The sequence below is a fragment of the Ohtaekwangia kribbensis genome, assembly GCF_042676245.1.
GTDB classification, from domain to species: domain Bacteria; phylum Bacteroidota; class Bacteroidia; order Cytophagales; family Cyclobacteriaceae; genus Ohtaekwangia; species Ohtaekwangia kribbensis.
This window is the reverse complement of record NZ_JBHTKA010000001.1, coordinates 1,960,827-2,018,497: the sequence shown is the minus strand read 5'-3', so window position 1 is coordinate 2,018,497 and position 57,671 is coordinate 1,960,827. Positions and strand designations below refer to the sequence as shown.

52 protein-coding genes, 1 other RNA gene and 1 riboswitch (2 of these 54 cut by a window edge) are annotated in these 57,671 nt (G+C 44.4%); of the genes, 32 read left to right on the top strand and 21 right to left on the bottom strand.

The features are described 5' to 3' along the window. The 4 genes in view from ACFQ21_RS08140 to ACFQ21_RS08125 are tightly spaced (at most 58 nt apart) and all read left to right on the top strand, a layout consistent with a single transcriptional unit that may run on beyond the window. Positions 1 to 1,123, top strand: the 3' portion of a protein-coding gene (locus ACFQ21_RS08140) for a DUF2851 family protein (RefSeq protein ID WP_377577416.1). It extends 167 nt beyond the left edge of the window; only the last 1,123 of its 1,290 coding nucleotides appear in the window; the start codon falls outside the window, past its left edge; it ends in the stop codon at positions 1,121 to 1,123. Then, positions 1,120 to 2,388 (top strand): hypothetical protein, encoded by a 1,269-nt coding sequence (locus tag ACFQ21_RS08135; protein WP_377577413.1) that lies wholly within the window; start codon positions 1,120 to 1,122, stop codon positions 2,386 to 2,388. Before ACFQ21_RS08140 ends, ACFQ21_RS08135 begins: the two co-directional genes overlap by 4 nt. A gap of 58 nt (positions 2,389 to 2,446) precedes the next feature. Continuing rightward, positions 2,447 to 3,085 (top strand): NeuD/PglB/VioB family sugar acetyltransferase, encoded by a 639-nt coding sequence (locus ACFQ21_RS08130; protein WP_377577410.1) that lies wholly within the window; start codon positions 2,447 to 2,449, stop codon positions 3,083 to 3,085. 43 nt (positions 3,086 to 3,128) lie between these two features. Further along, positions 3,129 to 3,992, top strand: coding sequence for a nucleoside phosphorylase (locus tag ACFQ21_RS08125; RefSeq protein ID WP_377577407.1), 864 nt, complete (start codon positions 3,129 to 3,131; stop codon positions 3,990 to 3,992). Positions 3,993 to 4,181: 189 nt separating this feature from the next. On the opposite strand, the gene ACFQ21_RS08120 is transcribed toward ACFQ21_RS08125, so the two are convergent. Next, positions 4,182 to 4,433, bottom strand: a complete 252-nt coding sequence (locus ACFQ21_RS08120) for a hypothetical protein (RefSeq protein WP_377577405.1) — start codon at positions 4,431 to 4,433, stop codon at positions 4,182 to 4,184. A gap of 336 nt (positions 4,434 to 4,769) precedes the next feature. Here ACFQ21_RS08120 and ACFQ21_RS08115 point away from each other — a divergent pair, with 336 nt between their 5' ends. From ACFQ21_RS08115 to ACFQ21_RS08085, 7 genes are all read left to right on the top strand, one after another. Next, positions 4,770 to 6,026: a M16 family metallopeptidase gene (locus tag ACFQ21_RS08115; RefSeq protein ID WP_377577402.1), complete on the top strand. Its 1,257-nt coding sequence runs from the start codon at positions 4,770 to 4,772 to the stop codon at positions 6,024 to 6,026. A 340-nt stretch (positions 6,027 to 6,366) separates the two neighbouring features. After that, the gene (locus tag ACFQ21_RS08110) at positions 6,367 to 7,008 is read left to right on the top strand and encodes an O-methyltransferase (protein WP_377577399.1); all 642 of its coding nucleotides are present in this window, start codon (positions 6,367 to 6,369) and stop codon (positions 7,006 to 7,008) included. A gap of 32 nt (positions 7,009 to 7,040) precedes the next feature. After that, a complete protein-coding gene (locus ACFQ21_RS08105) occupies positions 7,041 to 8,960 on the top strand; it encodes a LysM peptidoglycan-binding domain-containing protein (RefSeq protein ID WP_377577396.1) in 1,920 nt (639 codons plus the stop codon). A 136-nt stretch (positions 8,961 to 9,096) separates the two neighbouring features. Further along, on the top strand, positions 9,097 to 9,510 hold the full coding sequence (locus tag ACFQ21_RS08100; protein ID WP_377577393.1) for a response regulator: 414 nt from the start codon (positions 9,097 to 9,099) through the stop codon (positions 9,508 to 9,510). Positions 9,511 to 9,563: 53 nt separating this feature from the next. Next, positions 9,564 to 10,490: a DUF3078 domain-containing protein gene (locus ACFQ21_RS08095; protein WP_377577390.1), complete on the top strand. Its 927-nt coding sequence runs from the start codon at positions 9,564 to 9,566 to the stop codon at positions 10,488 to 10,490. Between the two features lie 129 nt (positions 10,491 to 10,619). Further along, on the top strand, positions 10,620 to 12,185 hold the full coding sequence (locus tag ACFQ21_RS08090) for a helicase HerA-like domain-containing protein (protein ID WP_377577387.1): 1,566 nt from the start codon (positions 10,620 to 10,622) through the stop codon (positions 12,183 to 12,185). Between the two features lie 102 nt (positions 12,186 to 12,287). After that, positions 12,288 to 12,749 (top strand): hypothetical protein, encoded by a 462-nt coding sequence (locus tag ACFQ21_RS08085; protein ID WP_377577384.1) that lies wholly within the window; start codon positions 12,288 to 12,290, stop codon positions 12,747 to 12,749. A 19-nt stretch (positions 12,750 to 12,768) separates the two neighbouring features. On the opposite strand, the gene ACFQ21_RS08080 is transcribed toward ACFQ21_RS08085, so the two are convergent. From ACFQ21_RS08080 to ACFQ21_RS08055, 6 genes are all read right to left on the bottom strand, one after another. Next, complete coding sequence (locus ACFQ21_RS08080) at positions 12,769 to 13,236, bottom strand: OsmC family protein (protein ID WP_377577381.1); 468 nt, start codon at positions 13,234 to 13,236, stop codon at positions 12,769 to 12,771. Beyond that, complete coding sequence (locus ACFQ21_RS08075; protein ID WP_377577378.1) at positions 13,237 to 13,551, bottom strand: rhodanese-like domain-containing protein; 315 nt, start codon at positions 13,549 to 13,551, stop codon at positions 13,237 to 13,239. A gap of 132 nt (positions 13,552 to 13,683) precedes the next feature. After that, positions 13,684 to 13,881, bottom strand: coding sequence for a YgaP family membrane protein (locus ACFQ21_RS08070; protein WP_377577375.1), 198 nt, complete (start codon positions 13,879 to 13,881; stop codon positions 13,684 to 13,686). Positions 13,882 to 13,920: 39 nt separating this feature from the next. Next, on the bottom strand, positions 13,921 to 17,112 hold the full coding sequence (locus ACFQ21_RS08065) for an efflux RND transporter permease subunit (protein ID WP_377577373.1): 3,192 nt from the start codon (positions 17,110 to 17,112) through the stop codon (positions 13,921 to 13,923). Positions 17,113 to 17,146: 34 nt separating this feature from the next. Beyond that, positions 17,147 to 18,241 (bottom strand): efflux RND transporter periplasmic adaptor subunit, encoded by a 1,095-nt coding sequence (locus ACFQ21_RS08060; RefSeq protein WP_377577370.1) that lies wholly within the window; start codon positions 18,239 to 18,241, stop codon positions 17,147 to 17,149. Positions 18,242 to 18,251: 10 nt separating this feature from the next. After that, entirely contained in the window at positions 18,252 to 19,568 is a 1,317-nt protein-coding gene (locus ACFQ21_RS08055) for a TolC family protein (protein ID WP_377577367.1), read from the bottom strand. A gap of 243 nt (positions 19,569 to 19,811) precedes the next feature. On the opposite strand from ACFQ21_RS08055, the gene ACFQ21_RS08050 reads away from it, so the two are divergent. Further along, positions 19,812 to 20,666, top strand: coding sequence for a hypothetical protein (locus ACFQ21_RS08050; RefSeq protein ID WP_377577364.1), 855 nt, complete (start codon positions 19,812 to 19,814; stop codon positions 20,664 to 20,666). 76 nt (positions 20,667 to 20,742) lie between these two features. On the opposite strand, the gene ACFQ21_RS08045 is transcribed toward ACFQ21_RS08050, so the two are convergent. Next, on the bottom strand, positions 20,743 to 21,366 hold the full coding sequence (locus tag ACFQ21_RS08045; protein ID WP_377577362.1) for a Crp/Fnr family transcriptional regulator: 624 nt from the start codon (positions 21,364 to 21,366) through the stop codon (positions 20,743 to 20,745). Positions 21,367 to 21,373: 7 nt separating this feature from the next. Then, complete coding sequence (locus ACFQ21_RS08040; RefSeq protein ID WP_377577359.1) at positions 21,374 to 21,919, bottom strand: DUF2911 domain-containing protein; 546 nt, start codon at positions 21,917 to 21,919, stop codon at positions 21,374 to 21,376. A 360-nt stretch (positions 21,920 to 22,279) separates the two neighbouring features. Between ACFQ21_RS08040 and ACFQ21_RS08035 the strand changes: the two genes are divergently transcribed. Together ACFQ21_RS08035 and ACFQ21_RS08030 are read left to right on the top strand one after the other, a co-directional pair. Continuing rightward, positions 22,280 to 23,563, top strand: coding sequence for a sensor histidine kinase (locus ACFQ21_RS08035; protein WP_377577356.1), 1,284 nt, complete (start codon positions 22,280 to 22,282; stop codon positions 23,561 to 23,563). 142 nt (positions 23,564 to 23,705) lie between these two features. After that, positions 23,706 to 26,093: an ABC transporter permease gene (locus ACFQ21_RS08030; RefSeq protein WP_377577353.1), complete on the top strand. Its 2,388-nt coding sequence runs from the start codon at positions 23,706 to 23,708 to the stop codon at positions 26,091 to 26,093. A gap of 43 nt (positions 26,094 to 26,136) precedes the next feature. Here the strand turns inward: ACFQ21_RS08030 and ACFQ21_RS08025 are convergent, their stop codons facing one another. Together ACFQ21_RS08025 and ACFQ21_RS08020 are read right to left on the bottom strand one after the other, a co-directional pair. Then, positions 26,137 to 27,537, bottom strand: coding sequence for a serine hydrolase domain-containing protein (locus ACFQ21_RS08025; protein ID WP_377577350.1), 1,401 nt, complete (start codon positions 27,535 to 27,537; stop codon positions 26,137 to 26,139). Between the two features lie 140 nt (positions 27,538 to 27,677). Continuing rightward, positions 27,678 to 28,274: an NAD(P)H-dependent oxidoreductase gene (locus ACFQ21_RS08020; RefSeq protein ID WP_377577348.1), complete on the bottom strand. Its 597-nt coding sequence runs from the start codon at positions 28,272 to 28,274 to the stop codon at positions 27,678 to 27,680. A 131-nt stretch (positions 28,275 to 28,405) separates the two neighbouring features. Between ACFQ21_RS08020 and ACFQ21_RS08015 the strand changes: the two genes are divergently transcribed. The 3 genes from ACFQ21_RS08015 (at position 28,406) to ACFQ21_RS08005 (ending at position 29,973) form a co-directional block, all read left to right on the top strand. Beyond that, the gene (locus tag ACFQ21_RS08015) at positions 28,406 to 29,050 is read left to right on the top strand and encodes an immunity protein Imm33 domain-containing protein (protein WP_377577345.1); all 645 of its coding nucleotides are present in this window, start codon (positions 28,406 to 28,408) and stop codon (positions 29,048 to 29,050) included. Then, on the top strand, positions 29,050 to 29,451 hold the full coding sequence (locus ACFQ21_RS08010; RefSeq protein WP_377577342.1) for a hypothetical protein: 402 nt from the start codon (positions 29,050 to 29,052) through the stop codon (positions 29,449 to 29,451). The genes ACFQ21_RS08015 and ACFQ21_RS08010 overlap by 1 nt, the downstream gene beginning before the upstream one ends. A 342-nt stretch (positions 29,452 to 29,793) precedes the next feature. Continuing rightward, on the top strand, positions 29,794 to 29,973 hold the full coding sequence (locus ACFQ21_RS08005; RefSeq protein WP_377577340.1) for a hypothetical protein: 180 nt from the start codon (positions 29,794 to 29,796) through the stop codon (positions 29,971 to 29,973). Between the two features lie 138 nt (positions 29,974 to 30,111). On the opposite strand, the gene ssrA is transcribed toward ACFQ21_RS08005, so the two are convergent. After that, positions 30,112 to 30,503, bottom strand: a transfer-messenger RNA (tmRNA) gene (gene ssrA, locus ACFQ21_RS08000). A 247-nt stretch (positions 30,504 to 30,750) separates the two neighbouring features. On the opposite strand from ssrA, the gene dnaX reads away from it, so the two are divergent. After that, positions 30,751 to 31,872 (top strand): DNA polymerase III subunit gamma/tau, encoded by a 1,122-nt coding sequence (dnaX, locus tag ACFQ21_RS07995; RefSeq protein WP_377577338.1) that lies wholly within the window; start codon positions 30,751 to 30,753, stop codon positions 31,870 to 31,872. A gap of 23 nt (positions 31,873 to 31,895) precedes the next feature. Further along, a complete protein-coding gene (locus ACFQ21_RS07990; protein ID WP_377577336.1) occupies positions 31,896 to 32,564 on the top strand; it encodes a hypothetical protein in 669 nt (222 codons plus the stop codon). Between the two features lie 27 nt (positions 32,565 to 32,591). On the opposite strand, the gene ACFQ21_RS07985 is transcribed toward ACFQ21_RS07990, so the two are convergent. The 6 genes from ACFQ21_RS07985 to ACFQ21_RS07960 all read right to left on the bottom strand — a co-directional run bounded on the left by ACFQ21_RS07985 (position 32,592) and on the right by ACFQ21_RS07960 (position 37,581). After that, complete coding sequence (locus ACFQ21_RS07985) at positions 32,592 to 33,848, bottom strand: 7TM-DISM domain-containing protein (RefSeq protein ID WP_377577333.1); 1,257 nt, start codon at positions 33,846 to 33,848, stop codon at positions 32,592 to 32,594. 251 nt (positions 33,849 to 34,099) lie between these two features. Beyond that, positions 34,100 to 34,483, bottom strand: a complete 384-nt coding sequence (locus ACFQ21_RS07980; protein WP_377577331.1) for a DUF3037 domain-containing protein — start codon at positions 34,481 to 34,483, stop codon at positions 34,100 to 34,102. Then, positions 34,461 to 35,255: a HipA family kinase gene (locus ACFQ21_RS07975; RefSeq protein WP_377577328.1), complete on the bottom strand. Its 795-nt coding sequence runs from the start codon at positions 35,253 to 35,255 to the stop codon at positions 34,461 to 34,463. Before ACFQ21_RS07975 ends, ACFQ21_RS07980 begins: the two co-directional genes overlap by 23 nt. A 99-nt stretch (positions 35,256 to 35,354) precedes the next feature. After that, a complete protein-coding gene (locus ACFQ21_RS07970; protein ID WP_377577326.1) occupies positions 35,355 to 36,416 on the bottom strand; it encodes an aminotransferase class V-fold PLP-dependent enzyme in 1,062 nt (353 codons plus the stop codon). A gap of 227 nt (positions 36,417 to 36,643) precedes the next feature. Further along, positions 36,644 to 36,829, bottom strand: a complete 186-nt coding sequence (locus ACFQ21_RS07965; protein WP_377577323.1) for a hypothetical protein — start codon at positions 36,827 to 36,829, stop codon at positions 36,644 to 36,646. Positions 36,830 to 37,050: 221 nt separating this feature from the next. Then, positions 37,051 to 37,581, bottom strand: a complete 531-nt coding sequence (locus tag ACFQ21_RS07960; protein ID WP_377578289.1) for an endonuclease V — start codon at positions 37,579 to 37,581, stop codon at positions 37,051 to 37,053. Positions 37,582 to 37,675: 94 nt separating this feature from the next. On the opposite strand from ACFQ21_RS07960, the gene ACFQ21_RS07955 reads away from it, so the two are divergent. The 13 genes from ACFQ21_RS07955 (at position 37,676) to ACFQ21_RS07895 (ending at position 54,649) form a co-directional block, all read left to right on the top strand. Then, positions 37,676 to 39,358 (top strand): VWA domain-containing protein, encoded by a 1,683-nt coding sequence (locus tag ACFQ21_RS07955; RefSeq protein ID WP_377577320.1) that lies wholly within the window; start codon positions 37,676 to 37,678, stop codon positions 39,356 to 39,358. Positions 39,359 to 39,439: 81 nt separating this feature from the next. After that, a riboswitch (cobalamin riboswitch) is annotated at positions 39,440 to 39,670 on the top strand. 30 nt (positions 39,671 to 39,700) lie between these two features. Further along, on the top strand, positions 39,701 to 39,877 hold the full coding sequence (locus ACFQ21_RS07950; protein WP_377577318.1) for a hypothetical protein: 177 nt from the start codon (positions 39,701 to 39,703) through the stop codon (positions 39,875 to 39,877). A gap of 5 nt (positions 39,878 to 39,882) precedes the next feature. Continuing rightward, a complete protein-coding gene (locus tag ACFQ21_RS07945; protein WP_377577315.1) occupies positions 39,883 to 40,974 on the top strand; it encodes an iron chelate uptake ABC transporter family permease subunit in 1,092 nt (363 codons plus the stop codon). A 1-nt stretch (position 40,975) separates the two neighbouring features. Then, positions 40,976 to 42,076: an ABC transporter ATP-binding protein gene (locus tag ACFQ21_RS07940; RefSeq protein ID WP_377577312.1), complete on the top strand. Its 1,101-nt coding sequence runs from the start codon at positions 40,976 to 40,978 to the stop codon at positions 42,074 to 42,076. Positions 42,077 to 42,087: 11 nt separating this feature from the next. After that, complete coding sequence (locus tag ACFQ21_RS07935) at positions 42,088 to 42,864, top strand: (2Fe-2S) ferredoxin domain-containing protein (protein WP_377577309.1); 777 nt, start codon at positions 42,088 to 42,090, stop codon at positions 42,862 to 42,864. A 41-nt stretch (positions 42,865 to 42,905) separates the two neighbouring features. Next, on the top strand, positions 42,906 to 45,359 hold the full coding sequence (locus ACFQ21_RS07930; protein ID WP_377577307.1) for a TonB-dependent receptor: 2,454 nt from the start codon (positions 42,906 to 42,908) through the stop codon (positions 45,357 to 45,359). 15 nt (positions 45,360 to 45,374) lie between these two features. After that, positions 45,375 to 46,439, top strand: a complete 1,065-nt coding sequence (gene cobW / locus ACFQ21_RS07925; RefSeq protein WP_377577304.1) for a cobalamin biosynthesis protein CobW — start codon at positions 45,375 to 45,377, stop codon at positions 46,437 to 46,439. A gap of 26 nt (positions 46,440 to 46,465) precedes the next feature. Next, positions 46,466 to 50,203 (top strand): cobaltochelatase subunit CobN, encoded by a 3,738-nt coding sequence (cobN, locus tag ACFQ21_RS07920; RefSeq protein ID WP_377577301.1) that lies wholly within the window; start codon positions 46,466 to 46,468, stop codon positions 50,201 to 50,203. A 47-nt stretch (positions 50,204 to 50,250) separates the two neighbouring features. Continuing rightward, on the top strand, positions 50,251 to 50,886 hold the full coding sequence (locus tag ACFQ21_RS07915) for a hypothetical protein (protein ID WP_377577298.1): 636 nt from the start codon (positions 50,251 to 50,253) through the stop codon (positions 50,884 to 50,886). An 82-nt stretch (positions 50,887 to 50,968) separates the two neighbouring features. Next, positions 50,969 to 51,559: a cob(I)yrinic acid a,c-diamide adenosyltransferase gene (locus ACFQ21_RS07910; RefSeq protein ID WP_377577296.1), complete on the top strand. Its 591-nt coding sequence runs from the start codon at positions 50,969 to 50,971 to the stop codon at positions 51,557 to 51,559. Between the two features lie 27 nt (positions 51,560 to 51,586). Continuing rightward, complete coding sequence (locus tag ACFQ21_RS07905; protein WP_377577293.1) at positions 51,587 to 52,135, top strand: AAA family ATPase; 549 nt, start codon at positions 51,587 to 51,589, stop codon at positions 52,133 to 52,135. A gap of 30 nt (positions 52,136 to 52,165) precedes the next feature. After that, the gene (locus ACFQ21_RS07900) at positions 52,166 to 53,284 is read left to right on the top strand and encodes an ABC transporter substrate-binding protein (RefSeq protein ID WP_377577290.1); all 1,119 of its coding nucleotides are present in this window, start codon (positions 52,166 to 52,168) and stop codon (positions 53,282 to 53,284) included. A 60-nt stretch (positions 53,285 to 53,344) separates the two neighbouring features. After that, positions 53,345 to 54,649, top strand: coding sequence for a cobyrinate a,c-diamide synthase (locus ACFQ21_RS07895; RefSeq protein ID WP_377577287.1), 1,305 nt, complete (start codon positions 53,345 to 53,347; stop codon positions 54,647 to 54,649). A 4-nt stretch (positions 54,650 to 54,653) separates the two neighbouring features. Here ACFQ21_RS07895 and cbiB read toward each other — a convergent pair whose 3' ends face one another. The 3 genes in view from cbiB to ACFQ21_RS07880 are tightly spaced (each overlapping or abutting the next) and all read right to left on the bottom strand, a layout consistent with a single transcriptional unit that may run on beyond the window. Beyond that, positions 54,654 to 55,589, bottom strand: coding sequence for an adenosylcobinamide-phosphate synthase CbiB (gene cbiB, locus ACFQ21_RS07890; RefSeq protein WP_377577284.1), 936 nt, complete (start codon positions 55,587 to 55,589; stop codon positions 54,654 to 54,656). Continuing rightward, a complete protein-coding gene (locus ACFQ21_RS07885; protein WP_377577281.1) occupies positions 55,562 to 56,596 on the bottom strand; it encodes a pyridoxal phosphate-dependent aminotransferase in 1,035 nt (344 codons plus the stop codon). Before ACFQ21_RS07885 ends, cbiB begins: the two co-directional genes overlap by 28 nt. Next, a protein-coding gene (locus ACFQ21_RS07880; protein WP_377577278.1) for a cobyric acid synthase crosses the window boundary here: on the bottom strand, positions 56,593 to 57,671 show its 3' portion. 388 nt of this gene lie beyond the right edge of the window; 1,079 of the gene's 1,467 nt are visible here — the last part of the coding sequence; the start codon falls outside the window, past its right edge; it ends in the stop codon at positions 56,593 to 56,595. Before ACFQ21_RS07880 ends, ACFQ21_RS07885 begins: the two co-directional genes overlap by 4 nt.

Here is a 57,671-nt window from a genome sequence, read left to right as displayed (position 1 = left end):
GATCGGTAGTGTCGAAATACATATTGATGCATCAGGATGGATTCATCACCGGCACGATCACGATGCCGCCTATGACAATGTTGTGCTGCATGTAGTATGGAACAATGATAAAGCCGTAACACGAACCGATGGTTCTGTTCTTCCGGCACTCGAACTCAAGCAACGCGTAGAGCCAGACTTGTTGCAGCGCTATAAAAAGCTGGCTGGCAATCCGGAAGAGATTCCCTGTACACCATCATTCCGAAACGTTACGCGGCTTACCGTTTTCTCAACCCTTGATCGTGCCTTGACGGAACGCCTCGAACGCAAATCGAAAAATGTATTCGATCTCTTAAAACGTAATCAGAACAATTGGGAAGAAACGTGCTATCAATTACTGGCGCGAAACTTTGGCTTTAAAGTAAATGCAGATCCGTTTCTGCAGCTAGCACAGTCGTTGCCCTACAAATTTATACTCAGGCACCTGGACAAACCAGCATCGGTGGAGGCACTGGTATTTGGACAATCCGGATTTTTAGAAGAGAATGATACTACCGATGACTATATCCGCATACTGCGAAGGGAGCATGCTTTGTTGAGTCATAAATATTCATTGCATGAGTGTCAGCTAAACCGGGCACAATGGAAATTTCTTCGGTTGCGTCCTGCCAATTTTCCTACCATTCGTCTGGCGCAATTCGCGAGTCTTTTACAAAAGCAGAAAAATATAGTAAGTAAAATACTGGAAACTGAAACGTACGAAGACCTGAGAATACTCTTTACAGTTCGTCAATCAGATTACTGGCAGAATCATTATCAGGCTGGTAAAATTTCGCGTGATGAAATTGCTACACTTGGCGACATGAGCATCGATAACATCATCGTAAATACAATAGTGCCGATGCTGGCTGCATACGGAAAGCTGAAAGACGATGGCGCATACCTGGAGCGGGCCGTAACTATATTACAACATGTACCGGCAGAGTGGAACTTCATTACCAGGCGATGGGCAACTGTAGGTATAAAGCCGGTCTCTGCATTTGATTCGCAAGCGTTAATTGAACTCTATACCAATTTTTGTTCTAAGCACAGATGTTTAGATTGCAACATCGGAGCATCTTTGCTTAAACCGGTCTGTAAATGACGATCATCGCTGTTGCCAATGGTATAGTGTTATTCTCCATCGCGTATCTGTTATGGAAACGTGAAGATGCTTTTCTGAAGAAAGTATATTGGCCTGCACTTGGCTTCAAGCTGCTCTGCGGTATAGGGCTGGGATTGTTATACCGATATTACTATACAGTAGGCGATACCTACGGCTATTATAATGATGGCGTGCGACTTGCCAAACTGGCGCATTCGGATTTTTCCCTATACGTTGAATTTTTATGGGGAGGCTCCAAGAAGTATGCTATATGGCACGAGCTGGGCTTCCAGCGGCCGCGTGCTATGTTTATGAGTAAAATAGCAAGTGTACTGTGCCTGCTTACCTCAGGTAATTATTGGATAATGTCGCTTTACCTGTCGTTTATTTCTTTTGTAGCGAGCTGGTACCTGGTAAAACAAATTATCCGAATTAATGCTTCACTGTTGTTGCCTGCTGTTGCCGGCTTTCTGTTTTTGCCATCGGCAGTGTTCTGGTCATCAGGACTTATTAAGGAAAGTGTTGCTATGGCGGCACTATATTCTCTCATCACTATATTTTTAAAGCTATGGCTTCGGGAGCGAACGACTATATATCATGGCTTTTTGGTGCTGCTCACGTTGTGGATTTTGTGGAATCTGAAATATTACTACCTCGCTGTGTTGTTACCCATACTGGTCACGGCGTTGGTTATGAAATATTTGGTGCTGCCACGGCTGAAATATAGGCAGTGGTATATATTGTTACCCGTATGGGGAATTGTTTTTACCCTGCCGTTGTGGATGGCCAGCAAGGTACATCCTAACTTTTACCCGGAGCGTTTTATGAATGTAATTGTAGAAAACTATCGGCAATTTACGCTCGTCTCTTCTCCGGGAGATTTCATTGTATACCCGTCACTAAGGCCCGAAGCGGAAAGTATACTTTCGTATGCACCTAAAGCATTGTTCTCGGGTTTGTTCCGCCCCTTTGTCTGGGAAGCTCACACCGGGTTTCAGTTTCTGGTAGCAATGGAGAATCTTATGTTGATCGTGTTGCTGATAACCTCACTCGCCAGGCTGAAAGAACTTTTTGACTCCGGCCAGCGACTGCTATTCTTTTCCGCGACCGTGTATAGTATACTGTTGTGTATATTTCTGGCCTTGTCGACACCTAATTATGGAACGCTATCGCGTTACAAAACCGGGTTCGTGTCATTCGTCTTTGTCCTGGTGGCCTGCAACAATCCGTTGTTAAATCGCCTGAAACGTTTCGTGCAAAGTTGATAATTGTTTGTTCGGTAGATACCTGAAATTTATTTTTGCTACACTTTATAAAGTGTCTATGGAGAATCCAGTAATCATTTTCGGGGCGAACCATCTGGGGCGTGCAGCGAAAGAAGTATTTGAAGCAAATGGTAATGTGGTGTATTGTTTTCTCGATGATGACAAGAAGCTTCACAACACCGAAATTGATAACATAACCGTGATGGGAAGCACCGATGACGATGGTTTCCTGAAACTCATCGGTAAAAAATGTGAGGCCTTTGTAGCCGAAGATGATAACAAGGTACGCAAGAGTCTTGTTAAGATGCTTCAGGACGTACGCCACGTGCAGCCGGTAAACGGTATACATCCGTCAGCGATCATTGCATCGTCTTCGGATATGGGCCATGGTAACTTTATTGACCAGGGGGTAAAGATCGGGGCCGGAGCAAGTGTAGGCAATCACTGTCTGCTACAGGCAGGTGCCATCATTGGTGCCGAAGGTAAACTGGGCGACCTGGTGCAGATTGGTGCAGGCAGTGTTATTGGTGCCGGTGTTGAACTGGAAGACGAAGCGTTTGTTGGTTCAGGAGTAACCATCGTAGCAGGTATAACCATAGGTAAAGGTGCACGGGTGGGAGCAGGCTCGGTAGTAATTGCTCCTGTTAAAGCTGGAGAAACTGTGTTTGGCAATCCGGCTCAGAAAGTAAATAGTTAATCGGTATAAATATTTTTAACAACGGGTGAAAGTCACCGGCAATATGCCAAAGATCTCAGAAACTGATTTGATCCTGAATAAGGATGGTAGTGTCTATCATCTTAACTTATTACCCAAACATTTATCTGACATTATTATTACCGTTGGCGACCCCGGCAGGGTATATCGCGTAAGCGAGCACTTTGATGATATAGAATTTGAAATGAACAAGCGTGAATTTATCACGCACGTTGGCACCTATAAAGACAAACGCATTACCGTGATCAGTACCGGAATGGGTACTGATAATATAGAGATACTCTTAACCGAACTCGATGCCCTGGTTAACATCGATCTGAAAACAAGAGAAGTTAAAAGCAAGAGGAAAAAACTCAAGATCATTCGCATCGGAACTTCGGGGGCATTGCAAGACGATGTGCCGCTGGATTCTCACCTTGTAACCGATTATGCTGTAGGTCTTGATAACCTGATGACATTCTATAATCTCGAGATGAATGCGTTCGAACAGGAGATCGCTACTGATATTCTGCAGAAAACAAAATTACCATCGCAGCCTTATGTTATCCAGGGATCGGAAGCGTTGCGCGAGCAGTTTGGTGAGGGTATGATCGTTGGTAACACGGTAACAACGCCGGGCTTCTATGCGCCACAAGGTCGTACGTTACGAGCACCGATAAAGTATAAAACGCTGCTAGAAGATCTCAACTACTATCACAACAAGAACAGCGATTTCTGGCTAACGAATTTTGAAATGGAAACGGCTGGCTATTACGCGATGGGCCGTTTACTGGGCCACGAGGTGTTGAGTGTTAATGCGATTATCGCCAATCGTATTAAGAATAAATTCTCGAAAGATCCTAATAAAGTGATTGATGCGCTGATCAAGCGCGTGCTTGACCGGATTTAGAATTCACAAGAGTAAATATATACCAGCCACAATTGCAGTATACATGTGATAAGATTCTCTACAATCACCGGCTGCTATACTTTCCGGATTCCGTTAATCACTTATTTGTTAATCGTAAAAAGAATTGGCCTCTAACCCAGTGCTGCTTTCCTATACGATTAACAAATAACCGATAACGATTTCTTCGAATTACATAAAGGCTGTGCTGTCCATGCGCATAATCTGTCTGCCGGCTGTCAACGGATCATCGTTGTAGAAGCCCGACAGAATCCGGTGTGCGATCTGTTCAATGATCAGCTCATCGTCTGTTTTCCCTTCTTTTCCTCTCCAGAAGATGCGGTCCGGGTGGCGCTTCATATCTTCTACATAGTACTTGGCACGGGTATATTGTTCATCCGTGAAGGTAATTGTAAAGCAGGTTCTTACTTTATGTGTTTCCATAATAATGTGCGGAGGGCAATCGATATGCCAGTTAAATTCCTGTTAATTTTCAAAAAAAGACCGTTGGTCGGCACGGTCGCGCCCGCAGACGAGCGAAATTGTCCGCAGGTGGGACGAATCCCCGGTAAGGTAAAAATGGCATGAAGTGCAGGTGTTCGAAATAGAGAGCTGTCTGAAATTTGGGCGCATGGCACTTCTGAAAGGCCTTTCTTTAAAAGTTCCGTCATGTTGGCATATCCGGAGATTTCGCAGTGAAATTTGCGTTATAATCTCAGAAAACAGTGAAATCATCAGGACAAACCCTGATGTAAAGACTTAACTTCGCAGACAAGAATTATGAGAGATTGTACAATTTTTACGTTGACAAATGGCTTGAGAGTAGTGCACCAGCGAATCACAACTTCCGCGATCGTGCACTGCGGGTTGGTGTTGGATATTGGTAGCAGAGACGAGTCAATCTTGAACCAGGGCATAGCACACTTCTGGGAACACATGGCCTTTAAAGGTACCCGGAAAAGAAAGACACTCGATATTATAAACAGCCTCGACTCTGTAGGTGGCGAACTGAATGCCTATACCGATAAAGAAAAGATAGCCTTCTATGCTTCAGCACGCAAGGAATACTTTGAGCGAGCAGTAGACTTGTTGAGTGACATCACATTTCATTCGGTGTTTCCTGAAAAGGAATTGGAAAAGGAACGCGGTGTTATACTCGAAGAGATGGCCATGTACCTGGATAGTCCGGATGAATCGCTGCAGGACGAATTCGAATCGGTAGTTTATAAGAACCATCCGATGGGAATGAATATCCTCGGCCGCGCAGAGACCATCAATGCTTTTCAGAAGAAAGATTTTGTTTCCTTTTTTAAAGGACATATCAATACAAAAAAAGTAGTCTTCTCTTGTGTAGGAGATATAGCACTGGATGAAGTGGAGCGTCTTGCTAAAAAGTATCTTGAGAATTTCAAGACGCATCAACTCAACGGCAGACGCAAGAAGTTCTCATCTTACAAACCAGCGTACCAGGTATTGGAGCGCACTGTGAAGCAGGCGAAATGTGCTATTGGTGGTGAAGCCTACCCGGTTCACAATGGTAATCGCGTACCGCTATATCTGTTGGTAAATATACTGGGAGGTCCGGGTATGAACTCACGCCTCAACCTGTCACTTCGTGAAAAATATGGATTGGTATATTCGGTCGATGCACACTATATACCCTATTCCGATACGGGTATGTTTGCTGTATTCTTCGGAACAGAACCTAAGCAGTTGGACAAGTGTATAAACCTGGTAAAAAAAGAACTGCTGAAGTTCTGTGATAAACCTTTATCAAGACCACAACTCGCAGCTGCCAAAGAGCAGATTAAAGGACAACTCGCCATGTCTGAAGAGAATAATCTGAGTTTGATGCTGATGATGGCACGAAGCGTGCTGCTATATAACCGCGTACCTCGACTGGAAGAAATTTTCCATACGATAGATAATACCAATGCGCAGAAACTGCAGGATGTAGCACAGGATATATTTGATGAAAAGAAACTCAGCTTGCTGACGATGGTGCCGGAGAATGGGAAGCCGAAGGAGGCGCATTGAGAAGTCGGGAAGTCCGAAAATCCGAAAGTCGGGAAGACCGGAAGTTGAAATGTAGGGATACTGAAGATGAAGACTGAGATTGGAAAATAGAGTTGTAGATATAGGAAGACGGTTAAAGATATATAGTGTGTAACGCTAAATTTAGTGTGATCTTAAAATGATATTATTCACGAAAGAGATAGCATGTAATCCAAAGGGTGCTCGTTGAACGCATAAACTTTTTCAGACGTATTGCCTCTTAAAACTTTGAGACTTTCCTAACTTTCAGACTTTCTGTCTTCCGGATTTTCGGTCTTCCGTCTTCCGGACTTTTTTACTTTCCCACTTTAACAACGAACCGATGGATCTCATAAACGAGTCAATACAACACTACGCAGAGCAACATACTTCTTCAGAGGCTGATCTGCTCAAGAAGATAGAGCGCGATACACACGCCAAGGTAATGATGCCGCGGATGCTATCCGGACACTTGCAGGGCAGAGTGCTGTCGATGATAAGTCACATGATCCGGCCGCAGCGCATCCTGGAGATCGGAACCTATACCGGCTACTCGGCTGTTTGTCTGGCAGAGGGTTTGCAGGAAGGTGGTAAGTTGATTACGATTGATATCAATGAAGAACTCGAAGACCGCGTTCGCGATTACTTTGCAGCTTCTTCCTATAATAACAACATCGAGTATAAGATTGGTAACGCGGTGGAGGTAATACCAGCGCTGAACGAGACATTCGATCTTGTTTTTATCGATGCAGACAAGGAGCGCTATAGTGTTTATTTCGACCTGGTAATTGACAAAGTACGAAACGGAGGTTTTATACTCGCGGACAATGTTCTGTGGAGCGGCAAGGTGCTTGACGCGAAGCCGGACAAGGACACGCGGGCTATTCTGGAGTTCAATAAAAAAATTCAGGATGACCCACGGGTTGAAAATGTACTTCTGCCGATAAGAGATGGTATTATGTTGATGAGAAAAGTATCTTTGTAAAACTTTTTAAGTCCCTCTTAAAATATCAATACATGATGAGATCAATCTTCGCGCTATTTTTTGCGGTCCAGTTTACCGTAGCAGCGCAGACACCTCAGGTTCCGCACAAGATGCAGTTTGCGGACATGACGCTCACGATCCGCGATGATGCCCGCCGGGAAATCCAGAAAGATGTAGACGCGTTAACCGCTTCACCACGTCATCACAACATCAAGGTTGAACGCGCCAAAACCTACTTCCCCATCATCGAGAAAATCTTCAAAGAAGAAAATGTACCTGACGATTTCAAGTATCTCGTGTTGCAGGAGAGTGCGTTGATTCCGGATGCTGTATCGGTTTCAAAAGCTGTTGGATTCTGGCAGTTCAAAGATTTTACGGCACTTGAAATGGGACTGCGGGTTGATAAGGAGATTGATGAACGTATGAACATCGTTTCTTCTTCGCGTGCAGCCGCCCGCTATATCAAGAAAAACAATGTATACTTCAACAACTGGATCTATGCACTGCAGGCTTACCAGATGGGAGCCGGTGCTGTACTACGCAGCGAAAAAGACAGTAAGAGCGGTGAGAAAAATATAGAGATCACCAGTAAGACATATTGGTATGTAAAGAAATACCTCGCCCACAAAGTAGCGTTCGAAGAAATGGTGAATGGCGAAGGACAGATTCGTGTGTTATCCTATCAGAATCAAAACAAGAAAACACTCACCGACCTAGCAAAAGAGGTTTCCGTAGATGAAGCTGAATTAGTAGCCTATAATAAATGGGTGCGCTCTGGTACTATACCAGATGACCGGGTATATGCAGTAATTATACCAGTGAAAGGCAACGGTGCTGATATAAAATTACCGGAAGATGCCGTGCTTGCAAAGGCAGGCGATGCCAGTGCCAAGAAGAATGGAGAGTCAACATTAGCGTCTGCTAAGAAGGACAATCGTAAAAAAATAAATGGTATCACTGCGATACAAGTTCATGGAGGCGAGAGTGCATCACAAGTGGCAACGCGTGCTGGTGTTGATCTGTCGTCATTTTTAAAATGGAATGATATATCTGTTTCAGATCAGATGCGCGATGGTCAATACTACTTACTTGGTAAGAAACGTGCGCGGGCAGCAACAGCCTATCACACTGTAGCGACTGGTGATAACTTGTGGAGTATAAGTCAGCAGTATGGTGTGCAGGTAAAGAAGTTGAAACGCTATAACCGACTTGATTCGGATCAGGATCTTAAACCTGGCATGACGCTATGGTTATCGGCACGCAAGCCTAAAAATTCTGAAAGCACAGCACCTCCATCCAACGTTATACAAGTGGACAACGCACAAACTTTTGCGTGGGATGTAAACCCTTCCGAAACACAGGCCACCACAACGACAACACCGGCTGTAAAAACACCACCGGCTACACAAGAGACTATAAAAGTTACGCCACCACCCGCGAAAACAGAGCCAGTCGTAAGCATCGATACAACAACAGTTGTTGAAGAACTGATTAAACCTGTAAAAATTCAGGAAGCTGTAGATTCCTCTAAAACCTTACAAGCTCAGGTAACGGTACCGCAACCTGTGGACACAATGGTGCAACGCGTGCCCGAAGTAATAGTGCCGGAACGTCCTGCTACGCATACTGTACAGCAGGGGGAGACACTTTATTCGATCGCGCGCCAATATAATTTAGGTGTAATGGACCTCGTGAATGCGAATAATCTCAACCTGCAGGAAAGCATCAAGCCGGGACAGGTGTTAAAGCTTTCTGAAAGTCAATCGATTGAAAATAGTGTTGTAACGCCTGATAAACTTTCAGAAGTTGAGCACCAGGTAAAGCCTACGGATACACTCTACAGCATTGCCCGCCAATACGGTGTTACGATCAAAGAACTGATGGAATGGAATAATAAGAAAGATTTTGCTTTATCAGTGGGTGAGCGCCTCAAGGTGAAGCAAAGCAAGTAGTAACGTTTTTTATATTTTTCGTTCTATTTTATTACTTCCTGTTCGGAAATTGTTAAGCTCGTTCCCAAATATTCTAAAAAAGAATATTTTTGTGTTTCGTGAAATCGGATGTGTGGACTGAATTACTGATTATTGAATGCAAACAGACACTAAAGCTATCGACCTTGTAATGCTCGTAGATGATAACGACACTGATAATTTTATCAGTAAGCGTATCATTGAAATCACAAGGTTTGCCAAACGCGTAGAAGTGAAAGGTTCCGGAAAGGCGGCATTGGATTATCTGCGCGAAAACCAAAATGTTCCTGAGAATCTACCGAGTCTCATCTTCCTCGACATTAACATGCCGATCGTAGATGGTTTTGTTTTTTTATATGAGTTCGAAAAATTCAACGAGCTCGTTCGTAATAAATGCAAGGTTATTATCCTTTCAAGTTCTGATAACAAACGCGACATCGATAAAATCGTAAACAACAATCACGTTATAAAATTCATTACGAAACCTCTTACTGAAGTAGCGCTTGACGAGATAAAACTCAACAACATCTAAGATTTTATACTTTGGGTTTTAAGTCCTAATTTCGGCTTAAACCCCAAAAACGTATGAATGAGAAGAAGATCAAGGTTGTAACTGTTTTAGTTGTTTTAATTTTATTCGCGCACACGCACTTGCAGGCTCAGATCGTAAAGCCTGATACACTTTCGAACTGGCACAAGAAATTTACTTTTACACTGAATTTTAATCAGGCCTCTTTTTCTTCCAACTGGAAGGCAGGGGGTGTAAATTCCGTTGGCTTTAATTCAGGTTTGAATTACAAGGCAGGTTATGAAAAGGGACATTCGAAGTGGGATAATGAAATAGATCTTCTCTACGGATTTGTAAATAACTCCGGACAAGGTTTTCGTAAAACGTTGGACCGACTATATCTGGATACAAAGTATGGCTATAAGCTGAATGATAAGTGGGATATTTTTACATCACTGAATTTCTTATCACAATTTTCGAAAGGCTATAAATACGAAGACGATGCTACCGGAAACGAGCAGGCATTAATCATCTCGGATTTTTTAGCACCGGCATTCATTACTTCAGCATGGGGTGCTGAATATCATCCTACTACATATTTCAAACTACGCTTGTCTCCCTTTGCTCCGCGACTTACTATCGTGCAAGACCCAACGCGCTTTACAAAAACCGTAGGGCCTGAACCGTATGGTGTAGATTCTACCAAGACAACACGATTTGAATGGCTCGCCTTTCAGATGACGGCAGAGTTTGATAAAGAGATCTTCACCAATGTAAATCTCAAATGGCGTTACCTCATGTTTGCGAATTATGAAACACTTGAACTCAAAACAATCGACCACCGTGTTGACCTCATGATCACTGCGAAAGTAAATCGGTTTATCAACGTAAGCCTTGGCGGTATTCTGCTCTACGACTATGACCAGGACAGCGGTGCACAGTATAACCAGTTATTCAACTTCGGGTTCATGTATTCATTCCAGAATTTTGAAGACAAGAAGTAATCTTTGAGTAAAGAAAGAGAAAGGCTCGAAAACATTCGGGCCTTTTTTATTTCCATTCAGCTATAATTTTAAATTGCATACGCGAAGCGATCGGAAGATTGCGTTTCGTGTTTATAACCCAATCGAAATATGTCAGTAGGAAAATTTACAGAGGCCATTCAGAAATCCTATACCACACATCTTCCCGCTATACACCTGGGAGCTGGTATATATCAAAATGAAATTATAGCCGATGCAAAGGTATATCTGCCCATGCGTATGATGAACCGTCATGGTTTGGTAACAGGGGCGACTGGTTCCGGTAAAACACGCACGCTGCAGTTGCTGGCCGAACAACTCTCGGCAGCCGGTGTGCCTGTATTTATGCCGGATATGAAAGGCGATTTATCGGGTATGGCCAAAGAAGGTGTTGCAAACGAGAAGATACAGGAACGTGCCAAGGCATTGGGTGTTGAATATATACCTGCCGCACTTCCGGTTGAAATATACTCCCTGAGTGGTAAACTGGGCGCACAGATGCGGGCAACCGTTACCGAGTTTGGTCCGGTGCTGCTTACAAAAATTCTTGAACTTAACGATACGCAAGCCGGTGTACTGAATATACTCTTCAAGTATGCCGATGATAAAAATTTACCGATTGTAGATTTCAGCGACCTGAAAAAAGTATTAAACTATCTCACCGAAGGACCGGGTGCAGCAGAGATTAAAAGTGACTACGGAAAAATATCCTCTTCTACCGCCAGTACCATTTTGAGGAAGATTGTATCGCTGGAACAACAAGGTGTTGATCAGTTATTCGGTGAGACATCCTTTGACGTTGACGATCTCTTCGAGAAAGTAGATGGCCGTGGCGTTATCAGTTTACTGAACGTAGCAGATATGCAATCGCAGCCTGCAGTGTTCTCAACGTTTATGCTGGCATTGCTGGCGGAAATATACCAGCGCCTGCCCGAAGCCGGTGATCTTGATAAACCAAAGTTGATCTTCTTCCTCGATGAAGCACATTTACTTTTCAAAGATGCTCCGAAAGCTTTCCTGGATCAGATCGACCAGGTTATTCGCCTGATACGCTCGAAAGGTGTAGGTATATTTTTCTGTACACAGCTTACACAAGATGTACCGCCTTCGGTATTGGCGCAGTTAGGTAATCGTGTTCATCATGTGATCCGCGCGTTTACGCCAAATGATGTAAAGGCACTCAAAGAGACGATCAAAACATTTCCGAAGTCTGAGTTCTATGAAATGGAGCAGCAGTTTACTCAACTCGGCACCGGCCAGGCATTCATCACCGTGTTGAATGAAAAAGGTATACCTACCGAAACGGTTGTCACGCACTTGCTGCCACCTGCTTCGTATATGGGACCGCTATCTGAACAAGAGTATAGCACGTTGCTGAATAACTCTGACTTCTATAAAAAATATAAAGATGCGGTAGATCCACAAAGCGCTTTCGAGCTATTGAATGAACGCATGCAGCAAATCGAAGCGGAAAAAGAAGAAAAGCAGGAAGAAAAGAATGCATCATCTTCATCGCGCACAACATCGCGCAAGCAGGAAAAATCTACATTGGAGGAAGTAATGGGATCACCACTTGCCAAGCAGGTAGGACGTGAGCTCGTTCGTGGTGTATTCGGCATGCTCTTCGGCAGCAGCGCACCGCGCAGAAGTTCACGCAAACGCAGCAGTATATTTTAGGTAAGGATTGAAAAATTGTAAGATTGGAATACACCTATATCGATACCATAATCTTTCAATTTTATAATCTTCCAATTTTCCAATCTCTCAATTCAACAAGTTATGTGGGAAGACAACGATGACGATGCGGACGATGATTACGATCCGGAACAAGAGCGGAAGCGCATGGAAGCACTTCCTATTTTTCAGAAGGCAGAAGAGATCCGTGAATTGACAAGACGTATTATCGATTCGATTGATGACGAAGAGGTACGCATGATTCACAGCAATATCATGCTGGAAGATTCCATTATCCTTTCAGCCAAAATAGCAGGAGCGGAGGCCATGGATGATTTCATTATGAAAATGGAGAATGCCACCATTATAAAAATTCATGCACGCAGTCTGCTAACACAAACGGCATCACTACTCTTTGAGGAAGTACTTCCAGAAGAATACCTGCGTTTGCTTCGCAAAGAGATCGAAGCGTTTCGGCTCTTGTTTCGCGATTGGATCAAAACCTTTCATAAGTCTCCGAAGGAAGGCGATGGATGGGGACTTTTTGTGGAGGATGACGATATATAGATATAGTGCCGGTTAAGCACTATATCTTAACCGGCTCTGCAACCACCGTTGCCTGCATAATAACTTTTGTTTTGATGGAGTTTGAGATCAGACAACTAGCTTCAGACTTCTGAAGCACCTTGTTTGCCTTCTCTGTATCTTTTTCGTCTGCTATAATTACCTCTGGGTATAGCCTCACTTCCGTCATCATAAATTTGCCATCTGCTTTCTCGAGCTTTCCTTGCGAGTTACAACGAAAGGAAATGAAATCCAGTTTGGAGTTTTCGGCAATAGCAAGAAATGTTGTCATGAAGCAACTGCTTACGGAAGCTGTGAATAAATGTTCAGGCGACCATATACCCGGTATACCTTTGGGAAATTCCGGTGGTGTTGCCACTTCGATACATCCGCCTGTCAGTGCATCGTTTTGCGTTAACTCCGGAGAGCACATCATGCCCCTGCGATCTTTGCTCCAGGCTATATTAACCGTATATATATGTGATTCCATTTATAATTTGTTTTGCAGTTGATTCCAGCCCCCTCCGTTATGAACATTTGTGTATCCATGTGTTTTTAATATACCGGCTGCCTTGCCGCTTCGCATACCTGAGGCACAGCAAGTAATGATACAGACATCCTTACCGGGAAGTCTGTGAAGATTATCGGCAAGTTCATTTACAGGTATATTAATAGCATGAGCGATGTGTCCTGAAGTATATTCCTGCTTTGTGCGCACGTCTATAATAACAGCACCTTGCTTTAGCTGTTGTTTGTAATCAAATGCAGGTTCCATTGAGAATATCCGTTTTATGAGTTTTATCATATTCGAAATTATTTAAAGACTTGGTGTATACTTAATTCTTTGTTTGGTAAAGGTAGATGTGCCAAGAGTGCTTCTTCCTGATAATCGTCAGTGACAGCATTGATGTTTTTCAATGCGAGACCCGGTTATGGTTTATTTTTTTTTCGATTGACCAACACCAGCCTGGTCTAGTATTTTCTCCAGTGGACAAAAGCGCGTAAACGATGACTGAAGCAGGTTAAACCCTACAAATATAGCCAGTGCTATCCAGTACGGATGTATCCAGTACGCCAGTGCTACACTGGCCAGTACCATGCTGCCGGCGAAGGCGCGTATTATTCTTTCTTTCATAAATATAAAGTGTTTATTAGGTGATATATAGTTGTTGATTTATGGATGGCTCGATCGTTTCATTCTATAGTACAGCAACGGTACAACCAGCAAGGTTAGAAATGTGGAGGTAATCGTTCCACCCATCAGCGAAATAGCTAGTCCCTGAAAGATGGGATCGAACAAGATGATCACCGCCCCAAGCACCACCGCGCCTGCCGTCAGTAATATTGGCGTAGTGCGCACAGCTCCAGCTTCGAGAATGGCCCGCTGTAACGGTATGCCTTCTGCGAGACGTATATTAATGAAGTCAATTAGCAAAACAGAATTGCGAACCATAACCCCGGCCAGCGCAATAAATCCGATCATGGACGTGGCTGTAAAGTAGGCATCCAGCATCCAATGGCCGAGTACGATACCGATCAGTGACAACGGAATGGCTACCAGCATAACAATCGGTACCCTGAAATCCTGGAACCACCCAACGATGAGCATATATATAATAATGATAACTGCTGCAAACGCTATACCCAGATCGCGAAATACTTCGTAGGTAATTTGCCATTCTCCATCCCACTTCAAAGTATAGTTATCTTCCAGCGCAGGTTGTGCGTTGTAGGCTTCGGATAGAGTATATCCTTTTTTCAACGGAATTGATTTCAGTTTGTCAGATATTTCCAGCATGGCATAGAAGGGACTCTCCAGGTCCCCAGCAAGATCTGCCAGTACATATACTACGCGCTTCTGATTCTTCCGGTAAATGCTTTTAGGACGAATCGTTTCCTGTACCGAGACGAGGTCGCCAACAGGAACGGCATTGCCTTTCGCGTTGATTATTTTTAAATTCATCACATCAGCAATAGAGGCCTTATCGGTATCATGTAATTGCAGTACTATATTTACCGGTTCAAATGCGGCAGCGTTATGAATCATACCGGCTGTGATATCGGATAACGAAGCTTGCATAGTAGCCGTGACTTGCGCAGGCGCTATACCGTGGTGCATGGCTTTCTCACGGTCCACGACAAAGCTATATTCGCGTTGATTATCCTCAGACATCCAGTCGGTATCAACCACTCCGTTTGTGGTTTTGATCTGTTCTTTTAACCGTGAGGCAATGCGTATCTGTTCGGTATAGTCAGGACCATAGATTTCGGCAACAATGGTAGAAAGCACAGGCGGTCCCGGTGGTACTTCCACCAGTTTAACATTGGCATGATAGCGCTCTGCTATTTTTTGTATAGCAGGTCTGTATTGTTTAACCAGGTCATGGCTCTGTATACTTCTGTCTTTTTTGTCGGCCAGGTTCACCTGTATATCAGCTACGTTATCACCTCTTCGCAAATCGTAATGGCGAACCAATCCATTAAAGCTGATCGGTCCCGCAGAGCCGATATAGGCCTGGTAATTTGTTACCAGATTTTGCTGGGCTATATATTGCGATATCTCGCGCGTAACTGCGGCTGTTCGTTCCAGCGTGGTGCCTTCCGGCATATCAATGATTATCTGAAATTCATTCTTGTTATCGAACGGCAACATTTTTACGGCCACCCAACGTGTATAGAAAAATGAAACCGAAAGAAGAAGTATTCCCACTATACTCATAACAAATGTCCATCGCATCCAGCGTTTTTGAAGCATTGGCTGTAGCAACATAGCGTATAGTTTATAGATGGTAGATTGTTCCAGTGGCTGGGGCTCTCTCTCGGTATGTGTTTCTTTTTCTTTCAGAAAATAATATCCGAGATACGGTGTCAGTGTTAGCGCCACAACCAGCGAGAGCAGCATGGCTATGGAAGCTCCGATCGGCATCGGACTCATATAGGGCCCCATCATACCCGATACAAATGCCATTGGCAAAACAGCCGCTATAACGGTGAATGTTGCCAGTATAGTAGGGTTTCCAACTTCATTTATAGCGAATATAGCAGCTTGCAAAAACGGCAAACGTTTCATCTTGAAATGCCGATGCATATTTTCAGCGATAATGATGGAGTCGTCAACTACGATACCCGTAATAAAGACAAGTGCAAAGAGCGTGATGCGGTTCAATGTATAGTCGAGAAAATAATAGCTGAACAGCGTCAGAGCAAAAGTTACCGGCACCGACAGGAATACGACCAGGCCACCGCGCCATCCCATAGCGAGCATTACAAAAACGGTAACCGCGATGATGGCCACCAGGAGGTGAAGCAGCAACTCGGACACTTTTTCAGACGCTGTCTCTCCGTAATTTCTGGTTTGTGTTATATAGACTTCATCCGGTATAAGTTCTTTCTTAAGATGCTCAACTTTCGAAACAATCTGATCGGCCAGCTTCATAGCGTCAGCGCCTTTTTTCTTGGCGATGGAAAGTGTTACAGCCGGATACTCGGATGAAAATTTATTGGCCTCGTCAACATTATACCGGCCGTTCCCATAGTAAACATACTGCGATGGCTTGGCCGGACCTTCCTGTATCGTGGCAACCTGCTTCAGGTATACGGGCTGTCCGTTATGGGTACCTACAATCAAGTCTCCCACTTCAGCGGCTGAGCGTAGAAAGTTTCCGGTATTTACAGAGAAGACTGTGTCCCGTCTTATCAGGTTTCCACTCTGCAACTGCGTATTGTTACCCTGTATATAGTTACTGATAGTCAGTATATCGACATGGCTATACGCCATTTTATCGTTGTCCAGTGTAACGTTTACCTGGCGGTTTCTGCCCCCGGTAATCTGAACGGTAGCTACATCTGTAATTTTTTTGATTTCACCGGAGAGTGTTTGTGCCAGTTGCCTGAGTTCGTAGTCGCTATAGGTCTCGCTCCATAAGGTTAGTCCGAGTACAGGCACATCATCGATGGCCCTGCTTTTTACCAGTGGCATGGTTACACCCGCCGGCATCTGGTCCATATTTTTCAGCAGTTCATTGTATAGTTTTACAAGCGAACGCTCTATGTCTTCGCCAACGTAAAATTGTACAATGAGCATTGCCTGTCCCTGCATGGAAGTTGAGTATACATGTTCAACTCCCTTAACGTTAGAGATGATTTTTTCAAGAGGTTGTGATACCCGCGATTCTGTCTCGGCTGGCGATGCGCCCGGGTAACGCACAAATATATCAGCCATCGGTACATCGATCTGCGGCTCCTCTTCCCGCGGAATAAGGAGAGTACTATAGCCGCCAATCAATAGAAAGGCTACCATCAATAAGATCGTCAGCTTCGATTGTATAAATGCCTTGGCAATGCTGCCCGATAAACCTTCTTTCATGTTCATTGAATTATATATGGATACTCACAGCTGGTTATTGTATGGCAACCGGCACACCATTATACAAGCGTTCATCGCCGGCAAGAATAAATTTTTCTCCGGCTGTTATGCCTGCAAGAATTTCAACACGGTTACCGATTGTTCTGCCAATACGTACCCATCGTAGCAAGGCTGTGTTTTCCGAACCAAGGGTATATATACCGGTGAGTTGGTCTTTCGAGAAAATAGCGGCAGCAGGAACCGTAACGATGTGCTCATGGGTAGCAAGGTGTTCGTCTATAGCAATTACTACGTTCACATTCATGCCTGAATACAAAGTATAATGTGTACTGTTGGGTATATCAATTTTTAACAGATACTGTCCGCCACTGAATCGCGAAGAAGGACTTACTTCTGAAATTGTACCCTGTATGCTTTGTCCGGTTGATTTAACGATCACATCCACGGGCATTCCTTTTCGGACACGCGGTATATATACTTCCGGTACCGAAGCACTTACCCGGTGAAGAGCCGATTGTTCCAGTATCAGGATAGGCTGCCCGGGGTGTGCCATCGTTCCGGCATCCATGTTTTTCTGCACAACAACGCCATGAAAGGGAGCCTTGAGATTGGTATAGTCCAGCATAGCTTCAGCCTCGTATTGCATTTGTTGTGCGGCTTCGGCTTTCGCTTTCACCGAAGTATAGCGCAGGGAGGCATTTTCAAATTCCCGGGTTGATACACTTTGCAGTTGATGTAATTCAGTATAGCGTTCGTAGTCTTTCTGTGCATCATTCAATGCAGCCTCGGCTTCTGTTACCATGGCCTTAGCCTGCGCACGCCTGGCCTGTATATCCTGGTTGCTGATGGTGGCAAGAAGTTGTCCTTGCTTTACAATATCACCGGGTTTAACATGTATTCCGGTAATGAAGCCCATTACGCGGGTACTGATCTCGGCTGTTTCGCCAGCTTCAATATAGCCGCTTACATGAATGTTGCTATCAACGGTTGTCTCAGCGATGCCAATGGTTACAGGAACCGGGTTCGCTTTCTTTACTTCGGTGCCGGCATGATCACTACTGCATGCGCCTGTGAATATACTTACGGGCACGAGCACGGTGATGCCTAGACTATATATATACTTTTTCATACTTCTTGTTTTATTTGTCAGAGGTTTCTGTTAAAAAATATAGGTATAGTTGTGTTGTGGTTAGCTGAAATACAGCTTGTGCATAGTGGAGTTTTTGCTGTGATAATAGTGTTTGCGCCTGGAGGATGTCATTGGTAGTAACTAACCCTTGCGCATAGCGATTTTGCAGGATCCGCAAAGCTTCGGTTGCCTGTGCTACGGCAGTACGTTGTTGCTGTAGTAAAAACTGCGCATCCAGTAATTGGCGTTGGGTTTTACTGATCTCCAGTTTGCCTTGTTCTTTCTGATGGCGGAGTTGCTCCGCTATTTTATTTTTCAGAATACGTTGTTCATTCACTTTATGGCGTGTAGCCATACCGTTAAATACATTCCAGGATAGCTGCAGGCCGGCCAGGTAGGAGCCTGAGCCGAATCCCAGGGCATCGTCATCGTTAAACATATACTCAGCAAAAGCATTGACGCGGGGCAGGTACGACATCCGCGTTGCGTGGATCATACGATCCTGTGCATCGACCGATAATTGCATCGCCTTGAAGTCGGCCCGGTTATCCGGAAGTATAGGCGTAATTTCCGCAGGCATGGTAACAAGCGTAGTGTCGGTCTGGTAGAGTATACCGGTTGGTTTTCCCATCCACAAACTCAGGTAATCTGAAATGTTATACAGTGCACTGGTTGCTTCAGCCAGTTGGCTTTCCGTAGCGGCTATCTGTACTTGTACATGCAATACATCCGAGGGTTGTAAAAGGCCTTTTGCAAGACGGTTAACAGTAGCAGTATGAATCGATTTTACAGTGCGCAGTGCTTCTTCCAGCGTATGCTTCACGCTATAGGACAATTGTAACTGCGCGTAAGTTTTCTGTACTTCAAAAGCTGCGTACGATTGTGTTCGCCTGGTTTGCCAGGTATATGCTTCCGTTTGCAGGTAGGCTGCCTGGCGCTGCTGAAGCTGATCGAGATTCAGAATTGGCTGACGCCATTCAGCTTTCGTAGTATAATTCTGAATGGACGAAGGATGATTCAGTATCTCCGGATTGAAATCAGACTGGGTAACATTCTGTTGCTGGAGTTTAGTGCCAAACGCGTTGAGCGGATTGTTCGTGCTGATGGCTGTATAGCTTACCGCGAGTTGCGGAAGAAATATGGAATTGGTTTGTTTGAATGCCGCTACGGCACGTGCTTCGTCCAGTTGCGCCTGCACAACGTCCGGGTTGTTTTTTAGTGCGGCATCTAACGCATCAGCAAGCCGCAGAAAGGTATATTCCTGCGCTTCTGATATGGTTGACGAGCATAGCGAAATAATCAATAGAACCGATAATACCTTGTTCATTATCTTTTTTATGCAAAGTTACCGGAGCCGTTACCGCTGCACTGTGACCTGGGTCACGTTCAGATTTCTTTATAAAATCTTCCGGATTGGTTCATTGAAAAGTGATCTGCCTGAAGGTGAGGACATAAAAAAAATGATTCAGAACGGATTAAACCTTCACGCTGCAGCGTTGTCTAACAAACCAAATATTTCTTTATGAAAGCAATACAATTTGTTTTGGGGTGTGTGATGGTCTGTGCAATAATGAATTCATCTTTTGCAACAACTTCTGTACCACGCGACAGCACCGGGGTGCCGGGCGATAATTTCAGCCTGGAGGGCGCCCTCGAAATGTTCAGGAAAGCGGAGTCGCCGGAAGAGTTTGAAAAGATGATCAACACCGAAGATAACAAGGTAAACAACCTTGATCTTAATGGCGATGGTGATACGGACTATATCAAAGTAATAGACAAAGGCGAAGGCGATGCGCATGCATTTATACTGCAAGCCGCTGTTTCTGATAATGAGAGCCAGGATATAGCGGTAATCGAACTTGAAAAGACTGGAGGCAGCGATGCTGTTGTACAGATTGTAGGCGATGAAGATATATATGGCGAGCAGGTTATTGTAGAGCCTGCGGATGAGAACAGGGCAGCAACACAATCTGCGCAGGCACGCACACGATCAAGCACAACGACCAACGTTGTTGTAAATGTCTGGACATGGCCGGTAGTGCGTCATGTATATGCCCCGGGCTACGTGGTATGGATTTCTCCCTGGGGATGGCGCGCCCGTCCCGTATGGTGGCGTCCATGGAGACCGGTGCATTACCGTGTTTTCTATCCGTATAGAGCGCCGTATCATCGGCGCTATGTGGTGGTGCATCACCACCGTGTAGTACATGCACATCGTATATATACTCCGGTGCGAACAACTTCAGTAACCGTGCATACGCGCAATCGTGCCTCGGTTGATCACTACCGCACCACACGCACATCACGCAGCACTACCGTTACAAGAGACAACAAGCAAACCAAAGTAACCCGCAGAACAACAACGGTGCAGGGGAAGAATGGTAAAGCAACGAAGCGTACAACCCGCGTACGAAGAAAAGACTGAGGCTGATTCACGGGCGGTTCAGACGGTATAGTATAGGTCGAACGGATATATACTATACCGTTTTTTATTCTGCTGCTTAGAAATCGAGACGTGTTATTTCGTTTCGCGAAACTGAAATTCGTTTTTGAGACTCCATCTTTTTAAGCAACCGCGAAATTACTTCACGCGATGAGTTGAGATCATCTGCGATTTCCTGGTGCGTCATCGTAATCTTGTTGCTCTTGAAAGATTCAAACTGCCGTTTTAAATAAAATTCAAGTTTCTGGTCCATGGAATGAAACGCAACCTGGTCGATCACTTCCAGCAGTTCTTCAAACCGGCTGCGATACGTTTCCAAAACAAAATAGTACCATTGCCGGTGGTCGCGCATCAGTCCATCCATATACTGAATCGGAATCGCCAATGCTTTTACGGGCGACATGGCTTTTGCTTTGATAGCACTTGTCTCATTCTTGGCGGCACAGATCATGGAAAGCGCACAGGCACTGCCTTGTTCGAGGTAGTATAAAAAGAATTCTTCGCCATCATCTCCTTCGCGGTATAACTTTACCCGGCCATCCAGTATCAACAGCGAGTTTTTGAAATACTGTCCCGGCCGCATCAGCATGGTCCCTTCCTCGAAGTTTGTTACCTGTCCTATAGCTTCCAGGTGTGCTAACAGCTCTTCATCAAACTGCGGAAAAATGGTTTGTAGCTGCATAACCCGTTTATTGTTTGATGGTGAACGGAAGCGATACCAGGATTTTTTCCCAGCGTATGGTAAGTATACCCTGCTGGTCTGATGGGGCTTTGATACCGTATACCAGTCGTTCCTGCAAGGTTGCTATATTTTGAGGAGTAACATTTACGCGCACTACATCTTCCTTTGCATTATAGTCATCCGCAAGATGCTGATTCCAGTTGCGATTGATAATGACTGTCCACTGATCTTTACCTGGAATGGTGAAGATGGCATATTTACCCGCGACAATGGTAGTACCGTTAATAACTATATCCCGGTTAAACTCCCACGCGGTAGCCTGATGTGCGCCCGTTACCCAGACTTCTCCGTAAGGAACAAGACCTCCCCAGATCATACGGCCACGCACAGCTGGTGCATGGTAATGCAGCATCAGGTGAGCTTGCCCTATCTGAGCATGTACTTCTTTGGGAATACTTTTCTTCAACGTATCTGCCGGAGCGGAAGCATGGTCGTGTTGCGCCATCACTACATAGGCAAGCATACAGACCAGCATTGTCATCACTATTCTCATCACTTTATATTTTTAATCATTAGGACTTGTTCCGAAAGATAATACTCAAATGCAAAGAGATTTTCATTTCAATACGCCTTTTCCGTAATTTTTATACTGCTTCAGGTATAGGACAGGAAAATAAAATCACGGTTATTGCACGTGCAAACTTGCTGTGCAACACCCCCCGTTAAAGCATGGCTGAAGAGTTTACCGGTACGATGCTAAATCTTATAGCAGGCATAAGTTTTTTAGTATATTACCTGATGTAAACTTGGTTTGCCAAAGCGGAATGAATCCACCGTCAGCTATAGCCTAACCTGTAACCTGCTGCCGGGGATGATTGACCGAAGCATAAGGTTTTACCCTCAAACCAGATGTATGGTAAAGAAAATCGAATTTTTACTCGTTGGTAACCGCGGTGAGAAATCATTGTCAGATTACCGCCGGGCAGTACTTACGGGATATTGTATTCTTGTTTCGTTCACAACGGCCTTATACTATATTATTGTTAACTGGCTCTATAATTTTAACCCGGCCGTTTATTTTTACTATATACTTATTGTTATACTGCCCATTGCCTTGTGGCTGAACAGAATGGGCAGACACTGGTTTGCCAAAAGTGTCATCCTGTTAATCGTGAACTTTGTTGTATTTGCTTTTTCATCGCGCGAACCACCCGTGCCCTCTGCATTTTTATTTTTTATTATGTGCAGCCTCATGGCACTTGTACTTTTCGATGCCAGGGAGAAAAAGAGTACAGCGCTGTTTCTGTCACTGTCGGCAGGTCTGTACCTTTTGGCAAGGTTTACAGAATTCAGCCTGGTACCGCCACGCCCTATAGATTCTGAGTATCTGGTGAAAGCCTATAACAACAACCTGGTAATTGTATATTCCTTTTCGGTGCTGGCGGTATATTTTCTGGTAAAGATCAATTATACCGTAGAGGCATCGCTCGAACATCGTGAAAAACAAATACTGGAAAAGAACAAGATCCTGACAAAGACAAACGAAGAACTGGATCGATTCATCTACAGTACATCACACGACCTGCGGGCTCCGCTCAATTCCATCGAAGGACTCCTCAACCTGAGTGAGAAGACAAACGAAGCGTACGATTTGAAAATGTACCACCAGATGATGCGTGAGCGCATACGCAAGCTCGAAAGCGTACTGGGTAATATCAGTCAATACTCTAAAAATGCCAAACTCGAAATCGAGAAGAAACACATCAATCTGAAAGAGTATGTTAACCGGGCATTGTTTGATGTACGCTATATGGAAGCAGCCGATCGTGTTCGGGTAGATGTCGATATTCCAGATTCGGTTGTGGTTGAGACAGACCCGATGCGTCTTTCGATCATTCTCAATAATCTTATCTCGAATGCTTTTAAATATAGCGATCAAGCCAAAGAAGATCCCTATATCATCATTCGCGGGTTCCTGGCTTCATCGCGTATAACCATTATCATTTCCGATAACGGTGAAGGTATAGATGAAGATCAGCAACCCAAAATATTCTCGATGTTCTATCGCGGAACAACACGCTCCACCGGGTCCGGTCTCGGATTATACCTGGTAAAAGAAACAGTAGAGAAACTTGGCGGCTCCATTACCTTATCGTCTGTGCGAGGTCGTGGTACTACATTTACTGTGGTGCTATAGCTGTGTAGCAGGTGACCATTATCGCACATTATTATTACAGATGCGTACATGATAGTCATAAGATTCGGTCATTCAGCTGCTGAATGACATTGGCATATTATTGGAAAGTCTGCCTGCTCATAACTATAACTCCAATTGACGTATGATTCGTAACTATCTGAAAATAGCGATCCGAAATTTGACACGGAACATTGGTTATTCAATCATTAACATTGGTGGACTTGCCGTAGGTATGTCGGTAGCTATGTTCATTGGTTTATGGGTATACGATGAGCTTACCTATAATCGTTACCAATCGCAATACAGTCGCGTGGCGCAGGTAATGCAAAGTCAGACCTTCAACAATCATGTCTATACACAATATGCGATACCCTATCCGTTGGGAATTGAACTTGAGAAGTCGTACGGAAGTGATTTCAAATATATAGTCATGAGCTCGTGGACGGGCGATCATATACTCAGTCATGAAGACCATAGTATTTCCAGCGTTGGTAACTATATGGATGTGGAGGCGCCACGGTTAATGGATTTGAAAATGATCAAAGGTTCACCCGATGGTCTTCGCGATCCGGCTTCCATTTTACTTTCGCAATCGGCTGCCAAAGCTGTGTTTGGGGATCAGGACCCCATCAACAAAATGATGAAGATCGATAACAGCCTCGATGTAAAAGTTACCGGTATATATGAGGACATTCCTCATAATTCTGATTGGAACGAGATCATGTTCATTGCTCCCTGGAAACTATATTCTACTGCCGAAAACTGGGTAAAGAACGCGGAGAATGAATGGGACAATAACTCGTTTCAGCTATTTGTACAAATTGCTGATCGTGCTGATATGAAAACAGTCAGCGATAAAATTATCAAGGCCAAGTATAACCGGGTACCTGATAGCGAGAAAATATTCAATGCTGAAACATTTCTGCACCCGATGGACAACTGGCATTTAAAATCGAACTGGGAAAATGGTGCACAGACCGGAGGGCTTATCGAGTATGTGTGGCTCTTCGGTTGTATAGGTATTTTTGTTTTGCTGTTGGCATGTATAAATTTTATGAACCTGAGCACGGCACGTTCTGAACAGCGCGCCAAAGAGGTAGGTATTCGTAAATCGATAGGTTCGGTAAGGAAGCAACTGGTTACGCAGTTTCTGAGTGAGTCGCTGATGGTGGTTATACTCGCATTCTGCCTGACTATAATTATTGTTTCGGTATCTCTTCCGATGTTCAATAACCTCGCTGATAAAAAAATATCGCTGCCGCTCGGTAATGCAATGTTCTGGTTAATAAGTATTGCGTTTATACTGATCACCGGATTTCTCTCAGGAAGTTATCCCGCCCTATACCTGTCATCTTTCCAACCGGTAAAAGTATTGAAAGGTACATTCCGTGCCGGACGTTATGCATCGCTTCCGCGCAAAGTATTGGTAGTAGTACAATTTACAGTATCAATAACATTGATCATCGGGACACTGGTAGTATACAGGCAAGTACAATTTACCAAAGACAGACCTGTAGGCTACGATCGCAGTGGTATCATTATGATACAAAAGAAGTCACCGGATTTCTTAGGAAAGTTTGATGTACTTCGAAATGAATTGAAGAACAAACGCATTGTTGAAGAAATGGCAGAATCATCAAGTCCGCTTACCGGGGTATGGTCTAATAGTGGTGGCTTTGATTGGGAAGGAAAAGATCCTGAACTGCAAACTAATTTTTCTGTAATCAGAGTTACGCGCGAGTATGGAAAAACGATAGACTGGCAGGTAAAGGAAGGACGTGATTTTTCGAGAGAGTTCTCAACGGATTCTTCTTCCATTATCGTAAATGAAGCGGCTGTGAAATTCATGGGTATAGATGACCCGATCGGAAAAACGGTGCGCTGGGGAAGTACGCGTGAGTATAAAATTATAGGCATAGTAAAAGATATGCTGATGGAATCGCCCTTTGAACCGGTGAATCAGGCTATATATTTCAATGAAGAGAAGTATACCAACTGGATTGTGTTACGACTCAATCCGGACAGAAGCCTTCATGAGTCGCTGGCAGGTGTTGAGCAGGTATTTAAAAAATATCTGCCGCTCGTGCCTTTTGATTATAAATTTGTAGATGTTGAACATGCCAACAAGTTTGCTGATGTTGAACGCATCGGTGCACTCTCGGGTATATTTGCTGTACTGGCTATATTTATCAGTTGCCTGGGACTGCTCGGTCTCGCATCTTTCGTAGCAGAGCAACGTACCAAAGAGATTGGCATTCGTAAGGTGTTGGGAGCTTCTGTAGCCAGCCTCTGGAGAATGCTGTCCAAAGATTTTGTTATACTTGTATCGATCTCTTGTCTCATGGCTGTGCCACTGTCCTATTACTTCACAGCCGACTGGATCGATAACTATCAATATCGGGCAGATATAGCCTGGTGGATATTTGGAGCTGCCTGTGTAGGAGCCCTGGTCATCACATTGCTCATGGTTAGCTTTCACGCAATACGCGCGGCACTGGTAAACCCGGTTCAGTCGCTTCGTGCTGAATAAATATATTGTGCAACGCTGCGAGCTGTAACCAGCAGTTCGCAGCTTAACTTACTGCAGCCAGTATTTCTTCAACGATATCAACCATTTGTTTTTCCGGGTCAGTTCCCCAATGACTCCCCGACATAACTATACTCAATTGTAGTTCGGGTATAATGATGATATACTGGCCGCCATATCCCCACGCAAAAAAGGACGATACTGTCTTTTCTTTCCACTGGAAATTACGAGTCCACCAGAAATAGCCATAGCCAAGCGTTGGTGTAGGGTATAAATGTGCGGTGGTGGATTCTTTTATCCAGAGAGCGGGCACAAGTTGTTGCCCGTTCCATTGCCCGTTGTTCAGGTATAGCAATCCGAATTTCATCATGTCGCGCGGACGTAAATCTATATCGCCAATAACACCCATCGGGTTGGTTTCTCCCAGGTAATATTTTTCGATACCCAACGGTTTGAGTATACGCTTCGTGAGTTCACTTTTATTGTTGAGTTTGGTTGCATGCTTCAGTACAGCATTCATCAAAGTATGATTCAGCGAATTATAGGCAAACACCGCTGTGTTTGATGTATGACGTGGCAAAGACAAGAGGTATGTGAACTGGTCTTTTTCGTTGGATGCTATTACCAAACTGTTACGATCGTCAATATAGTCGTATGTCTGTTCATCCCACGGTATACCCGTGTTCATGGTAAGCAATTGCTCCAGGGTAATGGTTTTATTCTGCTCGTTGCACGCGAGCGATTTATAGGCGGGCAGATAGGCGCACAAGGGATCCTGTATACTCCTGATCTCCTTTCGCGCCATTGCTATACCGGTTAGCGCTGAAATTATACTCTTGGTGGCCGACTGTATATTATATAGAGATTTTTGATGGAAGCGGTAAAAATATTCTTCTGCAATCAGGTGGTTGTTGCGCGCGATCAGTACACTGTGAATATCCTTGTAGGTACCATTCGCGATATGCAGCATCAGGTTATTAATTGTATTGACGTCTACATGTTGATGAGAGGCTGAGTCAGTAAGCAATCCATCACGCATTGCCTGCGGACGCATATAGCGATAGGGCATAGTTCGAGGATGCAGCCCGGATACCGTGTCGGGATTTACAGGTATAAATTCCAACGGATATCGCTTGTGTTTCTCGCCCGTCCAATAGCCGGTAATACGACCTGTCTCATGGTGATAAAGACCATGGTATTCGGAGAAATATTCTGCCAGCCGGAAGTATAGCGAATCGTGCCGGAAGTAAATGGTGTCTAATGGAAATTTATTAGCCTTGAAGGTTACATTGATAACTTCAGGCTGAGTGCCCTCCATGGTAAGGTAAATATGGTAGGTGATATCCGGGAAGCGGAGCAGACCCAGGTAATGATTGACAGGAGGAACAGAGGGGCGGGCGGAACATGCTGTTACCGCCAGTAGCATACATATAAAAATGCGCTTCATACACCAGTAAGATAGTTAATTTATGAATTGTCTCAATTTTCCTGGTTCGGGTAAAAAATCAACAGCTTGATAAATGAATCTGCGCTTGTAGCCGGCAAAGGCGACAACGCATGCTTATTTTCTGCGATACTTGATATATACTATGCGCAATAAGCCTTTATCTTCGAGGGAAGCTCTTTGATTCTGGCGCTATGTAAATCTCTGACGTGTTCGATCTGCAAGGTTCCTCCGAGGATCAGCATTTCTTTATATTCAAAACGTTTTCCAAGGCGATCGTCAAGCATAACATTTTGCATACTTTGGGCTATACCGATCTCAGTTAGGAAATCGTTGGGATGGCCGGCTGTGCAAACTACAACGCCATACTTGATAGACTTCATCTTTTGCGCGCTGTTGTTATGTCCATAGGCATATCCTATTGAATAAACTCTGTCGAACCAGCCTTTCAGTTTAGCAGGACAATCGCTCCACCAGACCGGGTATATAAAAATGATACAATCTGACTTTTCAATTTTTTTATGCTCCGAAAGAATATCGTGAGCGATCGGCAATTCAGTTCTGGCAAATCCTTCACGTTCATACTCCTGTTCAGTCATATCAGCCTGAAAGTCCATCGCATATAGGTCTGATATATCTACATTCCAGTTCTGCGCAACGAGTTCGTTTTTCAATTGCTCTAAAATCTGGAAGGTATAAGATTTCTTACTGGGATGGGAGTATATGATCAGGATGTTCATGAAGTATTTTTGTCGCGGAGATGCCTTTGTAAATCTATAGTATTCGGATATTTTTCGAAATTGATTTCTGAGATAAAATTTGAAGATAGATTATTTGTTGGCACCTTGTAGTTATAAAGTAGCTCATATAAATGAGAAGTAGGGTAGGACTAGTTGAACGTAATGGCCATTTGCACACAGATGGATTGAAGAATTTTATAGGACACGAAGTAAAAGTGTTGATTAAAGAATGGCCGGTTCAAAGTTACTCGGATGTACTTATTTACCTGATTGACTACATTGTACATTCCGGAGCAATTATAAGAAATGAGCAAACTATAGCGTATCATTCCTGGTTGCTCAAGTTTGTTCTTGACTCAGAATCAGAAATTCATTTATACGAGGTTAGAGGTGATGGCGAAGGATTTGTGGAAGGTGTAGACTACGCCCTGAAAGTAGTATATGAACAGATCAAGGTTTGTGAAAAATTTAATGCGACTCCACGCTTCCCAACTTTTTCTCAAATGATCGCTATATCAGATGGTGTATACGAGGGGATGCCAATAGAAGGAGTGCGCTATCCTTCACCAGAGCATATGACCGGATGGTGGTTAAGTACAAATTTATATGATGTGGATCGATCTGTAAAGCCTGTGCACTATTTTCATATTGCTTTTAAACGACCAGATTTACTAAAATACCTTGCGCTACCTTTTGGCTATAGATTTAGAGAAAATCAAAAACAGGCGATGGGTGTCTGGTTTGATAGTACGATCGAGCAAATGATAATGACATAGTGAAATTAATTTTCGACAACAGCGGCAAGGTTAAGACTCAGGAGTCAGTGTCTGAAAAAGAAATTACTGACATGATTGAGAAACTACACCCTTCTGATTTTCCTTATTTGATATTAGAAGACACGGAGAGTAATTATATCCAGTGTATGGCAGGTGATAAAGATTTTGTTGTTGAGATCAGGATATATGATGAAAATGATTCATTCAAACACTTTGTAATTGGTAGTAAGGAAACAAGCCAGGTTTGGTATAGTATAAATGGAGCGGTTGGTCCGGTCATGGTGTTAGGTCACGAACTTTTGAGAATTCGGGATGTGAAGAACTTATTTGTTTCTTTTTTTCTGAATAACGATGTGCCAGAAAGCTATGCGAAGAGAAACGTTACAAAGATGTTCAGGTAATTTAACCAACAGCCGGTATAACTGATTTTGTATTTGCAAAAATGCTGAGGCCTCGGTAAAAACTACGGATAAGCCATACTAAGCTTTATTATAAACTGGCGGTTCAATACGATTCCTAAAAATTAAAGAGCGCCTATGAAAACCTGTTTCGAATCAGAGTTGGTTCATGTTAAATATGATCCTGACAAAAATATAATTATAGGTATATGGTTAACATCTCCTTACATCCGAAGAATATAGAGAAGGATTGAACGCGGTACTTCAGGTTGTAAAAGATTCAGGAGCAGGAAAGGTGGTGTAGGATTGCACAGGGCTGGGAGCTATTAGTCCGGTTGACCAGGAGTGGACCATTCAGAATTTCACAATCCGGCACTTCAGTACGGTTACTCACAGGCTGCCATTGTTTTGCCGGCAGATATATTTACGCAGATGTCGGTAGAGTCTATGGTTGGTGAGGTTAATAATTTCAAAACCAGATATTTTGACAACATTCAAGATGCAACCGCGTGGGTGCTTCAATAAGTGTTGAAATATATTTCTAAGTGAAGACAGATATATACCTGAATCTGGAATATCAGCGTCCGGATAACGGAAGGGGTCTAAAATACAAAAGCCCCGATCAGCAGATCGGGGCTTTATATTTCCCTTTCGTGAGATATTTTGTGGAGCCGCAGAGAATCGAACTCTGGTCCAGAGAAGATGAACTCGTACCTTCTACATGCTTAGTTGACTTTAATTGTCGAGTGCAGCAAGGCAGGCAACAGCCAAACTACACCTTAGTTACTAAGTCTTAGCCGCGCTTAGCAACATCGCGCGGAGCAGTTCTGCATTACGACACCGCTAACCAGCACCTGCAAAACGACAATGCTGAGCGATGATGGCTTTCCCGATCTTATCGGGACGAGGCGTAACTTAGCGAATCGCTAAATTAAGCAGCCATGGCGTAGTTAGACTCGCCAAGTATGATTCAGGACTATCTTTCAAGGCTCTCATCCTATGAGCCTGCATGCTTACATACGACCTCAAACATCCTGTCAAAACCGGTCGGCCCCGGATTTTTTGTAAACAGGAAAACATTCAGGTGTTGTGTAACGCTAAAATGTATCTCTTGTTTCAATGAACACTCCGGAAATGTTCCGGCAAAAGGGAGACAAATATAAAACGAAAAAAGTTTCACGCACGAGTCACAGATAAATTCATGTTTCTGTCAACGTAAACACGTGCAGACGTAAACACTTAAACACGTTTCTCCATTTGTTCATTGCTAATTGTTATTTCAATTTTATCTTGCGCCCTCGCATGGAAAACTTTGTTGTATCGGCACGTAAATATCGCCCTACGGGGTTTGACGAAGTGGTTGGACAAGAACACATTACCACTACGCTCAAAAATGCTATCGATAACAATAAGCTTGCTCAGGCTCTCTTATTCTGCGGACCTCGCGGTGTGGGTAAAACTACCTGCGCACGTATCGTGGCACGCCTGATCAATGGTTTTGAAGAAAGAACAGAAAATAATTCACTCAATATTTTCGAGCTCGATGCTGCTTCCAACAACTCGGTGGAAGACATTCGTAACCTGATCGACCAGGTTCGCTACCCGCCTCAGTTCGGAAAATTCAAAGTGTATATTATAGACGAGGTGCACATGCTCTCGAACGCGGCCTTCAACGCATTTCTGAAGACGCTCGAAGAACCACCTTCGTACGCAATTTTTATTCTGGCGACAACTGAAAAACACAAGGTAATTCCTACCATTCTTTCGCGTTGCCAGATCTTTGATTTCAACCGGATACAGATCAGTGATATAGCCAATCACCTTAAAAAGATTGCGCAGCACGAAGGTATACCAACGGAAGACGAAGCACTTCACCTGATCAGTCAGAAAGCAGACGGTGCATTACGCGATGCACTCTCCATTTTTGACTTGATGGTAACATACTCCTCCGGTAAGGGAGTAATGTTCAAGAATGTGTTGAGCAACCTGCACATCCTGGATTATGATTATTATTTCCAGGTGATCGATGCATTGCTGTCGCAGAATCATACACAGCCTTTGCTGTTACTCGATGAAATTTTACGCAAAGGTTTTGACGGTCATAATTTTATTGTTGGCTTGAGCGAACATCTTCGTAACCTGCTGGTATCACAAGATGCCCGCACGGTACAATTGATGGAAGTGCCCGACAGCGTTAAAAAGAAATATGTACAGCAAGCACAGGCTTGTCCGCCTTCGTTGTTACTAACGTGGCTCAACATTGCCAACCAGTGTGATATCAATTACAAGGGAAGCAAGAATCAACGCCTTTCTGTAGAATTGGCGTTGATGAAGATGGCACATGTGGGTAGTCTATTGAAGGCCGATCAACTTGCCCTGAACGGACTTGCTGAACAGGCAGGCTTAAAAAAAAAATTAGTGTAGAGTCTGAAGATGAAGCAGAGCAGGTGGAAGAAACGCCTGCAGGGTCTACGTCATCTCCTGCATCAGCGCCAGCGGCTACAGCTACTCCAACTGTTGTATCAACACCAACGGCTGCTCCGTCAACAACTTCCTCAACTCCACCGACAAAACCTGTAGCGGAAACTCCTTCAGAAAATATACAAGAAACTCCTGCGGGCCTCTCGATGAAGCCGAACTTTGCAGAGAAATCAAAATTCAAGGATGCTCCAAAAACAACGGTTAAGCTAACAGATCTTTTAAAAGTTGAACCGAAAAAAGAGCAGACTGCGACACAGGTAAAAGTTGAACAGGACGAACCGTTTACCCCGGAGCAATTGCGTGCTGTGTGGGAAGAATTTGCCGAGTCGCGCAAAAAATTTCAGGCGGAGTATCACTTGCTCACACAACCGTATGATCTGAAGGAAAACGTAGTAACCGTGCATCTTCATAACACCGTGCAGGAGATGATGCTGAACGGTTTGCGTATCGAGCTATCTACATTCGTTCGTGATAAACTGAAAAATAATTCCATCCAGATTTTTGGTGAGATGCGCATTATCGAAGATACGCGGAAAGTAATGTATACTCCACGCGAAAAATTCGAATACCTGATGGAGAAAAATCCGGCTCTCAAAGAATTGAAAGACCGCCTCGGCCTCGATACGGATTATTAATCCCGCTGAGAATCAATCGCTATATATCTATTTGCTGTTCTTCTGGAAGAAATCTTCATAGGTCAGTACATCTCTGCTCTGAAGTTTACTCTTGAGTATACCCAGGTGGAACAATAATGCCAATGCCGTTAGCAGAAAGATCACCAGGTAGCCTGTGCTCAGAAATATATAGTTATAGTTGAAAGTCGTGTTGTAGGCCAGTATATCATATCCGAAAATAACAACACCGGTAAGTATACTGCCCATCAGGAACCACGACCCGACATGCTCCGCGAGCAATGCACGAATAATAAGATAGCCGCCATATAAAATAACAACCCCCGCCACGGCCAGGTATAGCGACAGCCATTGCGAGAACATAACAACAGGTGTGAGCAAGGTATAGATTACAAACAGAGCGTTCAATGTTACAATGATATAGGTGAGCGCTGCATGACTTAACCGATCAAGCAGGTGGTGTAGGAAAAGTATAGCCCACATCACTGCGAAATATAGGGTCAGGTATTCTGTCTTGACAAGAAACTGCCAGTCTATATCTGGGAAGAATACCACCACCGGGTACAGGTTTGAGAATAAACATCGTACAGCCCACGTGAGACTAAGCAACGCGAAGTATAGAATTACTCTTTTCTTTTTTACGAAGAATATAGTCAGGAATGTTATACCGGCCAGGAAGAGGATGATCGCTTCAATAACGTTGATCGTTACCGACCGTGAAAGATGTTTTGTTATACCTTCCGCAGAGCCCAGCAGGATTGGAGCTTTGCTTCCACCTTTGTGATGATGAAAGTTTGCAATCTGTAGTACTATTACTAATGTATCTCCCGCGTGCGGGAACGTAACGGTTTGATGGACCCATTTCGGTTGCGTTGTCTCAATCGTACTACCAACAACACCAGATGATGCCACCTTCAATCCATTTATCCAAAGTATATAGCTGTTATAGAGTTGCGGAATTTCGAGTCCTAATTTTTGAACGGAATCCGGTAATAAAACTTTCAGCACATACGTGCCATACTCAACGCGTTGTTTGTCTTCAGAACCTTCATTCCAGATGGCGGGAAAGAATTGCGTTATACCGCGAAGCGTATCAACCTGCTCCGGTTGCAACAGTTGTGCTTCATGAAAAGTCCAATACCCTGAAAGCGGTAAACGTTTTTGAAAATTCCAGTGGCGTGCGTCCAGTGTACCAGACTCAGCACGAAAAGAAGATTGTGATACACCGACCTTTACAAGACCGATAACGAGTACCAACGCAAAGACAACACGATTAGCCCACACCATATATTGTGTCCAGACAGATTTAGTAAATAATAAATAAAGTGGAGCGACAAAAGACTGGAATTAGTCCTTTGCATACGTTGGTTTAATCAAAGCAAATGTATCTAAAGAATCTCTACGATTCTTTAAAATGGATATAAATAATTACCACGCAGTGTAGTGAGGTTCTGCCTTGGTAATTATACGTTTAAACGCGCAACATGAGCGAAAAATTTCAACGTGCTGATTAAAAAGTTTATATTCTGCTTTTCTGCCTATAAAACGAGTTCTGTATACAAGCGCGTTAACATTTCAGAAGCATCATGACACAAGCCTGGATGTACTTTTGAAGTTTGCACAATCGTGCTGCGCGTTGCGGTAAGCCATCGGAAACGTTCGGCCATCCCTAATTTACCAATAGGCCCCCCCTGCGGACCACCCGCACAGATGCGTTCAAACGAACGGATATATTCCTTCAATTCATCAAGATCAAGTGTGTTACAAAAAGCCTGGATGCGTTCTTCGTTCAGTGTTATAGCGGTCTGCAAAAACTTTTGTTTTGAACAAAACAGAATAACACCCACGTTGAGAAACTCTTCGCGCTCAACCCTGGGCACTACCCGGATAACAGCATATTCAAATAAGTGATTCTCTTGCATACTGTGCTTCTTTAACAAAAAAATCAGAGTTGGTAATTCTTGTCTCCAGGAATTTAATATAGGCTTCGCGATGTTGACCGATACTTTCAAAAGCAGGTTCATCCGTAAGCCATTCATCCGGTATCAATGAGACAATCGCGCGGATGCGTTCGGATGTAAGTATAGCACGAAATGCTTCGTCAACATTTGTAAGTTCTGAAGCCTGTGCCAGCAGTACATGGTCTTTAATGTTTGGGAAAGATCGCTGAGGTTTGTCCCAATCATTCCAGGAGTGATGGAAATATAGTGCAGCACCATGATCGATCAGCCACAATTCTTTATGCCACCAAAGCATGTTGGTGTTGCGGGCTGTGCGATCTACATTCAGTAAAAAACTATCAAGCCACACGATCTGTGAAGCGAGTTGAGCATCAACTTTTGTTACCAGCGGATCAAATGAAATAGAGCCCGACAAATAATGCAGTCCGAGATTGAGTCCAACGCTGGCCTTTAGTAGATCCTGTATCTCTTCATCACCTTCAATCCGTCCGAAGGCGCTGTCGAGATGAGCAAATACAATTTCAGGAACTTTCAGTCCGAGTGCGCGTGCTACTTCGCCACCAATCAATTCAGCGATCAACGCCTTGCGGCCTTGTCCTGCGCCACGAAACTTCAGTACATATAAAAACTGATCGTCCGCCTCAGCGATGGCTGGCATCGATCCTCCTTCACGCAGCGGTGTAACGTAACGCGTTACGTTAACAGATCGGAGTTGAGGAATACTGTGCGTCATATAAAAAGTGAGGTTCGAAAATAAATATAAATTATGACCGCTGATAATTTTCGTCTCTAAATGTATAGTCATCTGGCCTGACTATATATAGTTCAGTAATTAGCCAATGGCTTCAAACAGCCGCTCCACATCCTGTTCGTCATTATACAGGTGCGGGGCCACGCGTATCTTTTCTCCGCGGAAGCTTACATATACTTTATGATCAGCCATGCGCTTGCTTAATGCCGGTATCTGTTCGAATGGAAAAGATATACCGATCAGATGATTTGCGCGCATCGAAGCAGGCGGAACTCTCAATCCTTTTTGCAGCGCTTTGCTTTCTATTTTTTTGGTTAATACGGTTAGTGTTTCCTGTATATTCTCAACACCCCAATCCAGAATTTGGGTAAGGGCAGCAATGGCCATGGCTATATTGTTGAAGTTAGGGAACTCGCCGGCATCAAATCTTCGTGCACCGGTTTTGTATTCGTCCTGGTAATCGACCAATCTCGTAAAGTTCTCGCTGTCTTTTTTGTTGAGCCACGAATGTTCCAACGGTTTGCCCGATCGACAATACTCCGGTGCAGCGTATAGATATCCTAATCCATAAGGTCCCATCAGCCATTTATATCCAACGGTAACGAGGAAGTCGGGTTGTATCTTTTGAATGTTCAGCGGATATGCGCCTAATGACTGACTCGCATCGATAACCAGTTTTGCATTCACTGCCTTGGTGCGTTTGCTGATAACTTCAAGATCGATGAGACTGCCATCGGTCCAATGGCAATTGGGTATAGCAACGAGCCCGGTATCAACGGTAATGTGTTTAAGAATAGCGTCTGTCCACGATTCGTCATCACGTTTTGTTACGGTAATGATTTTTGATTTCGTTTCATGCGCCAGTTCACGCCATGCATATACATTGGATGGATATTGCTGATCGAGTAACACAATATTCTGATCAGCACGCAACGCTATATTTTTTGCGGCTACAGCAATACCATAACTCACAGAGGGTATCAGCGCAATACTATCTTTATCAGCTTGTATAATCCGGGCGAAAAGACTTCGCAGTGTTTCACCGGGAGTAAACCAGTCGTCAGTAACAATCTCCCAGGGGTGCGAACGTTTTTGCAGGGCTTCAATACCCGCTTCATTGGCACGCTTCAACAACGGTGACATATTTGCACAGTTTAGAAACGTGATATCGGGTGGTATGCTGAATAATGATTTCTGATTCTGTAGGATCATAGTGATATGAAAGCTTGGGCTATCCACCAAAGCTAATCATAGTTGATAACGAATCATAACCACCGTTGTAAAGTGTAGGTGATTAATGCAAGATGTGTTACGGCAGGATTTTTCTGCTGATCTATATATACTACTGAAAGCTTACAGCATATTTTTTGTTAAGAATGGCGTGCGCTGATCCAGTTAAACTTTGCGAACAGTCTTTGCAGGAAAATGGAGAAGCTGTTGGTTGTTGTCTTTTGTTTCTCTGCTGCGTTGAACGCTTCGCCTGTTAAGCGCGGATCGCTCAATCCGGCCATGGTATACAGAGACGTTTTTCGTATAAGATTATCGCGAGTTGTCATCGTTGTTCGTGTTAAATTAAGAAGCGTATACAGCGTTACACTCCGTTTGATCTTGAATTCTGCTGCAAGTTTACGCGAACAAACAACAACAGGACGGTTTATGTAATGAATACTGCATTTGAGACTTCTGCAATCCGTTTAAAGGAGACATGACTGCAAACGTATGTGTAGCTTTGACTATAACAAATGCAGGTTTACAACGTATGGTGTAGGTAACAACACTATTGCCGTGTAAGCGTGTCAAGTGTTTTCAGTAAAGTTGGTATTCTATAGGCACCGTGCATGGAACGTATATAGGTACAGGCTGTCTCAAGCGGTATACCAAGCGTTGTTATATAGAGCGGTCGTTGACTATCGCCACGGTATACTTCACCCTTATGAAGGGTATTATTCGCGAAGTTAGTTTTGGCAACACCTATTACGGGAATCTCTCTGTCCAAAGCTTCGTATAGATATCCGCCCAATCCATGCTTGCCGGTATCATCTAGCAGAACATAGCCGTCAATGATGATTGCCTCTGTATTTTGCAGGGTGGTCTTCTTCAGAATACTAAGAATGCACGGAAGCTCGCGTTTGTAAAACGCACCGGGTTGATACTCTTCTACACGATCAAGCTCCTCCGTTAGTACATTTGCGGGGTGCTCGTCTGTCCAGTTGGGGAAGCGGATACAGACTGTTTTAGCTTTATTGTTTTGATAGTACGTATCGAGTGCCAATATCATGTTTACCTGCTGATCTTTCGGAAAGTATATATGCGGAAGTGGTATTGTTTATTGATGTGATTTTCATTTTTTTACAAAATTACTTCACATTTGTTCTCTGTCGGTAACAAACATAACGAATCCTATGCAAGTAAATCCTGTTTTTCCATATGCAGCCATCGCAGGTCAGTCTGAGTTTAAACTGGCTATAGAATTACTGATGGTGGATGCAAGCATAGGAGGTATACTGGTGCTGGGCGATAAAGGTACAGGGAAAACAACCACAGTGCGTTCACTCAGTCAGTTGATGCACGCGATCGATCCGGATTTTAATTTTGTAAATCTTCCTGTAGGTGCATCCGAAGACCGCGTGCTCGGTTCGGTTGACCTTGAAATACTCATCAACGAAAAACGACAGGTGTTGAGGAAAGGACTGCTGGCGCAGGCACACCGCGGTATACTATATATAGACGAAGTAAATTTACTGAACGACTATCTTACCGATATATTACTGGATGCAGCAGCATCGGGTGGCTATCACCTGGAACGCGAAGGACTATCGATGTGGCAGGATAGCAGGTTCTGCCTGATCGGAACCATGAACCCGGAAGAAGGCGAACTTCGTCCGCAGTTGCTCGATCGCTTTGGCTTATGCGTAGAGGTTAAAACGCCACAGGATATAGCCATCCGAAAAACAATAACACAACGCAGAATTGATTTTGATCTCAATGCACAAGCTATGCCAGGTAAGTGGGCAAACGAGCAGCAGGCAATACAGCAACGCTTGCTTCATGCACGTAATCTGCTTAATAAGATTGAGCTTCCCGAAGCTGTGATCGGGTATGCATCGGACATCAGCATGCAACATCACACCGAAGGACTTCGCGCAGATATACTCCTGGTAAAAGCAGCCCGCGCCTATGCCGCCTTGTGTGGAGACATTACCGTAACGACTGCGCATGTCGATACCGTTGCGCCCTTCGTATTAAAGCATCGTTCGAAGAAAGCATCCTCAGGCAATACACCCGGTGGTAATAATTCAAATAGCAACAATGGCGGAGGAGCCGGTAAATCCAATCATACTTCAGAGACAGAGAAAACATTTGATCCGATTTCTGCAAGTGATACATTAAGGTTTCTGAAAACGGAGCGTCAATCTGCGGGCATGGGAAAAGCTATAGCTTCCATTACTGCACAACGCTATACCAGTTCGAATAAAAGCGCTGATCGAAAAATAGATGTATTTAATACTGTAAAGAATTATACACTTACCGGTAATTTTTTAATCTCCTATATCCCCGATCGTTCCAAAGGAAAACTGGAAGTGTATTTTCTGATTGATTCCTCGGGGTCGATGGCACAAGAGGACCAGATACGTTATGCAAAAGGTGTCGTTCAACAAACCCTGCAAAAGCACAGGGGCCAACAGATAACATTTGCTGGTATAGGTTTACGCAACGGGCAAGCTGAAATTTTTCATCACACTACGACACATGCCGATCAGTTTGTAAATGCTTTGCAACAACTCAAGACAGGTGGTAAGACAAACCTTACGGCTGGTTTCGAGAAAGTATATCAATTGTCACATCGTTCGGCACAATCCCGTCACGTGCAACATCATCTCTATGTTTTTACCGATGGTCGTATTAATGCTGCAATAACACAGACTCATGATCCTATGGCTGAAGCTGTCAGTTATTACAAGCGGTATCTGAAGTCATTGTCCTATACACAAGTGTTGAACACCGAGCACGGATTTGTAAAACTGGACAACGCCCGTTTGCTGGCCGAGAAGCTTCAGGTTCGTTTCAGCGAGATTCATCGCTAATGATCATACATAGTTATAGTAGTCTTATTTCCTTTTTTTAAAGGATAAACATCGCTCATTATTATTTATCGGAATTTATTATACATTTGTCGCAGTTACGGTTGCAGTTATTGATACTGAATAACTGCATTAAAAGGGAATCCGGTGTAAGTCCGGAACAGTACCCGCTGCTGTAATCCTGCTGTTAAGTTTCTTAACGGCTGTGTTCAGGTAACAAGGCCACTGTCGCCAGGTTGATGTACAAGCATCATTCGGACGGGAAGGCACCTGAACCGGGAAAGTCAGAAGACCTGCCATAGCTATATAACAACTTAACGCTTTCGGGTAAAAAGCCACAGTAGCATGGAAAAACTATATCAGCACATCATTCCTGTATGGGCAGTATGCCACCCTGTGGATATACTGTTACCGGTTACATCATCTGACGATTACAGTCACGTCTCGCATCTGGCGTATAGCCATATCGTTACCCCTGTAACAGAACATATACCGGCTCGCTTCCTTTACCATTCGATATAATCGATATGGCAGAGCATACGCAAGGTATAGCGCAGCAAGAACTGCGGCTACCCGCATTGGCTTCGCGGGTGGTGTGGATTGCCTGGATGGGACTGGCCGTACTGGTGTTATTGCTGCTCGATCTTGTACTGGGTTCGGTACATATACCACTGGCGGCAATAATAAAGATATTAACCGGGCAAGGTTCTGAAAATATAGCATGGCTCAAGATCATTCAGAATATACGTGTCCCCAAAGCGTTTACCGCTATATTGGCAGGAGCAGCACTTTCGGTAAGTGGTCTGCAAATGCAAACACTTTTCAGAAATCCACTCGCGGGTCCTTCGGTGTTGGGCATTACCTCCGGCGCAAGTTTAGGTGTAGCGATCCTGATGCTGGGCAGTGGCCATGTAACGACCAGCTTTGCTATACGACAGCTCGGTATAGGTGGAAGCTGGCTTATTGTTGTCGCATCATCAACGGGCTCTGCTGTGGTTATGCTGGCGGTGATCGGACTCTCATTGCGCATTCGTGATAATGTTATTCTGCTCATCATGGGGTTGATGCTTTCCAACCTCATCCTCGCGATAATCAGTGTGTGGCAATACTTCAGCGAGCCCGAGCAGATACAGGAATATCTCATGTGGACCTTTGGAAGTTTAGGAGGTGTATCGCGTGAACAGTTAACCGTATTGTCGCTGACGATCGCGGTTGGTATAGCGCTGACCTTTGTATCATCAAAATTTTTGAACCTGTTGTTACTGGGCGAAGGTTATGCAGGCAGCATGGGTATAAATCTCCGGCAAGTAAAATTACTCATCATTATTTCTACAAGTCTGCTGGCCGGTGCCATTACCGGCTTCTGCGGTCCCATTGCATTTATAGGTATAGCAGTGCCGCATCTCTGTCGCGCGGGGCTAAATACGGCTGATCATCGCGTACTCATTCCATCCTGTTGTCTGCTCGGTGCAGCCGTGATGTTACTATGCGATATAGTAGCACAGCTGCCAGGACACCAGGGCGTGTTGCCGGTAAATGCCGTTACGGCCATGGTGGGATCGCCTGTGGTGATGTGGGTAATTCTAAAACGAAAGAATATAAAATCATCCTTCAGTTAAGATGCGCACAACAACTTATTCATCCAACGCAGTAGTTACACCGAAGGTACAAATCGGTAGCGAACGTGTTTTGCATACCGAGAAACTTACGATTGGCTACAAGAATAAAAATATAGTACGTACAGTAGGCCATGCGTTAGACCTGACGTTGCGCCCGGGACAATTTGTTTGTCTCCTGGGACCGAACGGTGCTGGTAAAAGTACGCTGATAAAAACGCTGGCCGGTATACAGCTTCCGCTGGAAGGAAAAGTTTTTATAGCGCAGGAGGATATATATACCATTCCCAAGAATGCACTCGCCCGAAAACTTAGCCTCGTGCTCACCGATGTTGTACAGACTGGTAATCTGGATGTATATACAGTGCTGACATTAGGTCGCTACCCGTATGCAAACTGGTTTGGTACACTTTGCGAAGCGGATACAAAAATTATTATCGAAGCAGCACGTGCTACAGGCATAGAGAAATACCTGGACAAGCAGCTTGATCAACTCAGCGATGGTGAACGGCAAAAAGTAATGATCACACGGGCACTCGTGCAGGATACACCGCTTATCATTCTCGATGAGCCTACAGCACATCTTGACCTGCCGAGCAGGGTAGAAGTAATGCGGCTCTTGCGAACCATGGCACGCCAGACAAATAAAGCAATTATACTCTCCACCCATGAACTTGATCTGGCACTGCAGGCTGCTGATACTATATGGTTAATGATGCCGAATCAATCGCTGATAAGCGGTGCTCCCGAAGATTTGATCATTAACGGAACTTTTGAGAAGGCCTTCAGTAAAACTGGTTTTGATTTTTGTCGTGATACCGGAACGTTTCGCGTGAACAGCCCGGTGGAAGACAAGATTATTCAATTGACCGGTGAAGGCTATACATACTTCTGGACAAAGCGCGCATTGGAACGCGAAGGTTATCGTATTACGGATGAGGCCGAAGATATAGTGTCGGTGCAACAAAGTATACATATCTGTCAGTGGACATTAAACCGATCCGGTGTGGTTCATCATTTTAATGCTGTTGAAATGCTGCTGACATTTCTGCGTACTGAAATTTCTGCAGTCATCAATAATTCTGTGCAAAGTATAATCAGTTAGTGTAGCGCAATATGGGTAAAGATCTGACAAAAGTTACCAACACGGTTTTTATATGCAACGGAGGTACCTGCAAGAAAAGTGGTGCTGAAGAGAATACACGTGAACTGCGTTGTGCGATAAAAATGGCGGGACTTCACGAGATAACACATACCATTAAGACCCTTTGCCAGGGGCAATGTGAAAATGCACCGGTGTTGTTTCTGAATCCGGAAGGTATATGGTATAAGCGAATGACGGCCGAAACCATTGACGAATTTGTAAAGCAAAAATTAGCGATTAGTGCCGGGTTCGATGATCATACACTTTTTAAAGATGGCTGGAATACGATGTTCCCGGTAAAGACCATTGATCTGAAAACACATGATGATCTTTCGCATCACGATGACGATCACGTTGGCTATGTTTATGGCGCCCTGATCTATCCGTGGGAGCACAATGTATACCCGCTGCTGAAAGAAATATTTCAGATATACCGGCAAAGCGTTGTAATATATCATCTCAATAAAAGTCTTAATTCATCTGATTTTCAGGTTGACTATAAAGATGGCAAGGCGCTGATCAATGGAAATATAGCAGGTGAGAATCTTGAAGTAGTCATGTCAGCTACACGGGAGTCTGAATATTTTCTGTATAAAGTAAGCAAGATCAAGCTATACCGGACGCCCGATGGGCTTCAGGGAATCTATGTTGTCAATGCCAGGCAGGGAATCTTCCTGCGGGTTGAATGGAGAACCGATAATAATTTCTGGAATCACTTGGTGGACAACTATGTCATGATCAGTGGATGATCATACAGGTATAAAATAAAACTGAATACATTAAATTATATATGCGATTACTCTACCAATTTTTAAGTCTTTCATTTTTACTGACCATCGGATTCTCCCACGAAATATTTTCTCAAACCACGATAACTGTGCAGGGAACCGTGCATGATGAAACAGAACAGCCTATACCTGCGGTAAATATTGTGCCGCATGGTACAACCATGGGAACAACTACGGATGCATCCGGTAAATATATACTTGAAGCACCTCTGAATGCCGTGCTGATATTTTCGCATCAGGGCTATAAATCACAGGAGATAGCGGTTGGTCAGTCTGGTGAACTGAATATCGTTATGGCTGTTGGTGTCTCTCATTTAAGCGAAGTGGTTGTTACAGCCACACGATCGGAGCGAGCGGTGGAAAGTATTCCGCAAAATGTAAATGTCATCGGGCGGGAAGAGATTGACAGGACTGCCGCTACTGATCTTACTGATCTTGTGAAGAAGACAGCCGGAGTTGATGTTATTCAATATCCCGGGTTGCTGTCAGGTATAGGTATACGTGGTTTTCGGCCGCAGTTCTCAGGCATCAATCAACGTACCTTGGTGTTGATTGATGGCCGCCCGGCAGGAACAACAAACCTTGCTACCATTGATATGAATAATGTTGAGCGTGTCGAGGTACAGAAAGGTCCGGCTTCAGCGCTCTATGGATCGCAGGCCATGGGCGGGGTGGTGAACATCATTACTAAAAAGACAAACGGTGGAGTGAAAGGTCGTGCCTTTGCTGGTATAGGAAGTTTCGGTATTACACAGGGCGGTTTTTCATTGGGAGGTGATATTACCAGAAGGCTAGACTTTGATGCAAGCTTCAATAGCTATAGTCAGTCGAAAGATTTTAAGATCGGTAAGAATAATATATTCCGGGATGCTTTTGGTTGGGATAAGGCTGATCGCATCCTGTGGACCGAGAAAGGCAAAGAAGATATTTCTGTCGATGATGTACGCGGTGATGGTGATACACGCGCCAATACAAACTATAGTAACTATACAGCGTCTGCGCGTTTGGGATACACTATAAATTCAAATTGGCGGATTGATGCGAAAGGTGATCGTTTCTATGCGAAAGGTGTAAATACTCCGGGCGACATTGAGGACGGTAACCTGAGTCCCGGGTTAAAAGATATGGATCGGTATAGCAGTGATGTTATTGCAAAAGGAAAAATCACGTCTGCTACGGAAGTAACAGGTAAATTTTTCACAGCGCGCGAACAAGTTACTAACTATACTGTATCTGTAAACGACACCACTACGGTTCGTTCACAATATGTAAATGCAAACAACCACCTTACCTGGCTGGGCGGACAAGCGATGGTGCGGCAGCAGATCGGTAATCATTTTGTAACTGCGGGTGTTGACTATACGCGGATTGAACAGGACAATCTCTCTTATACTGATCGCGGTGTAGCACGAAACGTTTCGGTGCGAAGTCCTAATTTCGATCAGGCTAACACAGGTATATACCTGCAAACGGAATTGAGTTTCCTGGACGATCGACTGAATGCAACGGCTGGCGTACGCTACGAAAATATCAAGTACGATATTACCGGCACAAAACAGTTCCCGTCACGTTCCAGAACAAGTGATGTGGTCAATCCAAGTGTTGGTATAAACTATAATATTCTTTCTGATCTTTATTTGCACACCACATTCGGCACCGGCTTTACAACGGTAGGGGTATTCGAAATTGCCGGCTATACAGAAACGAAAGTTGACAAGGTTAAGAACGATGGCGTTGATACTGTAGATGTATGGATTGGTAATGCGAATCTTAAAAATCAACAGAGTGCTACGATTGATGCCGGTATACGCTATGCTAACAATACATCTGGTATTTCTGCAGATGTTACGTGGTTCCGCACCCGGTTCGAAAATAATGTAGTTTCCAGTATAACGCAATACTCGATGGAACGTGCAGAGTCCGGGGCTGCGATCAGAAACCGGAACAGCTATGCGAATTCAAAAGGCACGACACTGAGCGGTATCGAGTTTGATCTTTCGTATGACCTGGGTATTGGATTAGGCAAGTCTTATTCGCTCCGTGTATTTGCCGGAGGAGTATATATACTCAAAGCAGAAGAGATTCGGGAGATATACCTGCAGCCAGCTCCGCTTATGCTCGCGATGCACAACGTGGCAAACTTCACAGCAAATTATGGAGTTGGTTTTGATAACCTGAAATGGTTCTCAGTACAACTCTCCGGCAGGTATGTAGGTAGAAGATACGATACCGACTGGTCGTACTACCTCAGTGCAGATAATGCGTATGGTGCCGGTAACTATGCTGATATGCGCTATCCGTCTTTCATGGTGCTCGATTGGACAGCGACTTTCAAACGGAAAAATCATGCAATTGTATTGACCCTCGCCAACGTAACGGATGAGAACTATTACGAGAAACGCGGCTATAACATGATGGGACGAAACTATATGCTGAAATATATACTCAACTTCTGATAACCACATGACACTATGAATAAGAAATTACCGATAACCATTATTACCGGTTTTCTGGGAGCCGGGAAAACTACGCTGTTGCATCACATTCTTAAAAATCCCGGGGGAAAACGAATCGCTGTGATCGTAAATGAATTTGGCGAAGTGGGAGTGGATGGAGAATTACTGAAGTCAGCAGACTGCGGCTGCGAAGAAGAAGATATCGTTGAACTTAACAACGGCTGCTTGTGCTGCACGGTACAGGAAGAATTTTTACCCGTGATGCTGCAGTTGATGGAGCGCAAACACGAGCTCGATCATATTGTAATTGAGACATCCGGATTAGCATTGCCTAAACCACTGATTCGTGCTGTGAACTGGCCTGATCTGAAACCACATGTTACCGTAGATGCAGTAATTACAGTAGTGGATGCCGTAGGACAGGCAACCGGGGAAATATGCGATCGCGACAAAGTACAGGCACAACGCGAAGCTGATGATTCACTTGATCACGAGACTCCAATCGAAGAGTTATTTGAAGACCAGCTCAATTGCGCAGACCTGGTAATTATATCCAAACGCGATTTGGTAGATGATACTACATATACCGAGATACAGCAGGTAATTCGGAAGGAACTGCGAAACGAGAATATAAAGATAATCGCTGCCCGGAGAGGCGTAGTGGATACAACGGTACTGCTAGGCGTAAACGCAGCTGCAGAAGACGACCTGGACGCACGTTACTCACATCACGAAGCCGAGCATGAAGCTGGTATAGATCACGAGCATGACGATGGATTTACATCGGTAATAACAAAAGTAACTGTGCCGCATACTCCGGAACAATTGGAAAAGGCATTGTTGCAGCTTATTAAGAAATTCGAAATATACCGTATCAAAGGTTTTATCAACGTGCCAGGTAAACCGATGCGTATGGTTATACAAGGTGTAGGCGATCGATTTGAAAAACATTTTGACAGAGCATGGAAAGCGAACGAAGCGCGTGCTACACGCCTGGTGATTATTGGGCATGAGCTGGAAGAAACGCGTATAGCAGAGATACTTCAGAACCTGGTAGGACTAGCAGTGTCAGCACTGTAAACAAAATATAGGTATACCGTAAAAGAATGCACCTCATTGCTGCGATACCTGGTGGATGGAGTCCTGATCAACAAGGCGTGGTCTATATTGATCAGGCTCCCGGTGATATCGTGTTCTTATCCGCGAGTGATACGGAACTGGCTGTATTTGCTGCAGCATTTCAGAAATTGAACCATGAGCATGCCCTACTTCCCTCCTTGCGGTTGTCCAATCTTGCCAGTCTGAAGCAAGAGCTTACCGTAGATACCTATAGTGAAGAAGTATTGGCAAAGGCAAAGCTGATTGTGGTGCGCATCCTCGGAGGGCGCAGTTACTTTGGCTACCTCGTGGAGCAGATCATTACGTTGAATCGCGAATACAGTATACCAGTTATTTTTCTGCCTGGACATGATTCCGTGGATCATGAGCTGATGCAATGCTCCTCTGTCGACACGGTTTTGTTTAATCGCCTCTGGAAATATTTTCAGGCCGTAAGTATACCCAATAGTGGTGCTGCATTAACATTGTTACTGAACACCTTCTTCCGGTTTGATTTTACAGTAGACGAACCGTTGGCCGTACCCGATATATTTTTGTACCATCCCGCGCATGGCATTATTCAGAAGGAACATGATGTTGCACGAACTGCTGCTGTTGTTATAATAGCCTATCGCGCGCACTATCTTTCCGACAACCTGGAACCTCATCGGGTTATCGGATCGGACCTGGAACATCATAATACTTCGTCCGTTATGCTCTTTGTAACCAGTCTCCGCGAAGTACACCAGGTAAATGAACTCCATGCATTACTCGATACGCTGAAGAAAAATAATCTTCGTGTCATCGTTAATACTACGGGCTTCTCGATCCGGCAGTTTCAGGAAGAAGATATAGGAGATTTTGTATATACGCGTATTGCCATTCCGGTAATACAGGCTATTCACGCATCCTCTACATACGAAGCCTGGAAGGAAGGAAGTTTCGGACTGTCGCCTACCGATATAGCAATGAACGTTGCTTTGCCGGAACTGGATGGTCGTATCATTACGAGACCTGTCTCATTTAAGAAGGCCCGGGACAGAGATGAACTCACCGATTCCAGTGCGGTATACTACAGCGTGTATCCACCGGGTTGTAAGTTTGTTACGCAGTTTGCACGCAACTGGATCGCCTTGCAGCAAAAGAAGAACAGTGATAAACGTATCGCACTCATTCTTCCAAACTATCCGAATAAAGACAGCAGGCTGGCAAACGGTGTTGGACTTGATACGCCACAAAGTACTGTTGAAATTATTCGCGCGCTGCAACAACAAGGATATACCGTGGGCAATGCGATTCCGCAGCACGGTGATGAGTTGATGCTGTGGATATCATCCAGAATTACCAATGAGACAGCATCGCGACATACGCGTCCATACCAGGTACGCATTTCGCTGGAGTCTTTTTACAGTGTGTATAATGCTTTATCACCTGTATTAAAGGATAAAGTATATGCACAGTGGGGCGACATAACAAACGACCCATACTTCGATGGTGATGGGTTTGCTATACCGGGGATATATTCGGGAAACCTGTTCATTAGTATACAACCTTCGCGCGGGTATCACCTCGATGTTCATAAGTCTTACCATTCTCCCGATCTGCCGCCACCGTATTATTACTTTGCATTCTATACCTGGATACAGCAGGAGTTTCAGGCGGATGCGATTGTCCACATTGGTAAACATGGAAACCTTGAATGGCTGCCGGGCAAGAGTATAGCACCAGATGAGACAAGCTGTTTTCCGGCTGCTATACTCGGTCCTATACCACAGTTTTATCCGTTTATCATAAACGATCCGGGAGAGGGCTCGCAGGCGAAGAGACGAACGCAGGCGGTGATCATCGATCACCTCATTCCGCCAATGACACGCGCGGAAACGTATGGTGTACTGTTGCAGCTTGAAAATCTCATTGATGAATATTACGAGGCTTTTCATGCAGACGCAAAAAGGGCGCGTATACTGCGCGGTAATATTGAACGACTCGTGAATGAACATCAGCTTCGGAAAGACCTGGATGTACAGTCGGATGATGTTGATGAGTTGCTGGTTAAGTTGGATGGTTATCTGTGCGAGATAAAGGAATCGCAGATACGTGATGGTCTTCATATTTTCGGGCGCATGCCGAAAGGTGAACAGCTTGTTGATCTACTGCTCGCGTTGCACCGGTTACCTTCTGCGGGAGTGCAGGGTATAACGCAGGCGCTCGCTGCAGATATAGGTATAGCGTTCGATCCGTTGCAGGCAAAATTTGAAACACCTTTTGATCAGAATGTATTAGGTGTTCATTGTCGTACCCAGGGCGATGTGGTGGAAGTGCTGGAGTTAAAGGCACGTGAGTTAATTATCAATGTTATACATGCTGGAGGTAATGGCTATATACCGTTTTTGAATACGGTTGTTGTGATAAACTATATTCTTAACACGACACTTCCCAAGCTGAAGGATACCCGCCTTGAGATTGAGCATCTGCTGAAAGGACTTTCCGGAAAATATATACCTGCTGGTGGTTCCGGTGCTCCCACTCGTGGCCGACTAGATATACTGCCAACCGGTAAAAATTTTTATTCGATCGATGTGCGTACCGTTCCCACGGAGGCAGCTTACCAGGTTGGATACAAAAGCGCAGAAGCGTTGCTGCAACGGTATATACAGGAGCACGGTGAATACCCGGAAAGTATAGCGATATCCGTTTGGGGAACCGCCACGATGCGCACCGGTGGTGATGATATAACACAGGCACTGGCATTGATGGGCGTGCGACCGATATGGCAAAGTGTTAATCGCAGGGTAAGTGATTTTGAAATCATACCGATGTTTCAATTAGGACGCCCGCGCATCGATGTAACGATACGGATATCCGGATTTTTCAGAGATGCATTTCCAGATATAATTTCTTTATATAATTCCGTAGTCGAAAAAGTAGCTTCGCTGGATGAGACTGATGAAGAAAATTTTGTTCGTAAGCGTATTCACAAAGATACCGACCAGTGGACAGCGCAAGGCTACAATGCTGAACAATCACGACAGATGGCGATGTATAGGGTGTTTGGCTCCAAGCCGGGTGCGTATGGCGCGGGGCTTCAGGCGTTGATTGATGAACAGGCCTGGAATACATCCGAGGATCTGGCCGAGGCTTATATAACGTGGAGCAGCTATGCTTATGATAAACAGGCACGCGGTATATCAGCCGTTAAATCTTTTCGTAACCGCCTGGCACATATTCAGGCCGTTGTACAGAATCAGGACAATCGCGAACATGATATTCTCGACTCCGATGATTATTATCAGTTTCAGGGGGGGCTCGCCAATGCTGTACAGACGGAACGCGGTGAGCAGCCGGATATATACTTCGGTGATCATGCCCGGCCAGACAATCCGAAAGTAAAAACACTGAAACAGGAGTTGCTGAAAGTTTTTCGTTCACGCGTGGTAAATCCCAAATGGATTGAAGGTGTGAAACGACACGGCTATAAAGGTGCATTCGAAATGGCCGCCACCCTTGACTATATGTTTGCCTACGATGCCACCACCAACCTGGTGGAAGATTTTATGTACGAAGAACTTGCGCGATCGTACCTGTTCGATACCGATACGCGTGCTTTTATTGAGAAAGCAAATCCATGGGCATTGCGTGATATGAGCGAGCGACTGCTGGAAGCGGTGCAGCGCGGTCTTTGGCAAAATCCTTCCGGTGAAACGGTGGAGCAACTAAAGGCTATATATATCGGGTCGGAAGAATGAAAAGATAGAATGTAAATAAAGAAGATAGAATGTAAATAAGTATATATATGATAAACTACCTGCTTATTGATTCATTGCTATTGGGTGTACAGCATTCGTTCGAGCCTGATCACATGGCGGCTGTTTCGGTGCTTGCCAGTGACGATAGAAAAATACCCGTGCAACGATGGAAACTGATCTGGCGATCGTCTCACTGGGCATTAGGACATTCCTTTAGTCTCATTCTGTTTGCCGTACTGGTAATTATACTGAAGTCCAACCTGTCATTGGAAGTCGCCAGTAAAGTTGAACTGCTGGTAGGGCCGTTGATGATCTGGCTGGGCGTGTTGGCTATTCGAAGAAACTATGTGTCCGCTGTTACTCGCGTTGAAGCTAAACCTGTCACTCAGAAATTCAGTCGGTCGTTCTGGGTAGGGATGATACATGGATTGGCGGGAACTGGTGGTGCGTGTACTGTCGCATTGACGCTTGCGGCTAAAGATTCTCTCACGGCTGTATGGATAATTGTTTTGCAAAGTGCAGGTATCATTTTATCCATGTCAGCGTATGGGTACTTCTTTACATTCTCTATAAACAGATTCGCATCCAGAAAGGAGTATGTCCTGAAGATTATCAATTTTCTGGTGGGTACATTCTCCATTTGTATTGGTATTCTTACTATATATAGCTCTCTGGATATATAAAAAATCCATTGCACAAGAAATAACGAAGAAGACACAAAGGTCCACAAAGGTTTTTTACGGATAACGATTAACGAACAACAAAATGAAAATATACACCCGCAAAGGCGATCACGGACAAACCGGAGTATTCGGAGGAAAACGTGAATATAAAGATAGTGCTCGCATAGAATGTAACGGAGCAATTGATGAAGCAAATTCAACGCTGGGTTTACTGCGTTCAAAGCTTGAACCGGGTCATGCGTGGCAGCCCAACCTGCATCGAATTCAGAAAGACCTGATGGATATGATGTCTCATCTCGCACGGCCTTCTGATTCGAGCAAGGTAAACCCCAACCCGAAACCAATAGACGGTGCTATATTTTGTGAAGCCTGGATCGATGAACTGGAAGCCGCCATGACAGAGCCTTCGGATTATTTCCTGTTGCCCGGAGGTAACGAAATATCGGCCTTGTGTCACGTGGTACGCACACAGATCAGGCGTGCCGAACGCAGACTGGTAACACTGAGCAAAGAAGATCCTGCTTCGGTTGAAGAATATATAGCCTCCTATATAAACAGGTTGTCTGATCTTTTCTTCACCCTGGCCCGAGCCGAAATGGCCTCTAAAGCAATAGCCGAAGAACGCTGGCAACTCTTTCTCTACAAACGCAAAAAGGTTGTCAACAACGATTAACTATTAACGATTAACGAACAACGCCCCTTGAAATACATCATCACCGGTGGCCCAGGAAGCGGAAAGACAAGTATCATCGATATCTTATCAAGGCAGGGCTATGCTACATTTCCGGAAGTTTCGCGTACGCTCATCCGGCAGCAAATGCAATTGGAGCGTGGTGTGTTGCCCTGGAAGAATATGAAAGATTTTGCAATACTTGCGCTGGGAGCAATGAGACAGCAATATCATGAAGCTTCAGTTGTGAATGAGACTTGCTTTTTTGATCGCGGCATTCCGGATATTATAGGATATCTATATTTCTCGGAGCTTGTTCTTTCATCTGAAATTTCAGAAGCAGCGGCCGCGCATCTGTATGCTCCGGTAGTATTCATTTGTCCTCCGTGGCCGGAGATTTATGTGAATGATCCGGAAAGACCGCAGACATTCGAGGATGCAAGGAAGTTATACCGTCATATAAAGAACGCCTATGAAATGTTGCGATATACGGTTATTGAAGTCCCGAAAGATATAGTATCAATACGCACGGAGTTTATACTCGATGCCGTGCATAACCATCAACCTTTTGTTATATAGATTAGTATGAGTCTTAGAAATTTATTTTACATGGTCTATACAGTTGCCATGCTGCTGTTGGTGATCGGCTGTAGCAAGCCGTCTGGACAGGAAACACAATCGTCATTTATATCGCCCGTCATTCGTTATGCGAAAGGATTTGAGGTCAATGATAAAGGCAGCGAACTTGCCGTAACGGTAACATCACCGGATGGCTATGTACAACATTACACCCTTCGGAATAAAAGTAATGTGAAGACTTTACAGACCGAAAGGAATGTTATTGAAGTGCCGCTAACGAATGTAGTGTGCCTTGCTTCCACGCATGTAGCGTTAATTAACAGCTTGCAACAAACGGATAAGATCATTGGTCTTGAAGACAGGAAGAGTGTATACAATGCTGATATTATTGAATCTATTGAGGCCGGTAAAATTCACGAGGTTGGTAATTACGATGAACTGAACCTGGAGCTGTTGATAAATATACATCCCGATGTTGTGTTTCAGTCTGTGAGCGGAATGCCGACTTCGAACGCAGCGCAATTGGAAAATCTCTCATTGCATGCTGTTGGTATACCGGCACATTATGAAACGCATCCGTTGGGGCGCCTGGAGTGGATCAAGTTCTTTGCACTGTTTTTTGATAAGCAAGCATATGCAGATTCGCTTTTTGATCAAATTGAACAATCTTATAACGCTACCATGCAGTTAGTGCATGAGCCTGCGCACAGACCTACCGTTGTAGCGGGCTATTTCAGTAAAGGTGTCTGGGTAGCTCCGGGTGGCAAAAGTTATTTTGCACAGTTGCTGAAAGATGCCGGTGCGGACTATGTCTGGAAAGATGACTCTACATCGGGTAATCTGAAACTGAGCTATGAGGAGTTGGTCGATAAGGGAATTAATGCTGATTACTTTATAAACATTCAAATGGTTTACAAAGATCGTGAACAGGTTTTGTCAGATATAGCAGAAGCCAAATCTTTCAAGAGTGTACTCGCCAATAATTTCTATATGAACAATGCTACTACCAACGCCCATGGAAAGAATAATTACTGGGAGCAGGGATTCACAGAGCCACACGTAGTACTCAAAGACCTGGTAAAGATATTGCACCCTGTTTTGCTGCCGGAGTACACACCGGTATATTTTACCGACCAGCGGCCGAAGTAATTTTTACCTGTAAGAAGCACTGGTTTCAGGCATGATTGATCATTTTTATATTTGTATAGTATGAAGTACCAGTTTTTAATATCGGCTCCATCCAGTAACGCTGGTAAGACTACGGTTACACTGGGACTGATCCGATTGTTGATGAAGCAGGGATTGCGTGTACAGGTTTTTAAATGTGGTCCCGATTATATCGATACTAAATTTTTAGGACAGGCAGCGCAACGTCCAGCGATCAATCTCGATATTTTCATGATGGGTAAAGATCATGTGCGGGAATTATACCATCACTACAGTGCAACAGCGGATGTCTCGATCATCGAAGGTGTTATGGGACTTTTTGATGGCGCTAACCGGATGGAGGGTAGTAGTGCGGAGATCGCTATACTGTTAAATGTTCCGGTTATAATGGTGCTGCCGGCCAAAGCCAGTGCCTACTCTGTGGCGCCCGTATTGTATGGATTTAAGAATTTTAATCCGAGTGTTACCATTGCCGGGGTTATATTCAATCACGTCAACACCCTTTCGCACTATAATTTTCTAAGCGATGCTGCACATGATGTTGGTGTAGCTCCGCTGGGATATATACCCGTCCAGGAGACGATAAAAATTCCCTCACGACATTTGGGTCTGCAACTGGAACGTAATGATGAAGAACTTGTCTCTGCGATAGCAACACATCTGGAAAAGACTGTTTCGGTGGAGAACTTGTTGCGCGCTACCGGTCAGAACAATTCAAAGGAAAATGTTTCTATGCAACGGTATAACCAAGTGCAGGATGCCCGTTTAACAATAGCGGTAGCGCATGATGAAGCGTTTACGTTTACGTATCACCATAACATAGAGACGTTGTGTACGAAGTATAACGTAGTATTTTTTAGTCCGCTGCGCGATGCCGTTCTGCCGCAGGCAGATATAGTATATCTGGCTGGTGGCTATCCTGAGCTTTTTCTCAGGAAGCTTTCAGATAATGTATTGATGCGCGAGTCGTTGGGTCGTTATTGTCAGGAAGGAGGTAAGTTGTTGGCAGAGTGTGGCGGACTGATGTATCTCGGCAAATCGATCATGGATGCAGCAGGAGAGGAGTATACTACCGTAGGCTTTCTTGATCTGAAGACATCCCTGGCGGATCGCGCATTAACGCTTGGTTACAGAATGTTGCATTACAACGATAAAGTATACTGCGGCCATGAGTTTCACTACTCGACTGTTAAAGAGGAAACTATACCTGATTCGATTGGTCATATACGGAACGCGAAAGGTGAAGACGTTCGCATGAAGCTATACCGCAAGAAGAATGTGGTTGCTTCCTATATGCATTTCTATTGGGGCAATGGGAATGATTTACTGGAGACACTCTTCTCCTGAGGATTTACCGGAATACGATATTTACAATCAGAATGATCAATACGCATGAAAAGGTGACTGCGTGGTTTATATATACTACACGATTAATTTCACGGTCTTCAATATCACGTGCGTTGGAGCCAATGTAGGGCTTCTCAACCAGGACACCGTGGTAATAATTACTCCCGCCAAAGCGGCAGTCCAATACCCCTGCGAGTGCAGCCTCCGGATAACCGGCATTGGGGCTTTTATGCAAATGCCCATACCTGAAAATAAATTGTATGGCGCGACCACTCAGCGATACAAGTGCAATGAGTAAAGCCGTGATTCGGGCTGGTATATAGTTAGCGATATCATCTACACGTGCTGCAAATTTGCCGAACTGCTCATAACGTGGACTGCGATATGCGATCATCGAATCGAGCGTGTTAATCATTTTGTAGGTCATCATTGCCGGTATACCACCAATCGCATAATAGAAGAGAGGCGCCACCACGCCATCGGAAAGATTCTCAGACATGGTTTCGAATACAGCCACTTTTATCTGTTGCTCCTGAAGTGTATTGGTCTCGCGACCCACAATCCGCGATAGTTGTGCGCGCGCCTCGGGTAAACCTATGCCAAGCTTTTTGAATACATTTCTACCTTCATCAATCAGACAACGATTGGCAATGCCAAAGTATACAAATAGGGTGTTGAAGATCGTCAGTGCGTAGACATGCCGTTGTAACAGCAGCGTTGCGAAGTGAAAGCATAGAAATGTACCAGCGATTAGTAGTATACTGAGTATCGTGCCTTTCAGAAAACGATGATTGCCCATGTTCCATTTTTTCTCACCGGTAGAGATGAGATTGCCAAATACTTTTACGGGGTGTGGTATTTTTTCCGGATCACCCAGCAGCAAGTCCAGCAGATAACCGGCAATCAGTGGGACTATATAGCTATAGAGGACGCTTTCCATGCACGGAGGCCTTTTAGGAATAGTATATTCTTTTCGCGACTCTGTGTGGCGATTCGGAAATAACGTTCGTCCAGTCCGCGGAAGTTGGCGGCATCGCGAATCAGGCAGCCAACTTCTTTTGCAAGATATAGCTTGAGTGCGGAAGCAGTTCCGAAGGTTGTCTTAACGAGGAAGTAGGAAGAGTTCGAAGGTATAACTTCATAACCTTCTATAGCCGCGATGGCGTCCTTCAGCCAGTCGCACTCATCGAGCAATGAACCAATGTTGGGGAATAGAGAATCGTAATGATCAAGAATAAATGTTGTGGTGTGCAGGGCTATGACGTTAACAGACCATGGAGCTTTATAGCGCGTTATTTTTTTGACGATATCATCGGGTGCTGCTATAAACCCCGTGCGCACGCCCGGTATAGCAAATGTTTTGGTGAAGGAGTGAACAACAACCAGGTTGCTGAGTTTGCCAAAACTGCGGAGCAGACTTTCCGGTGTGCGCGTAAAGTCAGCGTATGCTTCATCAACTATAAATACTGTTTCCGGGTTATTGTTTATCAGTTGAAGTAACGTGTCGCTACGCAACTGTTGTCCGGTTGGGTTGTTGGGATTACAAATGAAAGCAAGTGTGGTGTCAATCTTTGTACCGATGTGTATACCTGTGTATGATCGATAGTTGCAATGAATGTCGTTGGCGAAAGCAGCGTCTTCGTATTCCGAAAATGTAGGTGTAAAAATGGTAGCCGTTGCTTGACGGAAGGCTTGTGCAATGAGGTAAAAAGCTTCCGCTGCACCGTTGGTGATAAGAAAGTTTCCGGGAGACAGGCTATATCGTTCGGCCAGTTTCTGGCGTATAGAGTCTGCGTTGGGTTCCGGGTAATTTTTAACCTGTGCGATGGAACGCTGCATGGCTTCGATCACGCGCGGATCCGGTCCACCCGGCCACACGTTCGAGCTGAAGTTCGCACCGATGCTGCTCCCGAAGTTATAGAGATCGTCTCCGTGACCGTAGATCATTTTTGCATGATATTATATACTTTGTCAATATCCACTGATTGACGAACCCAATCGGCCAGTGCATCGTATTGCGCGTCCTTGTAGGTGTCGTGTAAAGTATCGGGTATCGTCACGTTGTGCTCTTTGAAGAGATCTTTCAATATAATCGGGTTGTCAAATATACCATGCATATAGGTTCCCCAGCAACGTTCATGGAGAAAGTAACCGTCTGTGTTGCCATCTTTTGTATAATTGACAGGCTGATTGTCGCCTATGGGTTCCGTTGTGCCCATATGAATTTCATAGCCGTTACAGACTTCAGTATCGTTGCTTCTGTAGCGAAACTTCTTCTGGTACGTTTGCTTATTCTGTGCCAGGATTGTTTTTACCGGCAGAAGTCCGAGACCTTTGATGGAACCCTTGTCAGATTCTACCCGGAACGGATCATGGATTTCTTCTCCGAGCATCTGGTAGCCACCGCATATACCAATTACCTTCTTGCCTGCGCGGTATGCCTGATGTATAGTGGTAGCCAATCCGCTGTCGTATAGCACCTGCATATCGGTAATGGTATTTTTACTTCCGGGAAGAATAATAATATCAGCCTGTTCAACCTGAGAAGGATCGTCGGTATAGTAAACCTGTACGCCTTCCAGTTTCTCCATAATTTTAAAATCCGTGAAATTGGACAATTGCGGATGACGTATAACGCATACGTTGGTTTTGTTAGTAGCTGCGTGTTCGTGGCGTGTTTCAAGTCCTACAGAGTCTTCTTCGTCAATATCAATGTCGCGAAAGTGCGGTACTACACCCAGCACGGGCACCTCTGTAATTTCTTCCAGGATTTTTATACCGCTTTCAAACAGTCGGGCATCGCCTCTGAACTTGTTCACGATAATGCCTTTGATCAGTTTGCGTTCATGCTCAGGAAGTAATTTTACAGAGCCGTATACACTGGCAAATACGCCACCGCGATCTATATCGGCTACCAGTATAACAGCAGCATTGGCAAACTGGGCCATGCGCATATTTACTATATCTTTATCTTTCAGGTTGAGCTCGGCTACACTTCCGGCTCCTTCCATTACGATGGGGT

What these genes read in the sequence shown, in the direction of transcription:
- ACFQ21_RS08135 (WP_377577413.1), top strand. Translation starts at nt 1,120, where the DNA reads ATGACGATCATCGCTGTTGCCAATGGTATAGTGTTATTCTCCATCGCG.
- ACFQ21_RS08130 (WP_377577410.1), top strand. Translation starts at nt 2,447, where the DNA reads ATGGAGAATCCAGTAATCATTTTCGGGGCGAACCATCTGGGGCGTGCA.
- ACFQ21_RS08125 (WP_377577407.1), top strand. Translation starts at nt 3,129, where the DNA reads ATGCCAAAGATCTCAGAAACTGATTTGATCCTGAATAAGGATGGTAGT.
- ACFQ21_RS08120 (WP_377577405.1), bottom strand. Translation starts at nt 4,433, where the DNA reads ATGGAAACACATAAAGTAAGAACCTGCTTTACAATTACCTTCACGGAT.
- ACFQ21_RS08115 (WP_377577402.1), top strand. Translation starts at nt 4,770, where the DNA reads ATGAGAGATTGTACAATTTTTACGTTGACAAATGGCTTGAGAGTAGTG.
- ACFQ21_RS08110 (WP_377577399.1), top strand. Translation starts at nt 6,367, where the DNA reads ATGGATCTCATAAACGAGTCAATACAACACTACGCAGAGCAACATACT.
- ACFQ21_RS08105 (WP_377577396.1), top strand. Translation starts at nt 7,041, where the DNA reads ATGATGAGATCAATCTTCGCGCTATTTTTTGCGGTCCAGTTTACCGTA.
- ACFQ21_RS08100 (WP_377577393.1), top strand. Translation starts at nt 9,097, where the DNA reads ATGCAAACAGACACTAAAGCTATCGACCTTGTAATGCTCGTAGATGAT.
- ACFQ21_RS08095 (WP_377577390.1), top strand. Translation starts at nt 9,564, where the DNA reads ATGAATGAGAAGAAGATCAAGGTTGTAACTGTTTTAGTTGTTTTAATT.
- ACFQ21_RS08090 (WP_377577387.1), top strand. Translation starts at nt 10,620, where the DNA reads ATGTCAGTAGGAAAATTTACAGAGGCCATTCAGAAATCCTATACCACA.
- ACFQ21_RS08085 (WP_377577384.1), top strand. Translation starts at nt 12,288, where the DNA reads ATGTGGGAAGACAACGATGACGATGCGGACGATGATTACGATCCGGAA.
- ACFQ21_RS08080 (WP_377577381.1), bottom strand. Translation starts at nt 13,236, where the DNA reads ATGGAATCACATATATATACGGTTAATATAGCCTGGAGCAAAGATCGC.
- ACFQ21_RS08075 (WP_377577378.1), bottom strand. Translation starts at nt 13,551, where the DNA reads ATGATAAAACTCATAAAACGGATATTCTCAATGGAACCTGCATTTGAT.
- ACFQ21_RS08070 (WP_377577375.1), bottom strand. Translation starts at nt 13,881, where the DNA reads ATGAAAGAAAGAATAATACGCGCCTTCGCCGGCAGCATGGTACTGGCC.
- ACFQ21_RS08065 (WP_377577373.1), bottom strand. Translation starts at nt 17,112, where the DNA reads ATGAAAGAAGGTTTATCGGGCAGCATTGCCAAGGCATTTATACAATCG.
- ACFQ21_RS08060 (WP_377577370.1), bottom strand. Translation starts at nt 18,241, where the DNA reads ATGAAAAAGTATATATATAGTCTAGGCATCACCGTGCTCGTGCCCGTA.
- ACFQ21_RS08055 (WP_377577367.1), bottom strand. Translation starts at nt 19,568, where the DNA reads ATGAACAAGGTATTATCGGTTCTATTGATTATTTCGCTATGCTCGTCA.
- ACFQ21_RS08050 (WP_377577364.1), top strand. Translation starts at nt 19,812, where the DNA reads ATGAATTCATCTTTTGCAACAACTTCTGTACCACGCGACAGCACCGGG.
- ACFQ21_RS08045 (WP_377577362.1), bottom strand. Translation starts at nt 21,366, where the DNA reads ATGCAGCTACAAACCATTTTTCCGCAGTTTGATGAAGAGCTGTTAGCA.
- ACFQ21_RS08040 (WP_377577359.1), bottom strand. Translation starts at nt 21,919, where the DNA reads ATGAGAATAGTGATGACAATGCTGGTCTGTATGCTTGCCTATGTAGTG.
- ACFQ21_RS08035 (WP_377577356.1), top strand. Translation starts at nt 22,280, where the DNA reads ATGGTAAAGAAAATCGAATTTTTACTCGTTGGTAACCGCGGTGAGAAA.
- ACFQ21_RS08030 (WP_377577353.1), top strand. Translation starts at nt 23,706, where the DNA reads ATGATTCGTAACTATCTGAAAATAGCGATCCGAAATTTGACACGGAAC.
- ACFQ21_RS08025 (WP_377577350.1), bottom strand. Translation starts at nt 27,537, where the DNA reads ATGAAGCGCATTTTTATATGTATGCTACTGGCGGTAACAGCATGTTCC.
- ACFQ21_RS08020 (WP_377577348.1), bottom strand. Translation starts at nt 28,274, where the DNA reads ATGAACATCCTGATCATATACTCCCATCCCAGTAAGAAATCTTATACC.
- ACFQ21_RS08015 (WP_377577345.1), top strand. Translation starts at nt 28,406, where the DNA reads ATGAGAAGTAGGGTAGGACTAGTTGAACGTAATGGCCATTTGCACACA.
- dnaX (WP_377577338.1), top strand. Translation starts at nt 30,751, where the DNA reads ATGGAAAACTTTGTTGTATCGGCACGTAAATATCGCCCTACGGGGTTT.
- ACFQ21_RS07985 (WP_377577333.1), bottom strand. Translation starts at nt 33,848, where the DNA reads ATGGTGTGGGCTAATCGTGTTGTCTTTGCGTTGGTACTCGTTATCGGT.
- ACFQ21_RS07980 (WP_377577331.1), bottom strand. Translation starts at nt 34,483, where the DNA reads ATGCAAGAGAATCACTTATTTGAATATGCTGTTATCCGGGTAGTGCCC.
- ACFQ21_RS07975 (WP_377577328.1), bottom strand. Translation starts at nt 35,255, where the DNA reads ATGACGCACAGTATTCCTCAACTCCGATCTGTTAACGTAACGCGTTAC.
- ACFQ21_RS07970 (WP_377577326.1), bottom strand. Translation starts at nt 36,416, where the DNA reads ATGTCACCGTTGTTGAAGCGTGCCAATGAAGCGGGTATTGAAGCCCTG.
- ACFQ21_RS07965 (WP_377577323.1), bottom strand. Translation starts at nt 36,829, where the DNA reads ATGACAACTCGCGATAATCTTATACGAAAAACGTCTCTGTATACCATG.
- ACFQ21_RS07955 (WP_377577320.1), top strand. Translation starts at nt 37,676, where the DNA reads ATGCAAGTAAATCCTGTTTTTCCATATGCAGCCATCGCAGGTCAGTCT.
- ACFQ21_RS07950 (WP_377577318.1), top strand. Translation starts at nt 39,701, where the DNA reads ATGGAAAAACTATATCAGCACATCATTCCTGTATGGGCAGTATGCCAC.
- ACFQ21_RS07945 (WP_377577315.1), top strand. Translation starts at nt 39,883, where the DNA reads ATGGCAGAGCATACGCAAGGTATAGCGCAGCAAGAACTGCGGCTACCC.
- ACFQ21_RS07940 (WP_377577312.1), top strand. Translation starts at nt 40,976, where the DNA reads ATGCGCACAACAACTTATTCATCCAACGCAGTAGTTACACCGAAGGTA.
- ACFQ21_RS07935 (WP_377577309.1), top strand. Translation starts at nt 42,088, where the DNA reads ATGGGTAAAGATCTGACAAAAGTTACCAACACGGTTTTTATATGCAAC.
- ACFQ21_RS07930 (WP_377577307.1), top strand. Translation starts at nt 42,906, where the DNA reads ATGCGATTACTCTACCAATTTTTAAGTCTTTCATTTTTACTGACCATC.
- cobW (WP_377577304.1), top strand. Translation starts at nt 45,375, where the DNA reads ATGAATAAGAAATTACCGATAACCATTATTACCGGTTTTCTGGGAGCC.
- cobN (WP_377577301.1), top strand. Translation starts at nt 46,466, where the DNA reads ATGCACCTCATTGCTGCGATACCTGGTGGATGGAGTCCTGATCAACAA.
- ACFQ21_RS07915 (WP_377577298.1), top strand. Translation starts at nt 50,251, where the DNA reads ATGATAAACTACCTGCTTATTGATTCATTGCTATTGGGTGTACAGCAT.
- ACFQ21_RS07910 (WP_377577296.1), top strand. Translation starts at nt 50,969, where the DNA reads ATGAAAATATACACCCGCAAAGGCGATCACGGACAAACCGGAGTATTC.
- ACFQ21_RS07900 (WP_377577290.1), top strand. Translation starts at nt 52,166, where the DNA reads ATGGTCTATACAGTTGCCATGCTGCTGTTGGTGATCGGCTGTAGCAAG.
- ACFQ21_RS07895 (WP_377577287.1), top strand. Translation starts at nt 53,345, where the DNA reads ATGAAGTACCAGTTTTTAATATCGGCTCCATCCAGTAACGCTGGTAAG.
- cbiB (WP_377577284.1), bottom strand. Translation starts at nt 55,589, where the DNA reads ATGGAAAGCGTCCTCTATAGCTATATAGTCCCACTGATTGCCGGTTAT.
- ACFQ21_RS07885 (WP_377577281.1), bottom strand. Translation starts at nt 56,596, where the DNA reads ATGATCTACGGTCACGGAGACGATCTCTATAACTTCGGGAGCAGCATC.